Below are 54,964 nucleotides of genomic sequence, written 5' to 3' on the forward strand. Positions count from 1 at the left end.
ATATGAACCAAACCGCCCACATATCTCTTCAGATACCAGCAATGTCAAAGAGCGTAGAAACAAAACCAGACCAGTGCGCCCTAAACTCACGGCGCGCCCGCCTAATCCTGCCTCTGTTTGTGTCCGCCGCGTTGGTCTGGCTCGTCGCCGTCGCCCCGTTTTGCGTCCCGTCGTAGCGTGTCGCTGCGTCGGTGAGGGGGCTTTTACGAACTGGTGCCGGGACCTGCAAGCGATTCTTTTCAGTTTCTGGCGCTTTTTTCGGTCGGGACCCGATTTTCTGCATGACGCCCCGCCAAAACGCTTGTTTTCAAGGCTTCTTTGGAACCGACTCTTTCGAGAAATCTTTCCGCAACGGGATCGACGCACCGATTTTGCGGTGGCCAGAACCGCTGTCGACGGCCCGAACAGGCGAATCCGCAACCCTTGCCGACTCGTAGAACAGGATTCTCGGTCCAAGGACCCGAGTGGGATCGGAAGATGGCCGCCGCGTTTGCGCCCTCTACACGTTTCGCGCAGGCTTCAGCGTTCCTGCGCAATCGCCGAAGCCGATCTGGTAGCCGTCGCCCTTGGCGGCGCCCTTGAGGGTGAGGGTGTCGCCGTCCTCGATGAAGCTACGGGGTTCGCCGGTGTCCAGCGTGATCGGCTCCTTGCCGCCCCAGCTCAGTTCGAGGAGTGAGCCGCGGCTGTCTTTCGTCTCGCCCGAGATCGTGCCGGAGCCCAGGAGGTCGCCCACGCGCATCGGGCAGCCCGAGGTCGTGTGATGCGCCAGCTGCTGGGCGGCGGAGTAATACATGACGTCGTAGTTCGTCCGGGTGATCACGGTTTCGGCGCCGCCCTCGGGCGCCAGTGTCACCGAAAGCTCGATGTCATAGAGCATGGGGCCGGGCTCGGCGAGATAGTCGAGAAGCGGTTTCTCCCGCGCGGGCGTCGAGGTGCGGAAGGGTTCGAGCGCCGCCGCCGTGACGATCCAGGGGCTGATGGTGGTGGCGGTCGCCTTGGCCTGGAAGGGGCCCAGGGGCTGGTATTCCCAGGCCTGGATGTCGCGTGCGGACCAGTCGTTCAGGAGCACGTAGCCGAAGATGTTCTCGAAAGCCTCGGCCACGCTGATCGGCCCGGTCGACGCGGTGCCCACGATGGCGCCCATCTCGAGCTCGATGTCGAAGCGCTGCGAGGGGCCGAAGCGCGGCGTCTCGTCGTCGGGGCCCTTGAGCTGGCCGTTGGGGCGGATGACATCGGTGCCCGAGACCACGACCGAGGAGGCGCGGCCGTTGTAACCGATGGGGATGTGGAGCCAGTTCGGCGGCAGCGCGTTCTCGGGCCCCCGGAACATGGTGCCCACGTTGAAGGCGTGGTGACGACCCGCATAGAAGTCGGTGTATTCGGTCACATCGAAGGGCATGTGGAGCGTGACCTCGGCCAGCGGCACGAGGTAGCGCGCGAGGCTCTCGTCGCCGCCCTCGGCCAGCATGCCGGTCAGCGTCTCGCGCAGCCGGGCCCAGTCGGCCTTGCCCCGCGCCATGAAGGCGTTCCAGCCGCCCGCCTGCAGCGCCCCCCCGAAGTCGAGGAGGCCCCCGTTCTCCATCGCGGCGACGTCGAGCACCCGGTCGCCGATGGCGACGCCCTGCCGGCGCACCCCGCCCGCGGTGGAGAAGACGCCATAGGGCAGGTTGTTCAGCGGAAAGGGGGTCTCGGCGCTGTTCGCGCTGGCGACCCAGGAGCGTTTCAGATCGGTCATGGTCTGTCCTTATGTCGTTGCGCCCGGCTGGGCATCCGGCTGCGCCTCGGGGCGCGCGGCCTGAAAGGCGGGCAGAGCGAGGCAGCGCGCCTCGATCTCCGTCAGGCGGGCGAAAGGGTCGAGGTCCGTGCCCCAGCGATGCGCGTTGTAAAGCTGCGGCACGAGGCAGAGATCGGCAAGCCCCGGAGTCTCGCCGAAGCAGAAGGGGGTATCGGGGCGGATCAGGCTCTGGAAGGCGGTGAAGCCCTCGGACATCCAGTGGTTCATCCAGGCCGTGGTCTCGTCCGGACCGTGGCCCATAGCCTTCAGGCGACCGATGACGCGCAGGTTGTTCACCGGGTGAATGTCGGTCGCGATCCCGAAGGCGGCGGCGCGCACATGCGCCCGGTCGACCGGATCCCTTGGCAAAAGCGCGGGCTCCGGCTGGACCTCTTCGAGCCAGTCGAGGATCGCCATCGACTGGGTCAGCACCCTGCCGTCCTCAAGCTCCAGCGCCGGCACGCCGAGACCGGGGTTCACCGCCGCATAGCCCGCCTCGCGCTGCGCGCCCGCCACGAGGTTCACCGGGGCGGACTCGTAGTCGATCCCCTTGAGATTGAGCGCGATCCGCAGCCGATAGGAGGTCGTCGAGCGCCAATAGGTATAGAGCTTCATCTTCATCGCTTCACAAATACCTTGGGGAGGTCTGGAGGGATCGACAAGGTCGCGCCAGCGGTCCGAGCGACGCTGTCGATGCCCCTCCAGCCGGTCGTTCTTGCGTCAGCAAGACGCGAAACAAGCGCCGCCTCACTTCAGGCCCGGCGTGCCGTCGAACTTCTTCTCGAGACTGTCCCAGCAGTCGATGTAGTCGTCCTGAAGCGGCGCTTCCTTGCCCGCGAAGGCGGTTAGATGCTGGGGGAACCGCGTCTCGAACATGAAGGACATCGTGTTCTCGAGCTTCTCGGGCCCCAGGTTCGAATTGGACGCGCCCTCGAAGGCCTGCTTGTCGGGGCCATGCGGCAGCATCATGTTGTGAAGGCTCATCCCGCCGGGAACGAAGCCCTGCGGCTTGGCGTCATACTGGCCATGGATGTTGCCCATCAGCTCGGACATGATGTTCTTGTGATACCAAGGCGGGCGGAAGGTGTTTTCGGCCACCATCCAGCGATCCCTGAACAGCACGAAGTCGATGTTGGCCGTCCCCGGCACGCCCGAGGGCGCGGTGAGCACGGTGAAGATCGACGGGTCCGGGTGATCGAAGAGGATCGCGCCGACCGGGCAGTAGGTCTTGAGGTCATATTTGTAGGGCGCGTAGTTGCCGTGCCAGGCCACGACATCCAGCGGGCTCTGCGCGATCTTGGTCTCGTGGAACTGCCCGCACCACTTGATGGTGAGCGTCGAGGGCACCTCGCGGTCCTCGAAGGCCGCCACGGGCGCCTTGAAGTCTCGCGGGTTGGCCATCGCATTGGCCCCGATCGGGCCGCGGGCTGGCAGCTCGAACTTCTGACCATAGTTCTCGCAGACAAAGCCGCGGGCCGGGCCTTCCAGCACCTCGACCCGGTAGACTAGGCCGCGCGGGATGATCGCGATCTCCTGCGGCTCGATGTCGAGCACGCCGAGTTCGGTGGCAAAGCGCAGCTTGCCCTGCTGCGGCACCACGAGAAGTTCGGAATCGGCCGAGAAGAAATAGGCGTCTTCCATCGACTTCGTCACGAGGTAGATATGCGACGCCATGCCGACCTGCGTGTTCACGTCCCCCGCCGTGGTCATCGTGCGCATGCCCGTGAGCCAGGTCAGATCTCCCTCGGCCTCCACCGGGTCCCAGCGATACTGGCCGAGCGAGGTCACCCCCTCGGGCACATGCGGCGCGCTCTTCCAATAGGGCAGGTCGATCCGCTCGTAACGGGCCGAATGCTTGACCGAGGGCCGGATCCGGTAGGTCCAGGTCCGCTCCGGCGGGTTGGCGGTGAAGGCCGTCCCCGACAACTGCTCGCCATAAAGCCCGTAGTTGCACTTCTGCGGCGAGTTCATCCCCTGTGGCAAGGCCCCGGGCAGGGCCTCGGTCTCGAAGTCATTGGCCCAGCCCGGCATGTAGCCCTCATGCGTCCCAGACACATGCGGCGCCCGGATCATCCCTTCAGGAAGGTCGTGAGCAGTCATTGGAGGTCTCCTTTCATGTCGGCACCGGGGGCCTTGGCGGCCGCAATCGCGGCGCTCAGAGTGGCGCGGTTGCCGATCTGGTTGGCGAGGATCAGGATCAGTCGGGCATTGAGGGCAGCGCTGTCGTCGTCGCTGAGGCCCTCATGCGCGTCGATCAGCTCGGAATAGAAGCCGTCCTGATCGGGGATGTTGGGGTCCGTGATCAATGTCATGGTCAGTCCTTCCCACAGGTCTTGCGCAGCGCAGCGCGCAGCGCGGCTTCGTCATGGGTGGCCCAGCGCGCGGCCACATGCTGGTCCGGGCGGATCAGGTAGACCGCGCTGGTCGCCTGTCCCAGATACCGTGCCGCCAGCGCCCCGGTGGGGTCGTCCCCGGCAGAAAGTGCGAGTCGGTCCACGGCGATCCCGTCGTCGACAAACTCTTCCGGCGCCTCGGCGTTGATGGTCAGGAGCGTGAAGCGCCCCCCAAGCCGGCCAAGGAGGAACCCGTCGCCTAAGGGCGCGTCCGGACAGGGGCTACCGGGCCGGGTGCGGGCAGGCCCGCCCACAAGCGCGTCCTTTCCGGTCAGGGACAGCCCGTCATAGACGCAGGGCACACTCAGGCGCCCCGAGTTCACCAAAGGTCGCGCGAAAGCATAGTGCTCGGCCAGATCCAGAACCGCGTTGCGGAACATGTGGCTGGTCTTGGACTTCGGTGTGATGAAGTCGGTGGAGCGGGTCGAATTCAGGATGTTCTCATCTGCGCCATAGCGCCGTTCCTCGTCATAACTGTCGAGCAGGCTCGCGGGCGCCTTGCCTTCGATCACGAGTCCCAGCTTCCAGCCGAGGTTGTCCACGTCCTGAAGCCCCGAGTTCGCGCCGCGCGCACCGAAAGGCGACACCTGATGCGCTGCGTCCCCGGCGAAAAGCACCCGCCCATGACGGAACTGCTTCATGCGGCGGCACTGGAAGGTGTAGATCGAGGACCAGACCATCTCGTATTCCACGTCGTCGCCTAGCATGGCGTCGATCCGTTTGCGGATGTTCTCTTCCTTCAGTTCTTCCTTGCGGTCCACGTCCCAGCCGATCTGGAAGTCGATCCGCCAGACATCGTCGGGCTGCTTATGAAGAAGGGTCGAGGCACCGGACTTGAACCAGGGCTCGAACCAGAACCAGCGTTCGGTCGGGAAGGTCGTGTTCTTCATCTTGATGTCGGCGATGAGGAAACTGTCCTCGAAGACCCGCCCCTCGAAATCGAGGCCAAGCATCCCGCGCAAGGGCGACGAGGCGCCGTCGCAGCCGATGAGCCAATCCGCCATGATTGTATAGGGACCTTCGGGCGTCGTGATGTTCAGGACGACGTGGTCGTCCTTCTCTTCGACAGAGTCGACGCGGTTCTTGCCGCGCAGGTCGATGGGCGCACCCGCCGCCTGCGCCTCGCGGACGCGGTCGACGATGAACTTCTCGAAATAGGGCTGCTGGAGATTGATGAAGGCCGGAAACTTGTGGCCGTCTTCCGGCAGGAGATTGAATTCGAACACCTTGCGGTCGTCGTGAAACACCTTGCCCAGATTCCAGATCACACCTTTGTCCAGCATCGGTTCACCGCATCCGTAGCGGTCGGCGATCTCGAGCGTGCGCTTCGCGAAACAGATGGCACGGCTCCCCATGCCGATACCTTCGTGATCGTCGAGCACCACGACGGGGATCCCCTGAAGACCGAGGTCGAGCGCGGTGGCGACCCCGATAGGACCTCCGCCCATCACCACGACGGGGTGGCGCACGGGCGTTTCGGCATCCTGATCCGCGCTGCGCTCATAGGGGTAGAGCTTGAAGGCCAGCGAATAGCGATCATCCAACATGTCACGTCCTCCCTTCGACCACCCTACCCCTGCAGATCCGCCCACATCTGCTGGTCGCGTTCGGCGGTCCAGATGCGGGGCGTGTCGATGCCGCGGGCCTCGTCAAAGGCGCGGCCGACGTTGAAGGGCAGGCAATGCTCGTAGATCGCATAGTCGGCGAACTTCGGGTCGCAGGCTTCGCGCACCGCGTCCCAGGCTTCCTTGAGTGTCCCGCCCCGCGCCACGATCCGGGCGACCGGTGCGTAGGACGACTCGACGAAGTCGCGGGTGTTCTCGATGGCCTTCGTCACCATCTCGTGCCCGACCAGCGCGTCGCCGCGCCCCGGCGCGATGGAGCGGGGTCGATAGGCCGCGATGGCGTCGAGCGTCTTGCCCCAGTCCTGATAGTGTCCGTCACCGCAATAGCAGGCCGAGTGGTATTCCACGATGTCGCCAGTGAACATGACCTCCTGATCGGGCACCCAGATCACCGCGTCGCCCGCCGTATGGGCGCGGCCGAGCTTCATGATGTCGACGCGGCGCTTGCCCAGATACACGGTCATCTTGTCGGAAAAGGTCGTTGTCGGACGGGTCAGGCCGGGGATCTCCTCATGCCCCTGGAAGAGCCGCGGGAAGCGGCCGAACTCGCTGTCCCAATCCTCCTGGCCCCGCTCTTCGACCATCCCGGCCGCCACGTCCGACATGATGATCTCCCGCGCGCCATAGGCCGAGGCCCCCAGCACCCGCACGGCGTGGTAGTGCGTCAGAACCACGTGGCTGATCGGCTTGTCCGTCACCGAGCGCACGCAGTCGATCACCTTGCGCGCCAGGCGCGGCGTCGCCTGCGCCTCCACGATCATCACGCTCTCGTCGCCGATGATCACCCCGGTGTTCGGGTCCCCCTCGGCGGTGAAGGCGTAAAGCCCCTCGCCCACTTCGGTGAAGCTCACCTTCTTCTCTGCCATGTCGCCTTGCGACGCGAATGCCTTGGCCATGGGGTCCTCCACCTTTCCGATTGTCGGTAAACGTTGCGTTTGCAACGATATGCACTTGGAAGGCCGGAAATGTCAACAGGTCTGCCGCCCGGCGGTCGGACCGCGCAAAGATGTGATGACTTGACACCGATCAATCACGAAGTCTGACGTGCCAGTTAGTTGCTGCTGCAACGAACCTTCAGACAGGGGAAAGGGCCCGCATCAACATGGAGAACTTCTTCCCCTATCGCCTCGCAGTCGCAGCCGCGGGTCTCTCCCGTCAGCTCGAAGACGTCTATCGGCGAGACCACGGCCTGTCGCGTGAAGAGTGGCGGGTCCTCTTCCTTCTGGCCGACGTGACGTCCCTGACCTCGAAGGAACTGTCGGTCCGGTCATCGCTCGACAAGGTCCAGATCAGCCGCGCGGCACGACGGCTCGAGAAAAAGTCACTGATCGAAGGCCAGGAATCGAAAGACGACCGCCGGCTGCGTGACTACGCCTGCACCGAAAAAGGCCGCGCGTTCTTCCGAACCGTCTTCCCACAGGTCGAGGCCCGCGCGAACGCGGTCTTGTCCCTGCTGTCTCCCGTGGAACTGAAGGCGCTGAAAGACGGTCTGGCGGCTCTGGAGTCCGCGACCAAGGCGTAACGGGTTTGCGAATGGCATGAAGGCTTGGTGCGAAATTTCGCGGTGTCGTTCAAACAGTGCTCTGTGGGAAAATCTGGTGCCCAGGAGAGGACTCGAACCTCCACGACCGTTAAGTCACTGGTACCTGAAACCAGCGCGTCTACCAATTCCGCCACCTGGGCACAGGTGCGTGGAGCCGCGATGTAAGGGGAGACGGATTCACTGTCAACGGGATTCGGTGACGGAATTGCCAGAAAGGGCACGGGGCCGATTGATCTTGTTCCCGTTGGCCTGCGCAGCTAAGGAGAGCGAGGATTTGCGAAGGAGATCGGGATGTCGAAACTCGTGACCATTTACGGCGGTTCGGGCTTTCTGGGACGCTACATCGCGCGGCGGATGGCCAAGGCGGGGTGGCGTGTGCGGGTGGCGGTGCGCCGGCCCAACGAAGCGCTGTTCGTGAAGCCCTATGGCACGGTCGGACAGGTCGCGCCGATCCTGTGCAACATTCGTGACGATGCCTCGGTCGCCGCTGCGATGGCGGGCGCGGATGCTGTGGTGAACTGTGTGGGCACCTTCGACAAGGGCGGCAAGAACAACTTCGCCGCCGTCCAGACCGAAGGCGCCGCGCGGATCGCCCGGCTCGCCGCGGCAGAGGGCGTCGCCAATCTGGTGCACATCTCGGCCATTGGCGCCGATGCGAACGGTCAAAGCGAATACGCAAGGTCCAAGGGCAAGGGCGAGGCGGAGGTACTGTCGGCCTTCCCCGGCGCCGTGATCCTGCGTCCGTCGATCCTCTTCGGTCCCGAGGACAATTTCTTCAACCGCTTCGCCGGAATGACCCGTTTCGGACCGGTGCTGCCGGTCGTTGGCGGCAAGACCCGTTTCCAGCCCGTCTTCGTCGATGACGTGGCCCATGCCGCCGAAAAGGCCGCGAAGGGCGAGGCGCCCGCCGGGATTTATGAACTCGGCGGACCGGAAGTGCAGTCGTTCCATGCCCTGATGAGCAAGATGCTCGACGTGATCCAGCGCCGTCGCATCGTCCTCAACCTTCCCTTCTGGATCGCCGGGATCATGGGAAGCCTGTTCGACTTCGCCCATGCGGCGACCGGGCGGCTCATCTCCATGCCGCTGACCCGCGATCAGGTGACCTCGCTTCGCAAGGACAACGTGGTCGGGGAAGGCGTGCGCACATTCGCGGACCTCGGGATCGAACCGACCGCGATGGAAGTGGTTCTGCCGCGCTACCTCTGGCGGTTCCGCAAGGACGGACAATATGCCGACATCACCGCCTCGGCGCGCAACCTGCGCACCTGAAGCAACCCATCCAGACGGACAGGAAACGCCGCACCTTCGGGAGCGGCGTTTTTCGTTCAGGTGTAGGCGACCCAGAGCAGGATGACGCCAAGGATCAGGCGGTAGATCACGTAGGGCGTGAAGCTGACCGACTTCAGAAGACGCATCATGATGGTCAAGGCCAGCATCGCGGCGACAAAGGCCATGCCCGCGGCGATTGCCCCGTCCCGGAGCGCCTGCCAGTCTGCGTCAGCGGCCGCTTCGGCCCCCAGAAGCAGCCCGGATGCCACGATGGTGGGTATCGACATGATCATGGCAAGCCGCGTGCCGTCCTCGCGCTTGTAACCCAACGCGCGGGCCCCCGTGATGGTCGCCCCCGACCGTGACGTGCCCGGGATCAGCGCGATGGCCTGCCAGAGCCCCATGATCACCGCATCCTTCACGGTCCAGTCCCGGTCTTCCTTCACCTCGGGGGACTTGGTGTCAAACCACCACAGCACCACGCCGAAGACGATCATCGCCCATCCGATCACCGCGATGGACCGCATCGCATCGTCCAGACCAAGAAGGCTGAGGACGAGGCCGAAGAAGATGACGGGCACGGTCGCGATCGCCATGAGGAAGGCGAGCCGAGAGCCGGGCGTATCGATCCGCCCAGTCAGCATCCGGGGAATACCGAGAAGGCCTTCCCGGACGTCCGACCAGAAGAAGATGACCACCGCCAGGAGCGTGCCCACGTGGACGGCCACGTCGATCACCTGTCCTTGATCCGGCATCCCCATGACTCGGGGCAGGAGAATCAGGTGTCCCGAAGACGAAATCGGTAGAAATTCGGTAAGCCCCTGAACCACCGCCAAAATGAAGAGTTGAAAGAAGCTCATCGCACGCCCCTGCCCCATTGCCCACGCACCCAAGCTAACCATCTGAAAATTCTGGGAAAGGGAAAAATTAGGTCAGCTTAGTTGTCTCATTATGAGCCTCATGGGCATCCTGAAGCGTCGTCATCCTCGATTTTTCCCGAAACTAGGTCAGCACTTATGCCTTTTCTTTTCCTGAAACCCTGCTAAACACGCGGCTCGAAAGTTTGGAGGGACCCATGGCCAAGCAACCCATGCTTAAATTTACGAGCGTAGGCCGCGACATGCCGGAGAAGCGTGGCGCCGAAACCCGCCGCGAGGATTTCCATGAAATCTACGCCGAGTTTGCCGACGCGAAAGCCAAGGAACAGTCGAGCCGCTGTTCGCAGTGTGGCGTGCCCTATTGCCAGAGCCATTGCCCGCTTCACAACAACATCCCCGACTGGCTCCGGATGACCGCGACGGGCCGCCTGCAGGAAGCCTACCAGATTTCGCAGGAGACCAATACCTTCCCGGAAATCTGCGGCCGCATTTGTCCGCAGGACCGGCTTTGCGAAGGCAACTGCGTCATCGAACAGTCGGGCCACGGCACCGTGACCATCGGCGCGGTCGAGAAATACATCACCGACACGGCCTGGGAAAAGGGCTGGGTCGAGGACATTACCCCGTCGGTCGAACGGGCCGAGAGCGTCGGCATCATCGGCGCCGGTCCCGGCGGGCTTGCCGCTGCCGACCGTCTGCGCCGCGCGGGCGTGCAGGTCACGGTCTATGACCGCTATGACCGCGCGGGCGGGCTCATGACCTATGGCATTCCGGGCTTCAAGCTCGAGAAGGACGTGGTCATGCGCCGCATCGACCAGCTTGAAAAGGCCGGCGTGAAATTCGTGCTCAACTGCAATGTCGGCGAGGACCTGACGTTTCAGGCCATTCGCGGCCAGCACGACAGCGTGCTCATTGCCACGGGCGTCTACAAGACGCGCGAACTGGGCGGTCCCGGTGCGGGATCGAAGGGCATCGTGCGCGCCATCGACTATCTCACCGCCTCGAACCGGGCGTCTTTCGGCGACGATGTGCCGGAGCATGAGGATGGTTCCCTCTTCGCCAAGGGCAAGAAGGTCGTCGTGATCGGCGGCGGTGACACCGCGATGGACTGTGTCCGCACCGCGATCCGTCAAGGCGCGACGAGCGTCAAATGCCTTTATCGCCGCGACCGCGCCAACATGCCCGGCTCGCAGCGCGAAGTGCAGAACGCCGAGGAAGAAGGCGTCGAATTCGTCTGGATGGCCGCACCCAAGGGCTTCACCGGCGATCCCGTCACCGGCGTGATCGTGCAGCGGATGCGTCTGGGTCAGCCCGACGCGACCGGCCGCCGCTCGCCCGAGCCGATCGACGGCGCGGAATACACCGAGGACGCCGATCTGGTGATCAAGGCGCTCGGCTTCGAGCCGGAAGAGCTGCCCACCCTCTGGGGTGAGCCGGAACTTCCCGTGACCCGTTGGGGCACGATCAAGGCCGATTTCCGCACCGGCCGCACGGACCTCGAAGATGTCTATGCGGTGGGCGACATCGTTCGCGGCGCGTCTTTGGTCGTCTGGGCGATCAAGGACGGACGCGATGCGGCGGATGCCATGCTCAACGCCTTCGAAGCCCAAGCCGCGAGCGTTGCGGCCGAGTGACCCGTTCCCGGCGGCGCACGCCGGGCACCCCTTTTGAAGCCAGCCTCTTTAGGTCAGCACAGCTGTCACGAAAACCGGGAGAGGCATCACGACAGGAAAGGAGAGAGCCATGAAAGCCATCGCTGCCGCGACATGCCTCGCGCTGCTCTCTCCCTTGTCCGTGACCGCCGCAGACTTCGCCCCACCCGCAGGGTGCAAGGGCGTGCTCACCGTGCAATCGCGGGAATGCACCCTGCTCAACCTCTACATCTGCGAAGGTGACGACTCGATCTGGGAAGCGACCTTCAGCGCGGATGGCTTCGACGTGCTGGCCCAGTATTCCCCGGACTACATCTGGCGCGACATCGCTTATCTCTGGGACCAGTCGCGCGAGACGTTCCTGGAACCCGCTGAAGACGCGCCGAGCCTTGCCGAGCTTGCAAAGACCGGCGTCGATACCTTCCGCTATACGGTCCACCGCACCGCACCGGGCGAGGATCGCCTTCTCACCATCGTGGGGGCCGACATGCTCTCTGGCGAGACGGTAGTCATCGACGGCGTGACCCTGGCACGCGTCGACACCGAGCTTCAGATCCTCGATGACGAGGGCACAGTGGAATACGCCTCGCGCGGGACGCAATATCTGGACGTCGAGCGCGGGCTTTTCTTCTGGGGCAAGGATGCCGTCCTCGATGCCGATGGCGCGGAAACCGTCTACGACAATTCGCCCGTGGACTTCATCGAACCCGGCGAGCCGGGCTTCGGCGCGGCCGTTCCGCTTTACGATTGCAACGAACAGAAAATCGCCTTCGAGGTGACGCCATGAGCGCGGCTCTCGATATCCGGGCCTATCGCCAATCGCCCGGGCTGGTGGTCCACGCGTTTCGGGGGACGAGCGATGCGCTCAACGTCTGTTTCGCGGGCATCGGGCTGGGTCCGGACGAGGTTCAGCCCATCGAGTTCGCCCGCACCGCGACGATGGACGGACGCGACAATGCACTGTTCATCTCGGACGGCACGCGGAGCTGGTTCAACCGCCCGGGTCTCCTTGAAAACGTCGCGAAGCTGGTCGAGGAGTACGCCGCCGAGATCGGCGCGCGCATCGTGCGCACGCTCGGGCATTCCATGGGCGGCTTCATGGCGTTGATCCTGCCGTCGGTGACCCGTGTGGACGTCGCCGTTGCCTATGCCCCGCAGGCGAGCGTCCACCCCGAGATCGCGGGCGACGACATGCGCTGGATGAACTGGCGCGCCCGCATCGGCACGCATCGTATCCGCAGCGTGACCGACCATCTCAACGACACGACGCGCTACTATGTCTTTCACGGCAAGCATCCGCGCGAACGCTTTCAGCGTGACCGTTTCGCGCCGCGCGAAAATCTCATGCATATCGTGATCCCGGCGACCGTCCATAACGTGCCGCAGCGCCTGCGCCGCGCCGGGATCCTCGACAAGGTCACCGGCGCCTGTTTCGACGGTCGCCTCACCGCCCTGCGCGAATTGCTCGCGCCGCTCGGAGCCCGGTATCGCAAACCGGGGTCCTTTGAACCGATTGCCCCGTCTGCCGACCTCGTGGCGGGCGGGCCCGATACGTCCTTAGCAGGAGACAACCATGACCAACTATGATGAAAACTGGGTAGCGGAAGAAGAGGCGAAGCGCGCCTATCTGGCCGAGCACGGCATGTATCGCGACGAGTTCGAGCATAGCTCCTGTGGCGTCGGGCTCGTCGTCGCCATCGACGGGAAGAAGACCCGCAAGGTCGTGGAAGCCGGGATCGACGCGCTGAAGGCGATCTGGCACCGGGGCGCGGTTGACGCGGACGGCAAGACCGGCGACGGCGCGGGCATTCACGTGCAGATCCCTGTCGAGTTCTTCTATGACCAGGTCCGCCGCACCGGCCACGAGCCGCGCACGAACGAGATGATCGCCGTCGGCCAAGTGTTCCTGCCCCGCACCAACTTTGGCGCGCAGGAAACCTGCCGGACCATCGTGGAAACCGAAGTGCTGCGGATGGGCTATTACATCTACGGCTGGCGCCATGTGCCCGTGGACATCTCTTGCCTCGGTGAAAAAGCCAACGCGACACGCCCCGAGATCGAGCAGATCCTGATCTCGAACTCCAAGGGCGTGGACGAAGAGACTTTCGAGCGCGAGCTGTACGTCATCCGCCGCCGGATCGAAAAAGCCGCCGCCGCCGCTGGCGTGCGCGAGCTTTACCTTGCCTCGCTGTCCTGCCGGTCGATCATCTACAAGGGCATGATGCTCGCCGAACAGGTCGCGGTCTTCTACCCTGACCTGATGGACGAGCGCTTTGAATCGGCCTTCGCGATCTATCACCAGCGCTATTCCACCAATACCTTCCCGCAGTGGTGGCTCGCCCAGCCGTTCCGCATGCTCGCCCACAACGGCGAGATCAACACGCTGAAGGGCAACCTCAACTGGATGAAATCGCACGAGATCCGCATGGCGTCCGCCGCCTTTGGCGATCTGGCCGAAGACATCAAGCCGATCGTGCCTCAGGGTTCGTCGGACTCCGCCGCGCTCGATTCGGTGTTCGAGGTGCTGGTGCGCGCCGGTCGCTCGGCCCCGATGGCGAAGACGATGCTGGTGCCCGAGTCGTGGTCCAAGCAGTCGGGCGAAATGCCGAAAGCCTGGCGCGACATGTATTCCTACGCCAACTCCACGATGGAGCCTTGGGACGGCCCCGCGGCGCTCGCCATGACTGATGGCCGCTGGGTCTGCGGCGGTCTCGACCGCAACGGCCTGCGCCCGATGCGCTATGTCGTGACGGGCGATGGCCTCGTCATCGCCGGGTCGGAAGCGGGTATGGTGCCGGTGGACGAAGCGACCTGCGTGGAAAAAGGCGCGCTTGGTCCGGGGCAGTTGCTCGCCGTCGACATGAAAGAGGGCAAGCTCTACCACGACGCCGAGATCAAGGACAAACTCGCCGCCTCCCAGCCCTTTGGCGAATGGGTCGAGAAGGTCATCGACGTCGACGAAGCCCTGATGAACGCCGAGGAAACGGCCGTCTTCTGGGGCAACGATCTGCGCAAGCGCCAGATCGCGGCGGGCTTCACGCTCGAGGAACTGGAACAGGTGCTCGCCCCCATGGCGGAGGACGCCAAGGAAGCGCTCGCCTCCATGGGCGACGACACCCCGTCGGCGGTGCTGTCGAACGAGTACCGGCCCCTGAGCCATTTCTTCCGGCAGAACTTCAGCCAGGTCACGAACCCGCCCATCGACAGCTTGCGCGAATTCCGGGTGATGAGCCTCAAGACCCGGTTTGGGAACCTCAAGAACGTGCTCGACGAAAACGGCAGCCAAACCGAGATCCTCGTTCTGGAAAGCCCCTTCGTCGGCAACGCACAGTTCGACGAACTTGTGCGCCGCTTCAATGCGCAGATGGTGGAGATCGACTGCACCTTCCCGGTGGACGCGGGTGAAAACGCACTTCGGGACGGGCTGACCCGTATCCGCGAGGAAGCGGAAGAAGCCGTCCGTTCCGGCGCCGGTCACATCATCCTGTCCGACATGGCGCAATCCGAAACCCGGATCGGGATGCCGATGATCCTCGCGACATCGGCGGTCCACAGCTGGCTGGTGCGCAAGGGGCTTCGGACCTTCACCTCGGTAAACGTGCGCTCGGCCGAATGTATCGACCCGCATTACTTCGCGGTGCTCGTCGCCGCCGGTGCAACCGTCGTGAACGCCTATCTCGCCGAAGACTCGCTTGCGGATCGCATCGAACGCGGCCTGCTCGACATGACGCTCACCGAAGCCGTGCACAACTACCGCGAAGCCATCGACCAGGGCCTTCTGAAGATCATGGCGAAGATGGGCATCTCGGTCATCTCGTCCTATCGCGGCGGCCTCAACTTCGAGGCGGTCGGCCTGTCGCGCGCCATGGTGAACGAATATTTCCCCGGCATGACATCGCGGATTTCCGGCATCGGTGTCGGTGGCATCCAGCGCAAGGTGGCCGACATCCACGCGAAAGGCTGGAAGCAGGGCAAGGACATCCTGCCCATCGGCGGCTTCTACAAGGCCCGCAAGGGCGGCGAGACTCACGCCTGGGGCGCGCAGACGATGCACCTGTTGCAATCGGCCTGTGACCGCGCCTCCTACGAGCTGTGGAAACAGTATTCGGCCCGGATGCAGGCGAACCCGCCGATCCACCTGCGCGACATGCTCGACATCAAACCGCTGGGCGAACCGATCCCGATCGAGGAAGTGGAATCGATCACCGCGATCCGCAAACGCTTCGTGACCCCCGGCATGTCGCTGGGCGCCCTGTCGCCCGAGGCGCACAAGACGCTCAACGTCGCGATGAACCGGATCGGGGCCAAGTCCGACTCGGGTGAAGGCGGCGAAGACCCGGCGCATTTCGTGCCGGAGGCGAACGGCGATAACCCCTCGGCCAAGATCAAGCAGGTGGCGTCGGGCCGGTTCGGTGTGACCGCCGAATACCTGAACCAGTGCGAAGAGCTCGAGATCAAGGTGGCGCAGGGCGCGAAACCCGGCGAAGGCGGCCAGCTGCCCGGCATGAAGGTCACCGACCTCATCGCCCGTCTGCGGCACTCGACCAAGGGCGTGACGCTGATCTCGCCGCCGCCGCACCACGACATCTACTCGATCGAGGACCTCGCACAGCTCATCTATGACCTCAAGCAGATCAACCCGCGCTGCAAGGTGACGGTGAAACTCGTGGCCTCGTCCGGCGTCGGCACCATCGCCGCCGGTGTCGCCAAGGCCAAGGCCGACGTGATCCTGATTTCGGGCCACAACGGCGGCACGGGCGCCTCGCCCGCAACCTCGATCAAGTTCGCCGGTCTGCCGTGGGAAATGGGCTTGACCGAGGCGCATCAGGTGCTCGCCATGAACAACCTTCGTTCGCGCGTGACGCTGCGCACGGACGGTGGCCTGCGCACGGGTCGTGACATCGTCATGGCCGCGATGATGGGCGCCGAGGAGTTCGGCATCGGCACCGCCGCCCTCATTGCCATGGGCTGCATCATGGTCCGCCAGTGTCAGTCGAACACCTGCCCGGTGGGCGTCTGCACGCAGGACGAGGCGCTGCGCGGCAAGTTCACGGGAAGCGCGGACAAGGTGGTGAACCTCATCACCTTCTATGCGCAGGAAGTCCGTGAAATCCTCGCCCGGATCGGGGCCCGCTCCATCGCCGACGTGATCGGTCGCGCGGATCTCTTGTCGCAGGTCAGCCGTGGCTCGGCCCACCTCGACGATCTCGACCTCAACCCGCTGCTCATCAGCGTGGATGGCGTCGGACGCGACACCTACAACCGGGATCGCGAACGCAATGCCGTGCCCGATACGCTGGATGCGGAAATCGTGAAGGACGCCCAGCGCTTCCTGAACGACGGCGAGAAGATGCAGCTTCAGTATGCCGTGCGAAACACCCACCGCACCATCGGCACGCGCACCTCGTCGCATATCGTGCGCAACTTCGGCATGCGCAACAAGCTCCAGCCCGACCACCTGACGGTCAAGCTTTCGGGGTCTGCGGGTCAGTCTCTGGGGGCCTTCGCCGCGCCCGGTCTGAAGATCGAGGTGGCGGGCGATGCCAACGACTATGTCGGCAAGGGTCTCTCGGGCGGCACCATCGTGGTGCGCCCCACCATGTCCTCGCCGCTGGTCGCGTCGGAGAACACGATCATCGGGAACACCGTGCTTTATGGTGCCACCGACGGTTACCTCTTCGCCGCCGGGCGCGCGGGCGAGCGTTTCGCCGTCCGGAACTCGGGCGCGAAAGTGGTAATCGAGGGCTGCGGGACCAACGGTTGTGAATACATGACCGGCGGTATCGCGGTGATCCTCGGGTCCATCGGCGCGAATTTCGGCGCGGGCATGACCGGCGGCATGGCCTATCTCTACGACCCGGACGCGGTCGCCGAGGACTTCATGAACATGGAGACTCTCGTGACCTGCGCCGTGACCGTGGAGCATTGGGAGGCCGAACTGCGCGGGCTGATCGAACGCCATGTCGCCGAAACCGGCAGCCGCAAGGCCGCCGAGATCCTGCGCCACTGGGACACCGAACGCGACAACTTCCTCCAGGTCTGCCCGAAAGAGATGCTGCCCCATCTGGCCGCACCCCTCTCGGAGGAAAAGGGCGCGATCCCGGCAGAATAAGCCGCTTAAGCGTGGTAGGATAGAACGGGCGGGGACGATCCCCGCCCGTTTTCCTTTGCAGAGGTGCAAATGATCGAAGGGCATGTCTTCATCGCGACCAGCATGGACGGCTATATCGCCCGGCCGGATGGCGGGCTCGATTGGCTGGATGTGGCCGGGACCGAGGACGATCACGGATACGCGGACTTCATGTCCCGGATGGACGGGCTGATCATGGGACGCGTGACCTTTGAAACCGTGCTGGGATTTGGCGACTGGCCCTACGACAAACCCGTGGTCGTCCTGTCTCGACGCACAACGTCGCTTCCGGCGCATCTGGAAGGCCGCGTGACGATCACGGCGGAACCGCCCCGGCAGGTCATGAACCGGCTTGGGCAGGAGGGGTGGCGCCGGGCCTATATTGACGGCGGTCGGGTAATCACCTCCTTCCTCGACGAAAGGCTCGTGACGGAGCTGACCGTGACGCGGATCCCGGTCCTGCTTGGTGCCGGGATTCCTCTGTTCGGCGCCCTGCGCCGGGACATCACCCTCACGCATCTGGAGACTCGCAACTTTCCCACCGGGCTGGTCCAGTCGCGCTATGCCATTGTGCCGATGCCGGGATAGTCGCCGGGCGCAGGGAAGACCGTTCCCGGCCAAGGTCCAATCGGGACAAAAAACCCGCCCCAATCGTGACACGATTTCGCCATCTTCATAGACGCGAAAGAGAATCGTGCTAGTCTGACCTTCTGCCAAGGGGGCTGCACGTGCCGACACAACTCATAGATTCTGCTCAATTCTTTCTTCGCGTCCTGACCGGCCTGACCGCCGGTCTGATGGCGGGAGCGGTCTTCGCGACCGCGCTTCCCATCTACATCTAGAGCGCCGCAATCCCGTCGGGTCTCTGCCACAAAGCGCAGTTTCCGACACGCGCTCGTCTTCGTCCGTCGGGAACGGGGCACATCGCTTGACCGACACCGCGCTGCATGGTCATTGGGACCATGGCGCGGGCATGTAGAGACACTCCCAAGAAACAACGCATTCGTCCCGGACGCTGGGTCGTCCGTTTCGTCGGTCGCTGGCTCCGGCGGGCAGCGCTCGCCCTTGTCGCTCTGGTCTGCGTCGGGATTTCGCTATTCGCCGTCGTGAACCCGCCGGTAACGCCTTACCAGCTCGCCGAACGCATGCGGCTCGGCTCGATCGAGCGCGACTGGATCCCGATGGAGGACATGGCTCCGGTCATGGCACGCTCGGTCGTTGCGGCGGAAGACGCGAACTTCTGCCTGCACTGGGGCTTCGACATGGAAGCGATCCGGCAGGTGATCGAGGCGGGCGAAAACCGGGGCGCGTCGACGCTGTCGCAACAGGTGGTCAAGAACGTCTTCCTCTGGCACGGGCGGAATTACACCCGCAAGGCACTGGAAGGGCTGATCACGCCCGCGATGGAGCTTGTCTGGACCAAGCGGCGCATCGTCGAGGTCTACCTCAACGTGGTGGAATTCGACGAAGGCGTGTTCGGCGTCGGCGCCGCCGCCCCGCATTACTTCGGTGTCTCGGCGCGCGATCTGACAGCGACGCAGGCCGCCCTGCTCGCCGCCGTGCTGCCCGATCCCAAGGGGCGGGACGCGGCGAGACCCTCGGCCTTCATGCAGCGGCGGTCGGCAAGTATCCGCGACGGAGCCGAGACAATCCGCGTGGACGGGCGATCCGAATGCTTCGAGGATTGAAACCGTTGTTTTTACCGTGCATTACGGGCGGCAAACCCCCACGCAGCGCGAAAACATGATCCGTCTCTATCATTCACCCCTGTCTCCCTTCTGCCGAAAGGTGCGTCTCGTACTCGCCGAGAAGCGGCTCGAGGTCGAGTTGGTTGAAGAGCGGTACTGGGAAAAGTCCGTCGAGTTCATGCGTCGCAACCCGGCCGGCAAGGTCCCGGTCCTGCGCATCGACGGCAAGACCCTGACCGAAAGCGCGCCGATCTGCGAGTATCTGGACGAACGCTTCACCGATCCGCCCCTGATCCCGAAGGGCACCGACTCCCGCTACGAGGTGCGCCGGCTCATCGCGTGGTTCGATGACAAGTTCCACCACGAGGTGACGGCGAACCTGCTTTACGAGCGGGTGAACAAGAAACTGACCGGCGCTGGCTATCCCGACAGCACGAAGATCAAGACAGGCGCGAAGGCGATCAAGTATCACCTCGACTACATGGGCTGGCTCCTCGAACAGCGGCGCTGGCTTGCCGGGGACAACATGACGCTGGCGGATTTCGCGGGCGCCGCGCATCTCTCCTCGCTCGACTATATCTCGGACGTCGACTGGAACCGGAACGGCAACGTGCGCGAATGGTATGCAAAGATCAAATCGCGCCCGGCCTTCCGGTCGCTGCTCGCCGATCAGGTTCCGAGCTTCCCGCCGCCGCCACATTACGCCGACCTCGACTTCTGAGGCGGAACGCGGGACGGTGACCGCGCATGGGCATCTATGACACGATAAGAGAGCGCGCGCTGGCCGAAGGGTTTTCGGCCATGGGCGTGATGCGCCCCGACGCGCTCCCGGAACTCCCGGACCGGCTGGCCGCCTTTGTCGATGCCGGCCGGCATGGCGACATGGGATGGATGGCCGAGCGGATGAACTGGCGCGGCAATCCGGCGGCGCTTTGGCCAGAGGCGAAATCCGTCATCATGCTGGCCGAGGTCTACACGCCCGATCACGACCCGATGGAGGTCGTGGGCCAGCCCGACCGGGGCGCGATTTCCGTCTATGCCCAGAACCGCGACTACCACGATGTGGTGAAGAAACGCTTGAAGCGGCTCGGTCGCTGGCTCATCGAAGAAGCGGCGCGACAAGGTGAGGCCGCCGAGATCAAGGTCTTTGTCGATACCGCGCCGGTCATGGAGAAGCCGCTCGCACAGGCGGCCGGGCTCGGCTGGCAAGGCAAGCACACCAACCTCCTGTCGCGCGAGCTTGGGAACTGGTTCTTCCTTGGCGCGATCTTCACCACGCTGGACCTGCCTGCGGACGAGCGCGGGCGTGAGAACTGCGGGTCCTGCACCGCCTGTCTCGAGGCCTGCCCCACCAATGCTTTCCCGGCGCCCTTCCAGCTGGATGCGCGGCGCTGCATTTCCTACCTGACCATCGAACACAAGGGACCGGTGGACGAGGCGCTGCGCCCGCTTCTTGGCAACAGGATCTATGGCTGCGACGACTGCCTCGCCGTCTGCCCCTGGAACAAGTTCGCGGCAGAAGCGCGGGAAGTGAAATACGCGGCCCGCGACGATCTGTCCGCCCCCTCGCTCGCGGAGCTCGCCACGCTCGACGACGCGGGGTTTCGCGCACGGTTCTCGGGCAGCCCCATCAAGCGGATCGGGCGCGACCGATTCCTGCGAAACGTCTGTTATGCAATGGGAAATTCCGAAGACCCCGGATACCTGCCAAGGCTGCGGAACCTCGCCCGGGAACCCGACCCGGTGCTTGCGGAAGCCGCATCTTGGGCCATCGCGCGAATCGAGTCGTCGAAAGCCGTCTGAGGTCACGTTTAGAATTGATCTAAATCATGGGAACGTCGGCGGAATAGTCCTTTGTTATCCGTGAGATGCGCGCTGAACAAAGGGACCATAAATGCGACATACCTTCCCACTGTTGTTGGCAACGACACTTCTCTCAACGCCGCTCATGGCACAGGACGACCTGCGCGCTGCAGCATTGGAAGCTTTCAAGCCTCTGCCGTCGACCGTTCCCGCGGTGGCAGACAACCCGATCACGCCCGAGAAGATCGAGCTTGGCAAAGCGCTCTTCTTCGATCCGCGCCTCTCGGCGTCGGGTGTGTTCTCCTGCTATTCCTGCCACAACCTGGCGACCGGCGGTGACGACAACCTCGAGACCTCCATCGGGCACGGCTGGCAAAAAGGCCCGCGCAACGCGCCGACCGTGTTGAACTCGGTTCTCAACGAGGCGCAATTCTGGGACGGACGCGCCGCCGACCTTGCCGAACAGGCCAAGGGTCCGGTGCAGGCGGGCGTCGAGATGGCCAACACGCCCGACAACGTCGTGGCCACGCTGTCCTCGATGCCGGGCTATGTGGCCATGTTCTCGGCCGCGTTCGACGGCGCGGCACCGAACTTCGACGACATGGCCCGCGCGATCGAGGCCTTCGAGGCCACTCTGGTCACGCCGGCGCCCTTCGACGCCTGGCTGAACGGCGACGATGCCGCGCTGAATGCCGACCAACTGGCCGGGATGCAGCTCTTCATGGACAAGGGCTGTGTCGCCTGTCACGAGGGCATCAACGTCGGTGGCCATGGCTACTATCCCTTCGGCCTGATCGAGAAGCCCGGTGCCGAAATTCTTCCCGTCGGCGACAAGGGGCGTTTCGCCGTCACCGAAACCGCGGACGACGAGTATGTCTTCCGGGCCGCGCCTCTGCGCAACGTGTCGGTGACCGCGCCCTACTTCCACTCCGGCAAGGTCTGGGACCTCAAGGTGGCTGTGCAGATCATGGCGGAAAGCCAGTTGGGCGAGGCTCTGAGCGATCAAGAAGCCGATCAGCTCGTTGCTTTCCTCGACTCTCTCACCGGCGAAGTCCCGGCTGTAACGGTTCCCTCGCTGCCCGCCGAGACCGGCAACACGCCGCGGCCCACGGCCGAGGTGCTGACCGCGCCGGAATGATGTTCGCGCCGTAAGGACATTGGACGGGGCTGGAACAATCCGGCCCCGTTTGTCGTCAGGGGCTCAGCTTATCGGCGCATGCATGCGGTAGGCATCCACCGCCGCGTTGATCCCCTGCGCCGCGCGCCGGACCGGAAACGGACCGATGGTTGAGGAACGGACGCGATAGGTGACGCGCGCTTCCGTCACGCCGTCATGAAAGAAGACGAAGACCTCGATGCCCTTGACGGCGAAGGCCTGTCTGATCGCGCGTTCGACCTGTCGTTGGGTCAGACCGCCCGCGCCCCCTTCGACCCATTCGATATCCGCCACGATCCTGACCCCCTCACCCCCGCCCCGGTCATAGGCCCGGAGGCTTTCCTCCGTCACCCCGAGAGGACGAAGATTCGGATCCTTCGTGACCATGAACCATCCAAGGCTCGCGGCCGTCGGCAGGACGATCAAGCCGACGAGCGCCATCACGTAGAGTCCGCTGAACCGGTTCTTCATCACGTCTCCAAGGATTGCGTCACCGTTGATCCGCGCGCATTGTTCGCGGTGACCGCACCTTGCCATTGACGCCTTAAGCAAGGCTCAAGATCAAAGGACACATTTGAACGACCTGCCCGTTCTCGAAGTTGAAAGGATCGCGCAATGAAGAAGCACCGGATCTACTCGATGGCGTTCGGATCGGTCTACCCCGCCTACATAGCCAAGGCCGAGCGCAAGGGACGCACGAAGGACGAGGTGGACGAAATCATCCGCTGGCTGACCGGGCATGACCAGACCGGCCTGGAACAGGTGATCGAGGACAAGACGGACTTCGAGACGTTCTTCGATACCGCCCCCGCGATGAACCCGGACCGCAAGCTCATCAAGGGCGTCGTCTGCGGCGTGCGCGTCGAAGATATCGAGGAGCCGGTGATGCAGGAGATCCGCTATCTCGACAAGCTCGTGGACGAATTGGCCAAGGGCAAGGCGATGGAAAAGATCCTGCGCACCCCCTGAAGAAAAACGGCGCCGCTTCACGCGACGCCGCTTCTCCGGGTGAAGGTGGGGTTACGACCGGACGAGTTTCTCGTAGGCCGAAGCCACGTCGAGCGTCAATTTGCCGACCTCGAAGGTGTAATCCCCGATCTGGCCGACGGGCGTAACCTCGGCGGCCGACCCGGTGAGCCAGCATTGCTCGAAGCCTTCCATCTCTTCCGGCATGATATGGCGTTCGTGGACGGTGACGCCCATGTCCTTGAGCATCCCGATGACGGTCTGACGAGTCAGGCCATTGAGGATCGCGTCCGGAATAGGGGTATGCACCTCGCCATCCTTCACGAAGAACACGTTGGCCCCGGTCGCCTCGGCCACATAGCCGCGATAGTCGAAGAAGAGCGCGTCCGAACAGCCTTTGGCTTCGGCGGCATGTTTCGACATGGTGCAGATCATGTAAAGACCGGCGGCCTTGGCAGCGGTCGGGATCGTTTCCGGTGAGGGCCGCTTCCATTTGGAGATGTCGAGCTTCGCGCCCTTCGTCTTTGCGTCGCCGTAGTAGTTGCCCCATTCCCAGGCGGTCACGAACATGCGGACCGGATTGCGGGAGGACGACACGCCCATATCCTCGCCAGCACCACGGAAGGCCACGACACGAACATAGGCGTTGTCCCAGCCGTTCGCATCGAGCACCGCGCGCTTGGCCGCGTTGATTTCATCCACGGTGTAGGGGATCGTCATGTCGAGCAGTTCGCCCGACCGCAGGAGCCGCGCGGAATGTTCGTCGGACTTGAAGATCTTGCCGTTGTAGCAGCGTTCGCCTTCGAACACCGAGGAGGCATAATGCAGCGCGTGGGTCAGTACGTGCACCTTTGCATCCCGCCAGTCGACGAGCGTGCCGTCGGCCCAGATCTTTCCGTCGCGATCATCATATGCAGCCATGAAAACCTCCATACGTCCCGGTCCGACACCGGCGGCGTTTTTCCGAATGTTGCGCGGTTTGGGTCCGGATCGGACATTTAATTGCGCCAAACCTGCGACTCGCTAGCATTTGGCCCTAGTAAAGTCAACAAGGCTGACGTAAATTGCTCAAACAGGCGTCACTTTGAAAACAGGGAGAGGCGTATGGACGACCGGCGCGGACCTTCGCTCTTGTTCCTTACGGACGAGCAACTGAAAAAGGGCATCGAAGCGATGTTCTTCGCCTATAGGGGCTTCACGGCGGACCCGGACCGCATCCTCGAGAAATACACCTATGGCCGGGCCCATCACCGGGCGATCCACTTCATTCACCGCTCGCCGGGCACGACGGTGAACAATCTTCTCGCGATACTTGGGGTCACGAAACAGTCGCTCAATCGCGTGCTGCGCACCCTTGTCGACGACGGTCTGGTCGAAAGCCGCGTCGGGCACCGCGACAAGCGGGAACGACATCTGTTCCTGACCCCCAAGGGGCTTGAGCTCGAGGCCGAGCTGTCCGATGCCCAGCGCGCCAGGATGCGACAAGCCTATCGCGAGGCCGGTCCCGACGCGGTCCAGGGGTTCCGGCAGGTCCTGGAAGCGATGATGGACCCGGACCAGCGGCGCCATTTCTCGACCCTGAAGGAGCCTGACAGCTGATGGCCGCCCTTCCCGAGACCCCCGTGCATCTGCTGATCGTGGTGCCGCATGAAGAGACGCGGAAGCTCCTGCGAACCTGGCTCGGGCGGCAGGGATTTCTCGTGACGAACGCCCGGGACGCGGATCATGCGGCGCGTCTCAAGGCCGGACTGGATTTCGACCTTGCCGTTCTGGACGAAGACGCCGGGCCACTGGAATTCGATGGCCCGATCGTGTACCTGGGCGAGGGCGGCCACGGGGAATGGGTGGCCAAACCGGTGGATGGTGCTGTTCTGACCCAGCGGATCAATGCAATTCTCGACCGCACGCCGCCGCCCGACAAGCCGACCCCGAAAGTCCTGAAGTTCGGACCCTTTGCCTATCATGTTGCCGAGGGGCACCTGAGTTGCGAGGGAGAGCGGGTAAAACTGACCGCGACCGAGGCCAAGCTCATGCGCGCCCTGACCGCAACGCCGAACCACCCCGTGACGCGCGCTGAGCTTGGCGACGAAATGGGCGAAACGGAACCCGGAAGTCGTGCGGTGGACGTGCAGATCACTCGCCTCCGGCGCAAGATTGAGGCAGACCCCAAGATGGCCAAGTATCTGCAGACCGTGCGCGGCACGGGCTATGTGCTCATGGTCGAATAGGCGGCTGTCCGCAGCGCGCCGAGTGTGGCCCGCCCGCATGAACGCATTTCAATGGACAGGCGCGCCATGCTCCCCTAGGCTTCGATGTGAAGGAGACTAACATGCCGCTGCCGCTCGTCCCCATTGCCATCGCTGCTGTCACCTACGGCTCGGTCGTCTATACGGCCTATCGCACGGTAAAGAAGGTCGCACCGGGACGGCGATGCCAGAAGGCCGAAGACGGACTCGACCGGCTGGACGAGGGCATGACGTACCGACGCGAGCCGGAACAGGCCAACGCCACGGCCCGCCTGAAGCGCACCTTCACCTTCGGGGAGACCTCCTACGAGATCGACGCAGCCGCCCTTGGCCGGCTGAAAGTCCGCAAGCTTTGAGAACACCAACATGATGCAACTTCTGGGCAGCCCTGCCTCCCCCTTCGTGCGCAAGGTCCTCGTCACCCTGCGCGAGACGGACCAACTCGACCAGATCGACTTCATCGAGGTGAGCACGACACCCACGAATTCCGCCAGCGAAGTGACCGCAGCCCATGCACTCAAGAAGATCCCGGCCCTGATCCGGCCGGATGGTTGCACGCTCTACGACAGCCGCGTGATCACCCGTTTTCTCGACGGCCGCGCCAGGGGCAAGCTCTATCCCGAGCGCAACATCTGGGAGGTCCTCACCCTCGAAGCGACGGGCGACGGCATCATGGAGGCGGCCGTTCTCATGGTCTACGAGGGTCGGGTCCGGCCCGAGGAAAAGCAGTTCGAAGGCTGGGTCGAAGCCCAGTGGGGCAAGATCGAGAACGCGCTCGATGCCCTGTCCGCGCGGTGGATGAGCCACCTTTACGGCCCTCTCGACGCCGGCCAGATCTCGGTCGGCTGCGCGCTGGGTTATCTGGATTTCCGTCATCCCACTCGGGACTGGCGCAAGGGTCGCGATGGGCTTGCCGCCTGGTATGCCGAGTTCTCCACCCGCGATGCCATGGCAGCCACCAGCCCGGCCTGATCCCACAAATGCATTCCTTGCGGCGCCTGGGCTTTCGGCCTAGCGTCCGGCCATGACGACGGCCTTATTCTACCACGACGACTGCCTCGACCACGTGAACCCGCCCGGCCATCCGGAGCAGGTGGCACGACTGGATCGCATCCGCGAGGCGCTCGCCAATCCTGACTATGCACCGCTCGACCGCCGCGAGGCGCCGATCTGCGACGATGCGTCGATCCTGCTGGCCCATCCGCAAAGCCACATCTCTGCACTTGAACAGGCTGCACCGGAGCAAGGGTTTTCGCAGATCGACCCTGACACGGGCATGTCATTGGGGTCCTTGATCGCCGCACGGCGCGCTGTCGGCGCCAATGTCGCCGCTGTCGACGCCGTCCTGTCGGGCGATGTGACGAACGCCTTTGTCGCCTGTCGCCCGCCGGGCCATCATGCCGAGAAAACGCGGGCGATGGGGTTCTGCCTGTTTTCCAACGTGGCCATCGCGGCTCTCCACGCCATCAGGAATCATGGCCTGAGCCGCGTGGCCGTGCTCGATTTCGACGTCCATCATGGCAATGGCACACAGGATGTCCTTTGGGACGTTCCCGAGGTGCGCTTTGTCTCCTCGCACCAGATGCCGCTCTACCCCGGCACCGGTGCCCCCCAGGAACGCGGCGCACATGGGCAGATCATGAACGCCCCTCTCGGACCCGGAACCGGCGGCGAAGACATGCGCCTCCTCTGGGGCAATCGCGTTATTCCCTGGATCGAGGACTGGGAGCCTGAACTCATCCTCGTATCCGCTGGTTTCGACGCCCACCGGGACGATCCGCTCGCCAATCTCAACTGGACGACCGAGGACTTCGGCTGGCTGACCGACAAACTTTGCGCACTTGCAACACGTTGCTGCAAAGGTCGCGTGGTCTCGACACTCGAGGGTGGATATGATTTGGACGCGCTGGCAGAAAGCGCGTCATTACACGTGAAGACATTGATGGAGCATGGGGCATGACCGACAGGCCGGTTGGAGAAATGAGCTTCGAGGAAGCCATGCGCGAGCTTGAAGGCGTCGTCAGCCAGCTGGAGCGGGGCGATGTCGCGCTCGAGGATTCGATCCGGCTCTACGAACGCGGCGCAGCGCTCAAGGCGCGGTGCGAGGTCAAGCTCAAGGAAGCCGAGGAAAAGGTCGCCTCGATCACCCTCGACCGCGACGGACAACCCACAGGAACCACTCCGGTCGAGGACCTCTGATGTTCTCCCGGAAACTAGACGCGGCCAATCGCATTGCACGCGCCTGTCTCGAGGCCGGATTGCCGAAACATGGACCGATGGCCGAACCGATGGCCTATGCCGTTCAGGGCGGCAAGGGGCTGCGCGGCTTTTTGGTGATCGAAGGCGCAAGGATGTTCGGCATTCCCGACAGCGCGAGCCGTTATCCCGCCGCCGCCATCGAAGCGATGCACGCCTGTTCGCTTGTGCATGACGACCTACCTTGCATGGACGACGACGACCTGCGCCGGGGGCAGCCCACGGTGCATGTGAAATGGGACGACGCGACCGCCGTCCTCGTGGGGGATGCGCTCCAGTCGCTCGCCTTCGAGCTGGTCGCAGATCCGGCGGCCGGTTCGGGTGACGTGCGCGCCGAATTGGCGGTGACGCTTGCGCAGGGCGCGGGCGGGCTCGGCATGGTTCTTGGGCAGGCGCTCGATCTCGCGGCGGAAAAGGCCACGCGACCACTTACGCTCGACGAGATCATCGCGTTGCAGGCTGGCAAGACCGGGGCGCTCTTTGAATGGTCCGCCAAGGCCGGCGCAATCCTCGCTCAGGAAGACACTGAGCCACTTCGCGCCTATGGCGAGGCGCTTGGTCTCGCCTTTCAGATCGCCGATGACATCCTCGATATCGAAGGCGATGTCGCAGCCGTGGGCAAGGCTCTGCACAAGGATCAGGACGCCGGCAAGGCGACCTTCGTCACCCTTTTGGGTATGGCGGGAGCGAAACACCGCGCAGGGGAGTTGGTGGAGGCTGCTTGCGACGCGCTTTTGCCATATGGTCAAAAGGCTGACAACTTGCGCGCCGCAGCGCACTTCTCCATTTCGCGCGACAATTGAGAACCCGAGGCTCATTATGACCGAGAAACCTGCAACCCCGCTTCTGGATCGCATCGCGTCTCCGGCTGACCTCAAGGGTCTGTCCAATGCCGAATTGCGACGGGTCGCGGACGAGCTTCGGGCCGAGACGATCTATTCCGTGTCGCAGACCGGCGGGCATTTCGGCGCCGGCCTTGGCGTGGTGGAGATCACCGTCGCCCTGCACGCGATTTTCGACACGCCGCGCGACAAGATCGTCTGGGACGTCTCGCACCAATGTTATCCGCACAAGATCCTGACGGGGCGGCGCGACCGCATGGGCACGATCCGTCAAAAGGATGGCCTGTCGGGCTTCACCAAACGCAGCGAGAGCCCCTATGACCCTTTCGGCGCAGCGCATTCCTCGACCTCGATTTCCGCGGCGCTCGGTTTTGCCGTGGCGCGCGATCTGGGCGGGCATCCCGAACACGGGCTTGGCGATGCGATTGCGGTGATCGGCGATGGCGCGATGACCGGCGGCATGGCCTTCGAGGCGATGAACAACGCCGGGCACCTCAAGAAACGGCTGATCGTCATTCTCAACGACAACGAAATGTCGATCGCCCCGCCGACCGGGGCGCTGTCGAACTACCTCTCCCGGCTCTACGCAGGCGAGCCGTTTCAGGAATTGAAGGCCGCCGCGAAGGGCGCGGTGAGCCTCCTGCCCCCGACCTTCCAGGAAGGAGCACGGCGGGCCAAGGAAATGCTCAAGGGCATGACCGTCGGCGGAACGCTGTTCGAGGAACTTGGCTTTTCTTACGTCGGCCCCATCGACGGACACGATATGGAGAGCCTTCTGTCGGTTCTTCGCACCGTCCACGACCGTGCGACGGGTCCGGTCCTGATCCATGCCATCACGAAGAAGGGCAAGGGCTACAAGCACGCCGAGGATTCGCCTGACCGGGGTCATGCCCGCGCGAAATTCGACGTGGCGACGGGCGAACAGAAGAAATCGAAGTCGAACGCCCCGTCCTATACCGAGGTCTTCGGCAAGACCCTCTCGAAGATGGCCGACACCGACGACAAGATCGTTGCGATCACCGCCGCGATGCCGGACGGAACCGGACTCGATATCGTCGGTGAGCGGCATCCCAACCGGGTGTTCGATGTGGGAATCGCCGAACAGCATGGCGTGACCTTCTGTGCCGCCCTTGCTGCGGGCGGCATGCGGCCCTTCTGCGCGATCTACTCCACCTTCCTCCAGCGCGGTTACGATCAGGTCGTCCATGACGTGGCGATCCAGCGGCTTCCGGTGCGGTTCATGATCGACCGCGCCGGGCTCGTCGGGGCCGACGGCGCGACCCATGCAGGAAGCTTCGATATCGCCTATCTCGCCAACCTGCCGGATTTCGTCGTGATGGCCCCTTCGGACGAAGGCGAGCTTGTCAACATGCTCGAAACCGCCCGCCTGATCGACGACCGGCCCTCCGCCGTGCGGTATCCGCGCGGCGCCGGGGTTGGCGCCGATCTGCCCGAGACACCAACGCCGATCGAGATCGGCAAGGGACGCATCGTCGCCGAAGGATCGAGGGTGGCCCTTCTCGTGCTTGGTCCCCGGATTTCCGAGGCAGAGAAAGCCGCCACCCTGCTGGCCGCCAAGGGGATCACGCCGACCATCGCGGACGCCCGTTTTGCCAAGCCGCTCGACCAGGAGATGATTCTCGGACTAGCCCGCGACCACGAGGTGCTCATCACGATCGAGGAAGGCGCCATCGGCGGTTTCGGCAGCCATGTGGCCAACCTGCTGGCCGAGAACGGCATGTTTGACGGCGGGCTGCGGTTCCGGTCGATGTTCCTTCCCGACACCTTCATCGACCAGGCGACGCCGGAACAGATGTATGAAACGGCCGGTCTGATGGCCGATGACATCGTGCAGAAGGTTCAGGAAGCGATGGGCGTGGCCACGCTCGACGCGAAACGGGCCTGACGACGGCGACCGGAAAGCCGTCAAAGGACAACTGGATTACACAATAACAACGGCCTGCCGGGTACCTCTGGACAGGCAGTTTTCCGCTTGTCAGAAAGGCTCCGAAACCCCGCACTGGAGTTGCTGCCTATGAAAAATGTCATTCTCGGAACCCTTTTCGCCCTGCTCGCGACCTCGGCCTTTGCAGGCACGTTGGTCGATCCGATCGTGGAGCCGGAGATCATCGTGGAACAGACCGCTTCCGCGTCGTTCGACCACGGGATCATCGTTCCGCTCTACTTCCTCTTCTTCATCGGCCTGGGCTTCCTGCTCTAGGACCCTTCGTCCGCAAGAAGCGCCGCGAGGCCTTCGCGATAAGTCGGATAAAGCAGGCGCACGCCGAGTTCGTCCTTGATGCGGTCATTCCGCACGCGCTTGGACTCGGCATAGAAGCTTCGTGCCATGGGCGTCATGTCGGCCGTGGCGAAATCCTCTTCCGGGGGCAGCGGCAGGCCCAAGAGCTCGGCGGCATGCGCGATCACGTCTTCGGGCGGGGCGGCGAGATCGTCGCAGACGTTATAGATCCCGCCCGGTCGCGGCTTTGCCATCGACGCGGCGAGCACTTGGGCGATGTCCTCCACATGGGTGCGCGAAAACACCTGACCCGGCTTCACGATGCGCCGCGCGGTCCCGGACCGCACCTTCGCGAAAGGCCCGCGACCCGGCCCGTAGATGCCCGCGAGCCGGAAGATATGAAGCGGCAGAGTGCATTCCTTGGCGAGATACCACCATGCACCCTCGGCACGGACCCTCTGATGGCCCCGTTTCGTTGTGGGGTTGAGCCCGGTCTCTTCATCCACCCAGCCACCGTCATGGTCGCCATAGACGCCCGTCGTCGACAGATACCCGACCCAATGGAAATTCCCGGCATGCTCCGCAATCGCATCGCGCCATTCGGCCAGCACCGGGTCGCCGGATTCGTCCGGGGCAGCCGAGACGAGTAGATGGGTCGCTTCGGCAATGTAGGGTGTCATGTCGGTGCCCGGCCAGATCACCGGTTCTACGCCCTGTTCCGCCAGCTTCTGGGCGCGCTCCTGTGAGCGCGTCGTCCCGATGACGCGCCACCCCTCGTTCAAAAGCCTGCGGGAAAGAGCCTGGGCGGAATAGCCGTGACCGAATGACAGAAGAACGCGTCGCATGGGCCGCACCCTAGTCGCAGGTTTGGCCGGCTTCCAGCCGGATCGTTCGGTCGATGCCAACCGCCTCCAGAAAGGCCACGTCATGCGACACGACAAGCAACGCGCCGGCATAGTCCGAGAGCGCGCGTTCGAGCTGTTCGACGGCCTCGAGATCCAGATGGTTGGTCGGCTCGTCGAGGATGACTAACACGGGCGGTGTCGGGGCGCCGAGGATCACCGCCAAACCCGCGCGAAGCTTTTCGCCCCCTGAGAGCGTTGCGACGATGCGGTCGGCATCGCTGTTGCGAAACGCGAAGCGCGCAAGTGTGGCATGGGCCGCGTTGTCGTCCAGGGCCGGATGATGGGCCCGCAGGTTGGCAAGGATACTGGTGTCGGGGTCAAGCAGCGATACGTGCTGATCCAGCCGCGCAATCGAACCCTTGGCAGCGTCGCCGAGTGCCGCGATCAGGGTGGATTTCCCCGACCCATTCGGCCCCGAAAGCGCAACATGCTCGCCCGCCGCGATGGCAAGCGAGAGGGGGCCGAGCTTGAAGCCGCCTCGCGTGGCCGTGATATCGCGGGCGTTCAAGATCAGGCCGTGCGCCTCCGCATGATCCATGTCGATGCGCAGGTCGCGGGCGGCGATGATCCGGTCGGCGGCGAGCGACCTGGCCCGGTTCGCGGCATCCTCCAGCTTGTCATTCAGTCTGGCGTCCTTGCCAGACGTGGCTTCCGACCGTTCCTTGGCCTTGTCCAGCATCATCTTGGGTTGGTCGCCTCGCGCGCGGGCGGCGCGACCCTGCCGGTCACGGCGAGCCTTTTTCTCTTCCCGGTCGCGAATGGCCCGGCGGGTGCGGGCGACGTCGCGGGTTGCCTCGGACAGAGCTGCCGTATCGCGCGCACGGCGGGCAGCGCGCTCTTCGGCGTAGACCGACCACCCGCCGCCGTGGACGAAGGCACCCTTGGGCGTCAGCTCGACGATCCGGTCCATGTTCTCGAGCAACACGCGGTCGTGGGAAGCAACGACGACGCCACCGGGCCAAGTGTCGATCAGCTCGGCAACCAGCATGCGACCTTCGGCGTCGAGATTGTTTGTCGGTTCGTCCAGCAGGATCAGGTCCGGCGCGTCCAGAAGAAGGCGGGCGAGGCCCAGCCGCACGATCTGACCGCCGGACAGGTCGGCCAACCGCCGGTCGCGCGTGTCGGGCGGAAGACCAACGCGGTCCAAAGCCGCTTCGACCCGCGAGGGCAGGCTCCAGTCAGCTGCGTCGAAATCGGCCCCGGACCCCTGCCCCGCGTCGATCCGGGCGAGCATGGCAAGCGGGTCTGCGATCCCCAAGGCGTCGGCGACAAGCACCTCGTGATCGGGCCAGTCCTGCACCAGCGTTCCGACCGTGCCGGACCGCGCCATTGATGGATGATCGCCCCCGAGCAGTGCGAGGAGCGTGGATTTCCCTGTGCCGTTCTGGCCGACAATCCCCGTCCTCTCGCGCGCGAACGTGAGCGTCAGGTCCGGGCAGAGCAGCCGGTCGTCAGGGGTGGAAAGCGAAAGGTTTGTGAGTGTGAGAAAGGCAGACATGAGACATCCGAACCGGGAAAGCCGAGGGGCGAAGCGGTTTCGGGGGTCATGTCCATTGTGAGTGCACCTTCACGTCTTTGTTGCAGCCAGAGATAAGGTTTACGCAGCGACGGATCAACGGCCCCCCTTGCACCCGGCTCAAATCGGCGAAAGATTGTCACATGACAGACGCTCCCAATCCCCTGAAAACCTGGCCAGAAGCCGCCCCGCGCCTGATCGCGGTGGCCGCTGGCCGTGACGCCGCCGACCTTGTCATCAAGGGGGGCAAGGTCGTGAATGTCCACACGCGCGAGGTGCTCGACTGGGACATCGCCGTGGCGGAGGGACGCTTTGCCTATGTCGGCCCGGATGCGTCGCATTGCGTGGGGGACGCGACCGAGGTCATCGACGCCGGCGGGAGGTTCGTGATCCCCGGCCTCTGCGATGGGCACATGCATATCGAGAGCGGCATGCTGACCCCGGCGGAATTCGCCGCCGCTGTCATCCCCCACGGCACAACGACCATGTTCACCGACCCGCATGAGATCGCCAACGTCATGGGGATCGAGGGCGTGCGCCTCATGCACGACGAGGCGGCGCTGCAGCCAGTGAACATCTATACCCAGATGCCTTCCTGCGCGCCCTCTGCGCCGGGGCTGGAAACCACCGGCCGTGCAATCACGCCCGAGGATGTGGCCGAGGCGATGCATTGGCCGGGCATCATCGGGCTGGGCGAGATGATGAATTTCCCCGGCGTGATCCAGGGCGACGACAAGATGCTGGCCGAGATCGCCGCGACCCAAGACGCGGGCAAGACGGTGGGGGGTCACTACGCCTCGCCCGACCTTGGACCGAATTTCCACGCCTATGCCGCCGGTGGTCCCGCCGACGATCACGAAGGCACCTGCGAGGCCGACGCGATTGCCCGGGTTCGGCAAGGAATGCGGTCGATGATGCGGCTCGGCTCGGCCTGGTATGACGTGGAAACCCAGATCACCGCGATCACCGAAAAAGGCATGGACCCGCGCAATTTCATCCTCTGCACCGACGACAGCCATTCCGGCACGCTGGTCAACGACGGTCACATGAACCGCGTGGTGCGCCATGCGATTTCCTGTGGCGCCGATCCCTTGGTCGCGCTGCAAATGGCAACGATCAACACGGCGACCCACTTCGGACTGGAACGCGAGCTTGGCTCCATCGCGCCGGGTCGGCGGGCGGACATGATCCTGACCTCGGACCTCACGACGCTTCCCGTCGAACGCGTCTTCGCCCGTGGGGTGACCGTGGCCGAGGACGGCAAGATTGCGGTCACCTGCCCGCATCTCGATTGGCCCGATCATGCCCGCAACACGGTGCATCTGGGCAAGGTGCTCGAAGCCGCCGATTTCGTGATCCAGGCCCCCGAGGGCAAGAACAAGGTCACGGCCAAGGTCATCGGTGTCGTGGAAAACCAGGCACCGACCAAGGCGCTGACCGCCGATCTGGACGTGATCGACGGCTGTGTCGAGGCAGACGAAGCGAATGACATCGCACAGATCGCGCTGGTGGAACGCCACAAGGGCACCGGCGGTGTGACCAACGGCTTCGTGAGCGGCTTCGGCTACAAGGGGCGCATGGCCATGGCCTCGACCGTGGCGCATGACAGCCACCATATGATCGTCGTCGGCACCTCGCGCGAAGACATGGCGCTGGCCGCCAACCGGCTGGGCGAGGTCGGCGGCGGCATCACCGTCTTCAAGGACGGCGAAGAGATCGCCCTCGTCGAATTGCCGGTCGCGGGCCTCATGTCCGACGAACCGGCTGCCACCGTCGCGGCCAAGGCAAGCCGCATGGTCGCAGCGATGGCCGAGGTCGGCTGCACGCTCAACAACGCCTACATGCAACACTCCCTGCTCGCACTGGTGGTCATTCCGGAGCTTCGGATTTCCGATCTGGGCCTCGTCGACGTGACGACCTTCGAGCTGGTTTCGCTTTTCGAGGAGAACTGATGGCTTCCGCCGACCTGACGCTGCCGATCCAGACGCCCCCCATCTCGCCAGCCGAGTATTTCACCGATGCGAAGGCTGCGGTGGAACGGCTTTGTGAACTCTATGACGAGGCTTGCGTTTACTTGACGGACAGGTTCGGCATCGCCGCCACGATGACCGAACAACCCGAGGTGCGCTGGCGCGCGTTCTACCCCGAGATCCGCCTGCGCACGACAAGCCACGCGGCCACAGACAGTCGCCTGTCGTTCGGTCATGTGCCGGGACCCGGCAACTATTCCACGACCGTGACGCGGCCGGACCTGTTTCGCAACTACCTTGAACAGCAGATCGGCCTGCTCCTCGAAAACCACGGCATCCCCGTGGCGATCGGACCTTCCGACACGCCGATTCCGGTGCATTTCGCGGTGGCCGGCCGGCCCGAGATCACGGTGCCGCAAGAAGGCGTCATGCCGTTTCCCCTGCGCGACGTCTTCGATGTGCCCGACCTCAACACCACCCATGACGACATCGTCAACGGGCTGGGCTATCTGCACGAGGACGGATCCTCGCCGCTGGCCCCTTTCACCGCGCAACGGATCGACTACTCGCTGGCCCGGCTTGCCCATTACACCGCGACGACGCCCGAGCATTTCCAGAACCACGTGCTCTTCACCAACTACCAGTTCTACGTCGAGGAGTTCGAGGCCTACGCCCGCAAGGTACTTGGCAACCGGGATTCGGGCTACACCGAGTTCGTGTCGCCAGGGAACGTGTCCATCACGACCGAGGATGGAGAAATTCCCCTCCTGCCCAAGCTGCCGCAGATGCCGGCCTATCACCTGAAGCGGGCCGACGGATCGGGGATCACCCTCGTGAACATCGGGGTCGGCCCATCCAACGCCAAGACCGCGACCGACCATATCGCTGTGCTCAGGCCCCATGCCTGGCTCATGGTCGGGCACTGCGCCGGGCTTCGCAATTCCCAACGCCTTGGCGACTTCGTCCTGGCCCATGCCTACCTGCGCGAGGACAAGGTGCTCGACGCCGACCTGCCGATCTGGGTCCCGATCCCGCCCTTGGCGGAGATTCAGGTCGCGCTCGAACAGGCGGTCGAGGACGTGACCGAGCTCGATGGCTACGACCTGAAACGCATCATGCGCACGGGCACGGTTGCAAGCCTCGACAACCGGAACTGGGAACTGCGCGATACCTCCGGTCCGGTGCAGCGCCTGTCGCAATCCCGCGCCGTCGCGCTCGACATGGAAAGCGCGACCATCGCGGCGAACGGGTTCCGGTTCCGGGTGCCTTACGGCACGTTGCTATGCGTGTCCGACAAGCCGCTCCACGGCGAATTGAAACTGCCGGGCATGGCGAGCGCCTTCTACAAGACGCAGGTGGAGCGCCATCTTCTGATCGGTATTCGCGCCATGGAGCGGCTTCGCGATATGCCTCTGGCACGCATCCACAGTCGGAAACTGCGCAGTTTCGACGAAACCGCCTTCCTTTGAGGCCGCTTTTCTGCGCTGCCGCGACGAAAACACGTTGTTTTCTTGCCGATCCGGCATTCTTGCAGTTGTGCCGGGACAAGTGTTTCCCTTAAATGCCCGCCATGAAACCACCCCACAGATGGGACAGTGAGGAGATTATAATGGCGAAGCCGATGACCAAGACCCAACTCGTTGCCGCTCTGGCCGATGACATGGGCGCTGACAAGAAGACCGCCGGTGCGGCCCTCGACTCCATCGTTTCGATCATCACCAAAGAAGTTTCCGCCGGCGGCGCCGTGACGCTTCCCGGCGTTGGCAAGATCTACTGCCGCGAGCGCCCCGAGCGTATGGTGCGCAACCCGGCCACCGGTGAGCAGATCAAGAAAGAAGCCGACAAGGTGGTCAAGATGACCATCGCGAAGGCTCTGAAGGACTCGGTCAACTCGTAAGGTTCGGACCTTTTGTCTGGAAGGGGGTCGCCTCACGGGCGGCCCCTTTCTTTTTCTGGAGGATGCGATGGATCGCCCCACGCTCCACATGCTTTGCGGAAAGGCCGCGTCCGGCAAATCGACGCTCGCAGCGGGCTTGGGCGCAAAGCCGGGCACCGTCGTCCTGTCCGAAGATGTCTGGCTCGCCACGCTCTTCGGCGATCAAATGCACAGCCTGCGGGACTATGCGCGATACTCGGCCCGGCTGCGGAATGCCGTTGCACCTCATGTGATCGACCTGCTCGATGCCGGGCTGTCCGTCGTGCTCGATTTCCCCGCGAACACGCGGGAGACACGGGGTTGGTTGCGGGGGATCGTGGAGGCTTCAGACGCAGAGCACGTGATGCACGTGTTGGACGTGCCTGATGAAGTCTGCAAAGAACGTCTCCGCCGGCGCAACGGCGCAGGTGAGCATCCTTTTTCCGTGACCGACGAGCAGTTCGATCTTTTGGCGACCTATTTCGATCCGGTCGGCGTGGACGAGGGCTTTACGATCCGTCGCCATCCTAGCGATTGACCGGCGGCAGCCCCTCGGCCAGCCGCGCGATCATCCGGGCCATCCGGTTCGCCCGTGTCTCGGACTTCTTGGCAGAATGCAGGTCGTGGTAGATCGAGTAATGCCACCGCTTTGGCAATGCGTCAAAGGTCGCGCGGGCGGCCAGGACAGCGTCGAGCGCCAGAAAGAAATCCGGGGGTATCGTCGCATCCTTCGGCCCCGCATAGGCAACCTCCCAGCGTCCGTCCGCCTTGGCCGCGTCGACATGCGCCATGCCGGCAGGCTGCATCCGGCCCTCGGCGGTCAGCCGCTCGACGAGCCCGACATTTCGTCTGGACCAGATCGAACGGGGATTGCGCGGGGTGATCCGCTGCGTGTAGCTCGCCTCGTCCACCGACCGCTTGATCCCGTCGATCCATCCCCAGCACAGGCAGGCTTCGACCAGATCATCCCATGTGATGGAGGGGACACCGCTCTTGATCTTGTAGAGAAGGACCACGAGCTCCGTCTCGCGCGCGTGGTTCGCGGCGAGCCAGTTCTCGAGTGCCTCCCGATTGGCAAAGGGCGTGGGGTCAGACATGGTTCGACCCTAGCCCATGGCGCGGGGCGAGGCGAGGCGAGGCGGGGCGAGACCATCGAACCGCGTCCAGACCGCTCCGCCAACATCCTCTTGCCCGGGGTTGTGCCGGTTCGCCAATCCGATAGGGTCGCCGAACCTTCCGAAAGGGCGAACAGGGAATAACGTCATGGACATGCGTGCAATCATAATGGGTCTAGCCTTTGCCCTCATGTGGTCTTCGGCCTTCACCTCGGCGCGTATCATCGTGGCAGATGCACCACCGATGACGGCCCTTGCCCTGCGCTTCGTGATTTCAGGCGTCATGGCGATGGGTCTGGCCGCTCTCATGGGCCAGAAGATCCGGTTGACCCGCGCGCAATGGATTTCGGTCGTCGTCTTCGGCGTGTGCCAGAACGCCCTCTATCTGGGGCTGAATTTCATCGCCATGCAGACCATCGAAGCAGGCTTCGCCTCGATCATCGCCTCGACCATGCCCCTCATCGTGGGCGTGCTCGGCTGGCTGGTGTTTCGCGACCGCCTGCCCTGGCTCGCGGTCGCGGGCCTTGTGGTCGGCTTTGTCGGCGTTGCGCTGATCATGGGAAGCCGGATCTCGGGCGGCGTCGACATGTATGGCCTTGCGCTCTGCGTCATCGCGGCGGTGGCCCTGGCCATCGCGACGCTGTCGGTGCGCGGCGCCTCGGGCGGGGGCAATCTGCTGATGATCGTCGGCCTGCAAATGCTGGTGGGCGCCCTGACGCTCGCTCCTTTCGCGGCTGCGCTGGAACCCTTCGAGGTGAACTGGAACGGCAAGCTCCTGGCCGCCTTCGCCTATACGACGCTCGTGCCGGGGCTGGCCGCCACCTGGGTCTGGTTCGAGCTTGTCCAAAGGATCGGGGCGGTGCGAGCCGCGACCTTCCATTTCCTCAATCCCTTCTTCGGCGTCGCGATTGCTGCCGTCCTGCTTGGGGAACGTCTGGGATGGCTCGACGTGCTGGGGGTCGCCATCGTCACGGCGGGGATTCTGGCCGTGCAGCTCGCCAAGCAGAAACCTATGAAGCCCGTCACCGCCGACCAGGTCGCCTCCTGACCGGTCGGACACCGTTTCCACGGTGACCGCCGGTCTTTCCGCTCAGGCCGCCTGGGGCGCGTATTTCGCGTCGATTTCCGCGGCCCAGCCATAAGACGGGCGTGCATTGATCCGTTCGACCCAGGCCTTGACGTTCGCGTCGTCCGGCACGGCATCCGCGAACCATTTGTAAGGCGATTGGATCAACAGGTCCGCCGCGGTGAAGCGATCCCCCAACAGGAAGGGACGTCCATCGGCAAAGGCCTCGATCAGGCGGCGTTCGACATCGGCGACGCCCCGGAAGGTCGTGTGAAACACCGGATGGTCGACCCCCGAGACCATGACGACATAGGCCGGCTCCATCTGGGCGGAATACCAGTTGAGCCACGTCAGGAAGGGCCCCCGCGCCTTGTCGCTGATGCGGGGGGCAAGGCCGGACTCGGGAAAGAGGTCGGCGAGATAGAGCATGATCGCGGCGGTTTCGGTAATGATGGTGCCGTCATGATCGAGCGCGGGCACTTTGTGATCCGGATGGGGATTGCGGGCATCAGGGCCGCCGGACCCGTCATTGCGCGAGATGTCGACATGGACGAGGTCGACCCGATCACGCAGGTCGGCTTCGTGGAGGAAGGCCAGCATGCGCGTCGCGCGGGACCAGTAGGAGTGGTAGAGGGTGAACATGGCGTATTCCCTTGATTGCGATTTCGTCTGACACCGTTATCGTCCGGACGTGCTGACAATTTCCGTCAGGAGGTTCCTCTGGCCCGATCCGACCGCTTGTTTCGTCTGCTCGACACACTTCGGCGCTTGCCGTCGCCCGTCACCGCCGCGCGGCTCGCCGCCGAGATGGAGGTGTCGGAGCGCACGATCTACCGCGATATCGACACGCTGCGCGCCTCGGGCGCCATCATCGACGGGGAGGCGGGGTTCGGCTTCACACTTACCGAAGACAGCGCGGTGCCGCCGCAGATGTTCGACCGGATCGAGATCGAGGCTTTGGTTCTGGGTCTGTCCTGGCTGCAATGGCAGGGCGATGCAGAGTTGATCGACGCCGCCGAACGGGCGTTGGCCAAGGTCGTGGCGTCCCTGCCCGAGCGCAAGGCAGCGGAAGCGCGGCATGTGGCATCCCTGTCTTACGTGTTCCAGCCGCGGGACGAAGCTCCGCCGCATATGGCGGTGCTGCGACGGGCGATCTGGGACGAATGTGTCGTGGACCTGACCTATCGCGACCGCAACGGCGACGAGACCCGGCGCATGATCTGGCCGCTCGCTGTGGTCTACACCGAACACAAGCTCTGGCTCATGGCGTGGTGTTGCCTGCGCCGCGACTTCCGGCGGTTCCAGATGGTCAACATCGAGGCGCTGACAGTGACGCAGGAAAGCTTTCGCCCGCGTCGCGTGCCGCTCTTGCGCGATATGTTCGAGCAGATGCGGGGCCGCGAGCGGTAAACAGTGAAACAGAACCTCACGCGGTTGTCTGGTGACGTGAGGGACGGCGCGCGCGACAAGGGAATATGGAACTGATCCTTGGATATGGGGCGGGGCTTCTGACGCTCATCAACCCCTGCGTGCTGCCGGTCCTGCCGATCGTTCTGGCGACGGCACTGCAGGCGCACCGGCTTGGCCCGGTCGTCCTGGCGCTGGGCATGTCGGTCAGTTTCGTCACCTTCGGGATGCTCATCTCGACCGTCGGCTATGCCATCGGGCTCACCGAAGACACCGTGGTCACGACCGGCGCCCTTCTCATGATCGGCTTCGGGGTCGTCCTGCTGGTGCCGCGCGCCAACGCGGTCTTCGCGGGCGCGACGGCAGGGTTCGCCGCCCGAGCCGATACCGGCATCGACGCCGTCGACCGGACGTCGCTCTGGGGTCAGTTCGCCGCCGGGTTGCTTCTGGGTGCGGTCTGGAGCCCCTGCATCGGTCCAACGCTGGGTGGTGCCATCGCGCTCGCGTCCCAAGGGGAGAGCCTTGGTCGTGCCTTTAGCATCATGATGGCCTTCGCCGCCGGTGTTTCGACCCTGATCCTCGGCATTGGCTATGGGCTGCGCGCGACCGCCCTCCGCCGTTTCGCAAACCTGTCGCGCCCGGTCCTGGGCGCCGCCTTTTTATTGGTCGGCCTGGCCATCCTGTTCCGTATCAACCACATGATCGACGGCTGGGTGCTGTCACACCTGCCCGCCTGGTTCGTCGACCTGTCCGTCGCAATCTAGGAGGAACCCATGAATCGCCGTATTTTTCTCACCACCGTCGGGGCCGCGATACTCGCCCCGCTCGCCGTCACTGCCGCGCGCATGGACTATGCCCCGGGCACGCTGGAACAGGCGCTCGACGCGGGCCAGCCGGTCGTACTCGACTTCTTTGCGCCCTGGTGCGGCACTTGCCAGTCACAAAAACGCACGATCGCCAAGCTGATGGAGGCGAACCCGGCCTATGTCGAGAAGATCGCCTATATCATCGTGGACTGGGACACCTACAAGAAACAGCCCATCGCCACCGACCTGAAGATCCCGCGTCGCTCGACTCTTGTCGCGATTTCGCCGGACCGTCGGGAACTCGGGCGCATTGTAGCGGGCACCGGCGAGGCCGAGATCAAGGCGCTCTTCGATGCTGCGCTGGGCAGCGCGACGTCCTAAAGCAAAACGGCAAGAAGGACGTTCAACGTCACGAAGGACGTCACCGTGCCGATCAGCAGCGCGAGGGAGGCGAGCCCCTCGTGCCTGGTGCCTGACACAAGCACTGTGTAGATCGCGAAGGATGGCACGGCAGCGGATATGATCGCGGCGGCGCGCACGTCCGCGTCCAGACCGAGACCGAGCGCGACAAGGGCCCAGGCAACCAGCGCCACCATGAGCGGATGCACGATGAGCTTCATCGCAGCAATCTGAGCACCCATGGCGCGGTTTCCGGTGGTCGCGAGCCCGGCAAGCGACGCGCCGATGACAACGAGCGCGAGGGCCGAGGCGGAATTTGCGAACATCGTGGTCAGGCGGTGCAAGGGCTCTGGCAGCGACAGGCCGAGAGTCGAAAACACGACGCCCAGGATCAGCCCGATGATCATCGGGCGCCTGAGCACGCCGAGGAACACCCGCCTCAGCTTCACACCGCCGCTACCTTCGGCCCCACGCGCCATTTCGATGGCGACGAGGAGCAACGGAATGAACACGACGTTCTCGATCAGGAAGTTCATCGACAGGATAACGCCCGCATCGCCGGGAAACAGGATCGTCATGAGCGGAAAGCCGACGAAGGCGGAGTTCGGCACCACCGACCCCATGAGCGCGACGGCCCGACGCATCGGACCCGTCCGCGAAAACCAGAGGAAACTGACCGCGAGTGTCGCCAATCCGCCCAGGAACATCGTCACCATGAATGGCAGCGAAAACACCTCGGCGATGGGACGGCTCGCCACCGCATTGAAGATGAGCGGCGGCAAGGCGACGTTGATAACGAACTTCGACAGGAGCCCGGTCTGCGGTGGTGTCAGGAACCCGGTGCGCGCCAGCCCAAAGCCGATGGCGATGGCCGCGAAGATCGGGAAAGTGATCCCGAGGATGGCGAGCATCAGCCGATCGTTCCGCGCGGACCATTCCCCACCTGCGCCCGGTGCAGAAGCAGGTGGTCAAGGATCACGCAGGCCGCCATCGCCTCGGCCACCGGGACGGCGCGGATGCCGACACAGGGGTCGTGGCGACCCTTCGTGACGATCTCGGCGGGTTCGCCCGACTTGGTGATCGTCTTGCGCGGAGTGAGGATCGACGACGTCGGTTTCACGGAAAACCGCACCACGATGTCCTGCCCGGTCGAGATCCCGCCAAGGATGCCGCCGGCGTGGTTCGAGCTGAACTCGGGCCCGTCCGGCCCCATCGAAATCTCGTCCGCGTTCTCTTCTCCGGTCAACCGTGCCGCATTCATGCCCTCGCCGATTTCAACGCCCTTGACCGCGTTGATCGACATCATCGCGGCCGCAAGGTCGGTGTCGAGCTTGGCATAGATCGGCGCACCAAGACCTGCGGGCGCGCCGCGCACGACGACCTCGATCTCGGCGCCGACGGAAGACCCCGACTTGCGCAGGTCGTTGAGGTAGCCTTCCCAGGTCGCAGCCGCCCGCGCGTCAGGCGTCCAGAACGGGTTCCGTTCGATCTGCTCCCAGTCGATGTCCGCCCGTTCGATCCCGTGCACGCCCATCCGCGTCATGTAGCCCCGGATCTCGATCCCCGGCGCGATGGCCTTGATCGCCTCGCGGGCTAGCCCGCCGGCCGCCACTCGCGCCGCCGTTTCGCGTGCAGACGACCGCCCACCCCCGCGCGGATCGCGGATGCCGTATTTGAGCCAGTAAGTGATGTCGGCATGACCGGGACGAAATTTCTCGGCGATCTCGGAATAATCTTTCGAGCGCTGATCGGTGTTCTCGATCATGAGCTGCACCGGAGTTCCGGTGGTCTGGCCCTCGTAGACGCCCGAAAGGATGCGGACCTCGTCTGCCTCGCGCCGCTGGGTCGTGAACTTGTTCTGACCGGGTTTGCGGCGATCGAGCCAGTGCTGGATCATGCCCTCGTCGATGGCCACGCCGGGCGGCACACCGTCCACCGTCGCGCCAAGCGCGGGTCCGTGGCTTTCGCCCCAGGTCGTCACGCGGAAGATATGTCCAAATGTGTTCATCATGGCCCGGCTCCTTTCGCGTTTCGATATACGCCGCGCGCGGAATTCTCAACGCGCAATCAGGCAGTTCTTGACGCGCGGGGATGACGGCGTAGCGTGAAGGTCCAAGCAGAGTGCCCATGTCCCGTCTCACCGATACCCTGATCACCGCATTGACCCCGATCATCTGGGGCACGACCTATATCACCACGACGCAGTTCCTGCCCGAGGGATACCCGATGCACGCCGCGCTCTTGCGGTCGCTGCCGGCCGGGCTGATCCTGCTCGTCGTGACGCGCAACCTGCCACCACGCGACTGGCTCGGGCGGATTGCGGTGCTCGGCGTGCTCAACTTCTCCCTTTTCTTCGTGGCGCTCTTCATCGCCGCCTACCGCCTGCCCGGCGGCGTCGCGGCGACCGTGGGTGCGATCCAGCCGCTTATTGTTCTCGTCTTCGCCCGCCTTGCGCTGGGCACGGTCCTGCGCCCGGCCTCGGTCGCGGCGGCCATCGCCGGGCTCGTCGGCGTCGGGATGCTGGTCCTTGGTCCCGATGCGCAGCTTGATCCCGTCGGGGTTGCGGCCGCACTTCTGGGCGCCCTGTCCATGGGAGCGGGGGTCGTGCTGGCGCGGCGGTGGCAACCGCCGGTCTCCCCCCTCACCTTCACGGCATGGCAATTGACCGCTGGGGGTATCTTCCTGCTCCCGGCCACGCTCATCATGGAACCGGCCCTCCCCGCGCTGACGATGTCCAATCTCGCGGGCTATCTCTGGCTTGGGGTCGTGGGCGGCGCCCTGGCCTATTTCCTGTGGTTCCGGGGGATCGCCCGACTGGACCCGGCGGGCGTGACGGGACTTGGGTTCCTGTCGCCTCTCTCGGCCATCCTCATCGGCTGGGTGGTTCTGTCCGAGGCACTGACGCCGGTCCAGATCGTGGGCGCCATCGTGATCCTGGCCTCTGTCTGGGCATCGTCCCGCGCAGCGCGCCCGTCACAGGCCCCTCTGTCCGTCCGTCAGTAGCCGACGTATGCGCCCGCCCTTGAAGCGGTGCACGTCTTTGCATAGTCTCTGCAGCACCTCGGGGTGTGAGCTGAAGAGCTCGCTGAGATGCGCAAGCGAACCCGTTGAACCTGAACCGGCTCATACCGGCGGAGGGAAGGTAAGGGCCGACGACCACGTCTTCCTACCCGACTTTCGCCCGTCGCAATGGAGGATGACATGAAAACAGCCATCATCGCCGCGGGTCTTGCTGCTCTTGCCGCCATGCCTGCAGGCATGGCCAGCGCTCAAGACACGCTGACCGTCTATACCTATGACAGCTTCGTTTCCGAATGGGGACCGGGGCCGATCATCAAGGAGAACTTCGAGTCGCAATGCGACTGCACGCTCGAGCTTGTCGCCGTTGGCGACGGGGCCGAACTGATTTCGCGGCTCCAGCTCGAAGGCGACCGGACGGAGGCCGACATCGTGCTCGGCATCGACGAGAACCTGACCGCGGTGGCCCGCGACACGGCCATGTTCGCGCTTCACGGTGTCGACAGCCCGGATCTGTCCATGCCCGTGGCGTGGGAAAACGACATGTTCCTGCCCTTCGACTGGGGCTACTTCGCCTTCGTCTACGACAAGACCAAGGTCGAAAATCCCCCCGCGAATTTCGAGGAGCTCGCCGACAGCGACCTGACGATCGTGATTCAGGATCCGCGCTCCTCCACGCCCGGGCTTGGCCTGCTGCTTTGGGTCAAGGCGGTCTATGGCGAAGAAGCCGGCGCCTACTGGGAACGCCTGTCCGACAATATCGTGACCGTCACCAAGGGCTGGTCCGAGGCCTATGGGATGTTCCTTGAAGGGGAGGCCGACATGGTTCTGTCCTACACCACCTCGCCCGCCTATCACCTGTTGGCCGAAGACGACGACACCAAGGCGGCCATCGCCTTTGAAGAAGGCAATTACATGCAGATCGAAGTCGCGGGCAAAATCGCGACAACCGACGAGCCCGAGCTGGCCGACCAGTTCCTCGACTTCATGCTGACCGACGGGTTCCAGTCTGCGATCCCAGAGACCAACTGGATGTATCCGGCTCATACGCCGCAGGAGGGTCTGCCCGAGGGATTCGAGAGTGTCGTGCCAGAAAAGGCCCTGATCTACTTCGGGACCGAGGCGCGGGACATCCGAGACGTGGCGCTCGAAGAATGGCGCGCGGCGCTGTCTCAATAGAATCATGACACGCACCACGGCGACGGGCAGCCTCGCGCTGGCCGTCGTCCTTCTCTTCACACTGGGCACGCTTGCCGCGGTTCTGATCCGGGCCGAGGCGCTGTCGGGTTTCGGCCCCGCCGACTGGGCCGCCCTGCGCTTCTCGCTCGTGCAGGCCACGCTGTCCGCGACGCTATCGATCCTCCTCGCGATTCCTCTGGGCCGCGCCATCGCGCGGCGTCGGTTTCCCGGGCGGGGGCTGCTCATTATGCTCCTGGGCGCGCCTTTCATCCTGCCGACGATCGTCGCGGTCTTCGGCCTCATCTCGGTCTTCGGACGCTCTGGCATCGTGTCGGATGTTCTGGGTTTTGTCGGGCTGGAGCCGATTTCGATCTATGGCTTTCATGGCGTCGTTCTGGCGCATGTCTTCTTCAACCTGCCACTGGCCACCCGTCTTGTCCTGCAAGGCTGGCTCGCCATTCCCGCCGAACGGTTTCGCCTGGCCGCCTCGCTGGGGTTCCGCGCGCGCGATGTGACGCGCTGGCTGGAACGTCCCATGCTGCGCGAGGTGTTGCCCGGCACCTTCCTCGTCATCTTCCTTCTGTGCCTCACGAGCTTTGCCGTCGCGCTGGCGCTGGGCGGCGGGCCGAAGGCGACAACAATCGAGCTTGCCATTTATCAGGCCTTCAACCTCGAGTTCGACCTCGGCAAGGCCGCGCTTCTGGCACTGGTCCAGTTCGCGCTCGGGCTCGCCGTCGCCCTGATCGCCTTCCGGGTCGCCCTGCCCACGGGCTTTGGCGCGGGGCTTGATCGGAGCCTGCGCCGGTGGGACGCGGCGGGACCGGGTTTCGTCCTTATGGACACGGTCATCATCGCCCTCGCCACCGTCTTTCTCGTCCTGCCCATTACGATGATCGCTCTCGATGGGCTTCCACGCCTGCTCTCCTTGCCTGCGTCCATCTGGTGGGCGGCGCTGCGCTCGCTCGGGATCGCACTGACCTCGGTCGTCGTCACGCTGGCGCTCGCCCTGCCGATGGCGGCGCTCTCGGTGAAAAGCAGGTTGCGCGTGGTGGAGGGGATCGGCTCCCTGACGCTGGCCGCCTCGCCTCTGGTCATCGGCACCGGGCTCTTCATCATCCTGTTTCCCCTAACGGACCCCTTCGCGCTCGCTTTTCCTGTGACGGCCATGGTGAACTCGGTGATGTCCCTGCCCTTCGCGCTGCGCGCGCTCGTTCCCGCGCTCGGCCAGATCGAAGCTGATTATGGCCGGCTCGCGGATGGGTTGGGTATGTCAGGTTGGGCGCGGCTGCGCCTGCTTTGGCTGCCACGTCTGCGCCGCCCGCTCGGGTTCACGATGGGGCTGTCCGCCGCGCTCTCCATGGGCGACCTTGGCGTGATCGCCCTCTTCGCCGCGCCGGATGCGCCCACGTTGCCCCTTCAGATCTATCGTCTCATGGCCGCCTATCGTATGCCGGATGCAGCGGGCGGGGCGCTGGTTCTACTGGTCTCGAGCCTTGCTCTGTTCTGGATCTTCGACAGGGGCGGTCGCGCTCATGCTGACACTTGACCATGTGACCGTGATCAACGGGGACTTCACCCTGACCGCTGATATGCAGGTCGCCAAGGGCCACAAGGTCGCCATTCTGGGACCCTCGGGGTCCGGAAAATCCACGCTGCTGGCCGGCATCGCCGGGTTTCTGGATGTCACCGGACAGATGAGTTGGGACGGCCGCGATCTTGCGCCCCTCGCACCGGCGGATCGGCCCGTCAGCATGATCTTTCAGGACAACAACCTCTTCCCCCATCTCACCGCCGCTCAGAACGTGGGCCTTGGACTACGCCCCGACCTGCGCCTGGGCCGCGCGAATCGGGAGCGGGTCGAGGAAGCCCTCGCCCATGTGGGCCTTCACGGGCTCGGCCCGCGCAAACCAGCGCAGCTCTCCGGTGGTCAGGTCGCGCGCGTCGCTCTGGCCCGCGCGCTTCTGCGCGACAAACCCCTGATGCTGCTCGATGAACCTTTCGGCGCGCTCGGTCCCGCCCTGCGCGCCGAGATGCTGGACCTCGTCGCCCGTCTCGCCGAGGAAACATCGGCGACCCTCCTGATGGTCAGCCACGAACCGGAAGACGCCAGGCGAATCGCCGATGACATCATCCTGGTGTCCGAAGGACACGCGGACGCCCCCGTTCCGGTCGCCGATATCTTCGCCAACCCGCCCGAAGCTCTTCGCAACTACCTGGGGCGCTGACCCGAACCTTTCACCCAAGAAAAAGGGCGCCCCGAGAGGCGCCCTTCCTAATTCCGAGGCGGAAAGAGATCAGAGATCCATTTCCTTGCCGTATTTGTGCGGCGCCCAGAGTTTCTTGTTGGTGAGGTAGAGCAGCGAGGCCAGGATCACCAACATGATGAAGCCGACGAAACCGGCCTGCTTGCGCGCCATCATCTTGGGCTCGGCGGTCCACATCAGGAAGGCCGACACATCCATCGACATGGAGTCGAGGTCGTTCGCATGGCCGTCGTCGAAGTCGACAAGACCGTCGTCCATCGGCTGCGGCATGGAGATGAAGCCACCCGAGAAGGCGTCATTCCCGTAAAGGAAGTTGCCCGCAACCTCGGTTTCCTCACCGTTGTAGCTCGTCAGGATCGCGTGGATGTATTCCGGACCACCGATGCCCTTGAAGAACTGGTTGATGCCAAGGCCGTAGGGGCCATGGAACCCGGCGCGGGCCTTCGCCATGAGCGACAGGTCCGGACCCATGCCTTCGCCGGTCACGGCCGGGAAGTTGTCGGACGGCAGGGCGGGACGGAAATCGTCCAGCTCGGCGTCGAATACTTCGAAGTTCTCGGCAGCATAGGCCCGCACTTCGTCTTCCGTGTAGTTCAGGCCACCGCTCTCGTAGAGCGAACGGATCGGCACGAACTTGAGCCCGTGACAGGCGCGGCAGACTTCGGTGTAGATCTTCAGGCCACGCTGAAGCTGTTCCACGTCGTATTTGCCGAACGGTCCTTCAAAGGAAAAGGCGACGTCTTCGATGTGCGCCGTCTCATGGCCACCGGCCGCGGCGTGCTCTTCGCCTTCGGCAGGGTGGTCTTCGGTGACGATGTCGGCTTCCTCGTCCGCGAGGGTCTCTTCCATCGCGGGCTCCGCGACAGCCGGCTGTTCCGCCTGAAGCTCTTCCGCAGCCGGCTCTTCAGCCGGCGTTTCTTCGGTGGCGGTTTCCTCGGCAGGCGCTTCTTCCGTCGCGGCGTCCTCGGTCGTCTCCTCGGCGGGCGCTTCCTCTTCGGTCGCGGCCTCCTCAGTGGGCTCCTCGGTGGCAGGCTCTTCTGCCGGCGCCTCGTCCGTTGCCGCCGGTTCTTCGGCAGCGGGTTCTTCCGCCGCCGGGGTTTCGGTGGTTTCGGTTTCGGTCGCCTGATCCGTCGCCGTATCGGCCGCCGGGTCTTCGGTGGTCGTGTCCTGCGCGGTCACACCATAGGTGCTGAGCGCGAGGGCGGTGATCGCCGTAAGGGTGAGTTTCTTGATCATTGTCTTAAGACCCTCTCTCACTCGGCCGCCGTCGGGGCGTCGGGATAGTGGTGTTTGAAGTCTTCCTCGATGGTCGCCGGCGGTGTCGTCGGCTTCTCGAACACGCCCAGAAGCGGGAGGATCACGAGGAAGTAGGCGAACCAGTAGGTGGAAGCGATCAGCGAGATGTAGTCGTAGGGGTGATCCGTGGACTGGGCGCCCGACCACATCAGGACGAGGAAGTCGATGACGAGCAGGCGGTACCACCACTTGAACGCCGGACGATACTGACCCGAGCGCACCGACGAGGTGTCGAGCCAAGGGGTCAGCGCCATGACGGCGATGGCGCCGAACATCGCGAGCACACCGAAGAACTTCGCGTCGATGATGCCACCAGTGATCCAGTCGACCGCAGCCACGACCCAGACGTCCGCCGTGAAGGCCCGCAGGATCGCGTAGAACGGCAGGAAGTACCATTCCGGAACGATATGCGCGGGCGTGGCGAGCGGGTTCGCCTCGATGTAGTTGTCGGGGTGACCGAAGTAGTTCGGCATGAAGCCCACGATCGCCCAGAAGACGATCAGGACGATCGCCAGCGCAAAGAGGTCCTTGATCACGAAATAGGGCCAGAAGGGCAGCGTGTCTTTCTTGGCTTCTTCTTTCGAGCCGCGACGCACCTCGACACCGGTGGGGTTGTTGTTGCCCGTGGTGTGGAAGGCCCAGATGTGCACGGCAACGAGCGCCGCGATCACGAAGGGCAGAAGGTAGTGGAGCGAGAAGAAGCGGTTCAGCGTGGCGTTGTCCACCGCCGGTCCGCCCAAGAGCCAGGTCTGGATGTCCGGGCCGATGAAGGGGATCGCGCCGAAGAGGCCGGTGATCACCGTGGCACCCCAGAACGACATCTGACCCCAGGGCAGAACGTAGCCCAGGAAGCCGGTCGCCATCATGGCGAGGTAGATCAGCATCCCGATGATCCAGGTCACTTCGCGCGGCGCCTTGTAGGAACCGTAGAAAAGGCCACGGAACATGTGGATATAGACCGCCGCGAAGAACAGCGACGCGCCGTTGGCGTGCAGGTAGCGGATGAAGAAGCCGCCGTTCACGTCACGCATGATGTGTTCGACAGAGGCGAAGGCCATGTCCACATGCGGCGTGTAATGCATCACGAGGATGACGCCGGTGACGATCTGAAGCACGAGGCAGAATGCGAGGACGATGCCCCAGATCCACCACCAGTTCAGGTTCTTCGGCGTCGGGATCATCAGCGTGTCATACGCCAAGGATACGATGGGAAGCCGCGAATGCAGCCATTTTCCAAAGCCGGACTTCGGCTCGTAATGGTCGTGGGGGATACCAGCCATCTTTGTCTCCCTTAGCCCAGCTGAATGGTGGATTCGTCGAGGAACTGCGCGACCGGAACCGGGAGGTTCTCGGGTGCGGGTCCCCGGCGGATACGGCCTGCGGCGTCGTAGTGCGACCCGTGGCAGGGGCAATACCAGCCCTCGTAGTCACCGGCGCCGTTCCCGATCGGAACACAGCCAAGGTGCGTGCAGACACCCATCATGACGAGCCATTTCTCATCTTCGTCGAGCGTCCGGTTCACGTCGCTCGCGTCCGCATCGGCGGAGATATTCGCGTTGCGCGCGTTCTGGTCGGGAAGCTCGGAAATATCGGTCGCGTTCGCGCTGTCGATCTCTTCCTGAGTGCGGTGCCGGATGAAGACCGGCTTGCCGAGCCACTGCACCGTGAGCTGGCTGCCTTCCGCGACACCCGAGATGTCGACCCGGATCGAGGCGAGCGCACGCACGTCGGCAGAGGGGTTCATTTGGTTGACCAGCGGCCAGACGGCGGCCCCGGTCGCCACGACACCCGCGCCAGCGGTGGCGTAGTAGAGGAAGTCCCTCCGGGTCCCTTGGTGGTCGTCTGCGTGTGACACGAGAGTTTCTCCCTTTTTCGCACCGCACGGCGGCGGCTTGGCTACACGACAAGGGGCCGCAGTCCCGCGCAGCCCATCGCGGCGGTGTTTAGCGGCAGAATCCCCAAGCGTCCAGCGGACAAACGCGCACAGGCACGCAAGACCGGGCGAAAAGGTTGAAATGTTGCAGAGGGATACTAGGCGGCGTCGACCGTCGCCTTTTCGCAACGCCCGAAGCGCTCGCGATGCCCGGCTTTTCGGGAGAAGGAAGGCGTCGAGGCGGCTTTGGCGTGAATATGGCGGGACCTACGGGTCGCCCATCAATCGCTGAAGCTCGAACAACTCGGAGCCGAGCCCCATCGTCACGTGGTCCCTCGCGCCTAGCCGATCCGCCTCGGCCTTGTTCTGCGACAGTTTCCATGTGCCGTCGACATCCTGGACGGTCATGCGGACCGGGACAATGGCCCGCAGAAGTCTGGCGAGCGCCGTCTCGTCCACCTTGTCCACCAACCATGGGGGTTTTGGCAGCAGACGCGCCTCGTAGGCCGCCGACTGCCGGTCGAGAAGTCCTCGCATCGCACCGTCGGGCAGTCGTTCCAGCATGCCGCGGATATGAACCGCGACATAGTTCCACGTCGGCACCTGATCCTCGCTCTCGTACCAATCGGGCGAGATGTATCCGTCCGGACCGGTCATCGCGATGACCGCCCGATGCGGCCTGTCCAACGCGCGCACGATCGGGTTCGACCGCACCAGATGCGCCTCGACCGTGCGGCCGTCGTCAGACAAGAGCACAGGCACATGGGCCACTATGGGACCGCCCTCGCCATTCATGGCAAGCGTTCCAAACACGCGACGCCGCACAAACTCCAGATTTCGGCTCAGCGTTTCGGTTCGGAAGGCACGGTTGGGATGGATGGCTCAGGCCCTCAACTGCGTGCCGGCGAAGCCCGTCACGGTGGTGCGCACGATCCGGCCTTCTGGCTGGTCGGTGTCGAAGACGACCTCCGCGAAATGGGCCGTGCGCCCCATGCGCGGGTTCTCCATCAGGACGTCGTGCACGACGCCGACCTGCCCGGACAAGTGTTTCTGCACGGCCGCGTCCCCTGCGGCCCGAAGACGCGCTGCACGGTCCTTGATCACCGGCCCGCTGACCTTCTGGGGAATGCGCGCCGCCGGCGTGCCCTCCCGCGCGGAATAGGGGAAGACGTGAAGCCAGGTCAGGTCGCAGTCCTCGACCAGCTTCAGCGAGTTCTCGAAATGCGCCTCGGTCTCTGTCGGAAACCCCGCGATGATGTCGGCCCCGAAGGTGATCCCCGGGCGCAGGCGCCGCGCTTCTTCACAAAAGCGGATCGCATCGTCGCGCAGGTGCCGACGCCTCATCCGCTTCAGGATAAGGTCGTCGCCATGCTGGAGACTGAGGTGCAGATGGGGCATGAGCCGCGATTCGGTGGCGATGGCCAGCATCAGGTTGTCGTCCGCCTCGATACTGTCGATGGACGAAATCCGCAGCCGCGCGAGGTCAGGCACCAGCCGGAGGATACGCATCACCAGATCGCCAAGCCGCGGCGTGCCGGGCAGATCGCCGCCCCAGGACGTCAGGTCGACACCAGTCAGGACGACCTCGTTATAGCCCCGGTCCACCAGCCGCTTGATCTGGTCCACGACCACGCCTGCGGGCACCGAGCGTGAATTGCCCCGGCCATAGGGGATGATGCAGAACGTGCAGCGGTGGTCGCAGCCGTTCTGGACCTGCACATATGCGCGGGAGCGGGTGCCGAAGCCGTCGATCAGGTGCCCGGCGGTTTCCGTCACCGACATGATGTCGTCGACCTGCACCTTTTCAGTCCGCTCCATGAGGCCCATCCAGGTGGCAGGCTCCATCTTCTCGGCATTGCCGACCACCAGATCGACCTCGGACATCGCGGCAAAGGTTTCGGGCTCGGTCTGGGCCGCGCACCCAGTGACGATCAGCTTGGCGTTCGGATTGTCGCGCCGGAGCTTGCGGATCTCCTGCCGCGCCTTGCGCACGGCTTCCGCCGTCACCGCACAGGTGTTCACCACGACCGCGTCGTTCACCCCCGCCGCATCGGCGAGCGCCTTCATGGCTTCGGTCTCATAGGCGTTCAGGCGACAGCCGAGCGTCGCGAAGATCGGCGCCTTGGACTCCATCAGACCGTCTCCGATACGCGGGACAGGAAGTCCTCGGTCAACGTCGCGTCCGCGACATGCGCCGTTGGCCCGGTCATCCAGACGCCGTCCTCGCGCCAATCGAGCAGTAGCCAGCCGCCATCGACCTCGATCCGCACCTTGCGCTCGGTCAGGCCCCGGGTCGCGGCGGCCACAGCCGTGGCGCAGGCACCCGAGCCACAGGCAAGCGTGATCCCCGTTCCGCGTTCCCAGACCCGCATCCGGATTTCCTCGCGCGACCGGACCTGGGCGAACTCCACATTGGTGCGCGCCGGGAAAAGCGGATCGGTCTCGACCGCGCGTCCCCAGCCGGCAACGTCTACGGCCTCGGCATCCTCGACGAAGAACACCGCATGGGGGTTGCCCATGCCCACCGCCATCGGATCGCCATCGAGCGGCAGGTGGTCGACCGCCATCTCATGCGCCAGTGGCACCTCGCGCCAGTCGAACTGCGGGTGCCCCATGTTCACATGAACCGCACCGTCGATCAGCCGCGCCTCGAGCAGCCCGCGCGCGGTTCGAATCGTGATCCCGTCCTTCCCGGTCTGGTCGAACATGTATCGCGCCACGCAGCGGGTGGCGTTGCCACAAGCGCCCGCACGGCTCCCGTCCACGTTCCAGAAATCGAGGTCGATGTCCGCTGCGTCGCTGTCGCGAATCTCCGCGAGTTGATCGAATCCCACGCCCCGATGCCGGTCGCCCAGCGCGCGGGCCAAGGGTTCCGTCACGCGCGCCGATTGCCCCCGTGAATCGACGATCACGAAGTCATTTCCGGCCCCATGCCATTTCATGAATGACAGGCTCTTGTCTGCACGGCTGGCGTCCATGGCGCGCATATACGCCTGTCAGATGTGGTTTTCCAGCACGCAGCATGGATCGCGACGCCCCTCCGACAAGAAAGTCGCTAGATTCCCGGAATTTGGGGCTTGACCCCATTGCCGCCGCTCTTTAGTCAGCGCGCCACAGTGGGCCGTTAGCTCAGTTGGTAGAGCAACTGACTTTTAATCAGTGGGTCGCAGGTTCGAATCCTGCACGGCTCACCACTTGCACGAAAACGATCGTCCGTCTGCCGGACGCCTCCCATGAGGGAACGCTTTGCGCGTGTCGGGTGTTTGCTTCCCGAATGGAGGCGAACATGACCCAGTTGATTCCCATTGACGAACCCCCGGCCACCCGATGGCTCGACCGCCGCGCGAGCCCTCGCCTGGCGCCACTTTTTTATGGCAGTGGCATGCTCGCGGTGGGGGCATGGTTGCTTGTCTCCAAGCCCCGGTTCGGCGAAGTGCCTGCGCCGCGACAGTCGGACGATGACGGCGTGTCGGGCACCTCGCGGGTGTCCCGAGTGGCAAAGGTCGGGCGCGACGGGGTCGAGGCCTTCGCGCCCACCAACGTGACCGATTCGATCGGCCGTTCCCTTCTGCTGGGTGGCGCAGCGCTCATCCTGACGCGGCTTCTGGACGAAGTCAGCGGGTCCTGACAGTCAGGCGTCCGACGATGTGACGGGTTTGTCCGGGTCGATCTGACCCCGGCTTGCAAGGAGCCGCGCGAACAGGAACACGGCCAGCGCCCAGGCTGCGCCAAGGGTCCATCCTGCCAGCACGTCCGACGGCCAGTGAACGCC

At 64.2% G+C, this 54,964-nt stretch carries 56 protein-coding genes, 2 tRNA genes and 1 riboswitch (1 of these 59 cut by a window edge); of the genes, 35 read left to right on the top strand and 23 right to left on the bottom strand.

Translation table 11 applies throughout. The annotated features are described in order from the left end of the window. Positions 1-499: 499 nt before the first annotated feature. From fahA to KJP29_RS17990, 6 genes are all read right to left on the bottom strand, one after another. A complete protein-coding gene (gene fahA / locus KJP29_RS17965; RefSeq protein WP_218465014.1) occupies positions 500-1,735 on the bottom strand; it encodes a fumarylacetoacetase in 1,236 nt (411 codons plus the stop codon). Positions 1,736-1,744: 9 nt separating this feature from the next. Then, positions 1,745-2,389, bottom strand: coding sequence for a maleylacetoacetate isomerase (maiA, locus tag KJP29_RS17970; protein ID WP_218465015.1), 645 nt, complete (start codon positions 2,387-2,389; stop codon positions 1,745-1,747). Between the two features lie 132 nt (positions 2,390-2,521). Continuing rightward, positions 2,522-3,874, bottom strand: coding sequence for a homogentisate 1,2-dioxygenase (gene hmgA / locus KJP29_RS17975; protein WP_218465016.1), 1,353 nt, complete (start codon positions 3,872-3,874; stop codon positions 2,522-2,524). Beyond that, positions 3,871-4,086 carry a DUF2783 domain-containing protein gene (locus KJP29_RS17980; protein ID WP_218465017.1) on the bottom strand — a complete coding sequence of 72 codons (216 nt, stop codon included), beginning with the start codon at positions 4,084-4,086 and terminating at the stop codon, positions 3,871-3,873. The genes hmgA and KJP29_RS17980 overlap by 4 nt, the downstream gene beginning before the upstream one ends. Before the next feature lie 2 nt (positions 4,087-4,088). Beyond that, the gene (locus tag KJP29_RS17985) at positions 4,089-5,714 is read right to left on the bottom strand and encodes an FAD-dependent oxidoreductase (protein WP_218465018.1); all 1,626 of its coding nucleotides are present in this window, start codon (positions 5,712-5,714) and stop codon (positions 4,089-4,091) included. Between the two features lie 23 nt (positions 5,715-5,737). Continuing rightward, a complete protein-coding gene (locus KJP29_RS17990; protein WP_218465019.1) occupies positions 5,738-6,688 on the bottom strand; it encodes an MBL fold metallo-hydrolase in 951 nt (316 codons plus the stop codon). 206 nt (positions 6,689-6,894) lie between these two features. Between KJP29_RS17990 and KJP29_RS17995 the strand changes: the two genes are divergently transcribed. Continuing rightward, entirely contained in the window at positions 6,895-7,314 is a 420-nt protein-coding gene (locus KJP29_RS17995) for a MarR family winged helix-turn-helix transcriptional regulator (protein ID WP_218465020.1), read from the top strand. Positions 7,315-7,388: 74 nt separating this feature from the next. Here KJP29_RS17995 and KJP29_RS18000 read toward each other — a convergent pair. Next, positions 7,389-7,475 (bottom strand) — tRNA-Leu (locus tag KJP29_RS18000). A gap of 151 nt (positions 7,476-7,626) precedes the next feature. Between KJP29_RS18000 and KJP29_RS18005 the strand changes: the two genes are divergently transcribed. Further along, complete coding sequence (locus KJP29_RS18005) at positions 7,627-8,607, top strand: complex I NDUFA9 subunit family protein (protein WP_218465021.1); 981 nt, start codon at positions 7,627-7,629, stop codon at positions 8,605-8,607. A 56-nt stretch (positions 8,608-8,663) separates the two neighbouring features. Here the strand turns inward: KJP29_RS18005 and KJP29_RS18010 are convergent, their stop codons facing one another. Further along, positions 8,664-9,467 (bottom strand): undecaprenyl-diphosphate phosphatase, encoded by an 804-nt coding sequence (locus tag KJP29_RS18010; protein WP_218465022.1) that lies wholly within the window; start codon positions 9,465-9,467, stop codon positions 8,664-8,666. A 215-nt stretch (positions 9,468-9,682) separates the two neighbouring features. Between KJP29_RS18010 and KJP29_RS18015 the strand changes: the two genes are divergently transcribed. The 9 genes from KJP29_RS18015 to KJP29_RS18055 all read left to right on the top strand — a co-directional run bounded on the left by KJP29_RS18015 (position 9,683) and on the right by KJP29_RS18055 (position 21,896). Further along, positions 9,683-11,119: an NAD(P)-dependent oxidoreductase gene (locus KJP29_RS18015; RefSeq protein WP_218465023.1), complete on the top strand. Its 1,437-nt coding sequence runs from the start codon at positions 9,683-9,685 to the stop codon at positions 11,117-11,119. Positions 11,120-11,228: 109 nt separating this feature from the next. Next, on the top strand, positions 11,229-11,924 hold the full coding sequence (locus KJP29_RS18020) for a hypothetical protein (protein ID WP_218465024.1): 696 nt from the start codon (positions 11,229-11,231) through the stop codon (positions 11,922-11,924). Then, positions 11,921-12,724 (top strand): hypothetical protein, encoded by an 804-nt coding sequence (locus KJP29_RS18025; RefSeq protein ID WP_218465025.1) that lies wholly within the window; start codon positions 11,921-11,923, stop codon positions 12,722-12,724. Before KJP29_RS18020 ends, KJP29_RS18025 begins: the two co-directional genes overlap by 4 nt. Further along, positions 12,711-17,249, top strand: a complete 4,539-nt coding sequence (gene gltB / locus KJP29_RS18030) for a glutamate synthase large subunit (protein WP_218465026.1) — start codon at positions 12,711-12,713, stop codon at positions 17,247-17,249. Before KJP29_RS18025 ends, gltB begins: the two co-directional genes overlap by 14 nt. Positions 17,250-17,318: 69 nt before the next feature. Continuing rightward, positions 17,319-17,855, top strand: a complete 537-nt coding sequence (locus KJP29_RS18035; RefSeq protein WP_218465027.1) for a dihydrofolate reductase family protein — start codon at positions 17,319-17,321, stop codon at positions 17,853-17,855. 374 nt (positions 17,856-18,229) lie between these two features. Next, a complete protein-coding gene (mtgA, locus tag KJP29_RS18040) occupies positions 18,230-18,955 on the top strand; it encodes a monofunctional biosynthetic peptidoglycan transglycosylase (protein ID WP_218465256.1) in 726 nt (241 codons plus the stop codon). Positions 18,956-19,010: 55 nt separating this feature from the next. Next, the gene (locus tag KJP29_RS18045) at positions 19,011-19,676 is read left to right on the top strand and encodes a glutathione S-transferase family protein (protein ID WP_218465028.1); all 666 of its coding nucleotides are present in this window, start codon (positions 19,011-19,013) and stop codon (positions 19,674-19,676) included. 26 nt (positions 19,677-19,702) lie between these two features. Continuing rightward, a complete protein-coding gene (gene queG / locus KJP29_RS18050; RefSeq protein ID WP_218465029.1) occupies positions 19,703-20,758 on the top strand; it encodes a tRNA epoxyqueuosine(34) reductase QueG in 1,056 nt (351 codons plus the stop codon). Between the two features lie 91 nt (positions 20,759-20,849). Then, complete coding sequence (locus tag KJP29_RS18055) at positions 20,850-21,896, top strand: cytochrome-c peroxidase (RefSeq protein WP_218465030.1); 1,047 nt, start codon at positions 20,850-20,852, stop codon at positions 21,894-21,896. Between the two features lie 63 nt (positions 21,897-21,959). Here KJP29_RS18055 and KJP29_RS18060 read toward each other — a convergent pair whose 3' ends face one another. Beyond that, entirely contained in the window at positions 21,960-22,385 is a 426-nt protein-coding gene (locus KJP29_RS18060) for a hypothetical protein (RefSeq protein WP_218465031.1), read from the bottom strand. Between the two features lie 144 nt (positions 22,386-22,529). On the opposite strand from KJP29_RS18060, the gene KJP29_RS18065 reads away from it, so the two are divergent. Then, complete coding sequence (locus KJP29_RS18065; protein ID WP_218465032.1) at positions 22,530-22,883, top strand: DUF2200 domain-containing protein; 354 nt, start codon at positions 22,530-22,532, stop codon at positions 22,881-22,883. 51 nt (positions 22,884-22,934) lie between these two features. Here the strand turns inward: KJP29_RS18065 and KJP29_RS18070 are convergent, their stop codons facing one another. Continuing rightward, complete coding sequence (locus KJP29_RS18070) at positions 22,935-23,801, bottom strand: branched-chain amino acid aminotransferase (protein ID WP_218465033.1); 867 nt, start codon at positions 23,799-23,801, stop codon at positions 22,935-22,937. A 183-nt stretch (positions 23,802-23,984) separates the two neighbouring features. Here KJP29_RS18070 and KJP29_RS18075 point away from each other — a divergent pair, with 183 nt between their 5' ends. From KJP29_RS18075 to KJP29_RS18115, 9 genes are all read left to right on the top strand, one after another. Next, positions 23,985-24,479 (top strand): MarR family winged helix-turn-helix transcriptional regulator, encoded by a 495-nt coding sequence (locus tag KJP29_RS18075; RefSeq protein WP_218465034.1) that lies wholly within the window; start codon positions 23,985-23,987, stop codon positions 24,477-24,479. After that, the gene (locus KJP29_RS18080) at positions 24,479-25,108 is read left to right on the top strand and encodes a winged helix-turn-helix domain-containing protein (RefSeq protein WP_218465035.1); all 630 of its coding nucleotides are present in this window, start codon (positions 24,479-24,481) and stop codon (positions 25,106-25,108) included. The genes KJP29_RS18075 and KJP29_RS18080 overlap by 1 nt, the downstream gene beginning before the upstream one ends. Before the next feature lie 101 nt (positions 25,109-25,209). Next, on the top strand, positions 25,210-25,482 hold the full coding sequence (locus KJP29_RS18085; protein WP_218465036.1) for a hypothetical protein: 273 nt from the start codon (positions 25,210-25,212) through the stop codon (positions 25,480-25,482). A gap of 13 nt (positions 25,483-25,495) precedes the next feature. After that, positions 25,496-26,098: a glutathione S-transferase family protein gene (locus KJP29_RS18090; RefSeq protein WP_218465257.1), complete on the top strand. Its 603-nt coding sequence runs from the start codon at positions 25,496-25,498 to the stop codon at positions 26,096-26,098. 52 nt (positions 26,099-26,150) lie between these two features. Further along, on the top strand, positions 26,151-27,086 hold the full coding sequence (locus KJP29_RS18095; RefSeq protein ID WP_218465037.1) for a histone deacetylase family protein: 936 nt from the start codon (positions 26,151-26,153) through the stop codon (positions 27,084-27,086). Continuing rightward, positions 27,083-27,325: an exodeoxyribonuclease VII small subunit gene (locus KJP29_RS18100; RefSeq protein WP_218465038.1), complete on the top strand. Its 243-nt coding sequence runs from the start codon at positions 27,083-27,085 to the stop codon at positions 27,323-27,325. Before KJP29_RS18095 ends, KJP29_RS18100 begins: the two co-directional genes overlap by 4 nt. After that, positions 27,322-28,185, top strand: coding sequence for a polyprenyl synthetase family protein (locus tag KJP29_RS18105; protein WP_370630896.1), 864 nt, complete (start codon positions 27,322-27,324; stop codon positions 28,183-28,185). The genes KJP29_RS18100 and KJP29_RS18105 overlap by 4 nt, the downstream gene beginning before the upstream one ends. Before the next feature lie 16 nt (positions 28,186-28,201). Then, positions 28,202-30,130: a 1-deoxy-D-xylulose-5-phosphate synthase gene (dxs, locus tag KJP29_RS18110; RefSeq protein ID WP_218465040.1), complete on the top strand. Its 1,929-nt coding sequence runs from the start codon at positions 28,202-28,204 to the stop codon at positions 30,128-30,130. Positions 30,131-30,259: 129 nt separating this feature from the next. After that, positions 30,260-30,445, top strand: a complete 186-nt coding sequence (locus KJP29_RS18115; protein WP_218465041.1) for a hypothetical protein — start codon at positions 30,260-30,262, stop codon at positions 30,443-30,445. Here the strand turns inward: KJP29_RS18115 and KJP29_RS18120 are convergent. After that, positions 30,442-31,308 carry an SDR family oxidoreductase gene (locus KJP29_RS18120; RefSeq protein ID WP_218465042.1) on the bottom strand — a complete coding sequence of 289 codons (867 nt, stop codon included), beginning with the start codon at positions 31,306-31,308 and terminating at the stop codon, positions 30,442-30,444. The genes KJP29_RS18115 and KJP29_RS18120 overlap by 4 nt on opposite strands. 10 nt (positions 31,309-31,318) lie before the next feature. Then, complete coding sequence (locus tag KJP29_RS18125) at positions 31,319-32,866, bottom strand: ABC-F family ATP-binding cassette domain-containing protein (protein ID WP_218465043.1); 1,548 nt, start codon at positions 32,864-32,866, stop codon at positions 31,319-31,321. A gap of 161 nt (positions 32,867-33,027) precedes the next feature. On the opposite strand from KJP29_RS18125, the gene ade reads away from it, so the two are divergent. The 4 genes from ade to KJP29_RS18145 all read left to right on the top strand — a co-directional run bounded on the left by ade (position 33,028) and on the right by KJP29_RS18145 (position 37,307). Then, positions 33,028-34,836: an adenine deaminase gene (gene ade / locus KJP29_RS18130; protein ID WP_218465044.1), complete on the top strand. Its 1,809-nt coding sequence runs from the start codon at positions 33,028-33,030 to the stop codon at positions 34,834-34,836. Beyond that, entirely contained in the window at positions 34,836-36,323 is a 1,488-nt protein-coding gene (locus tag KJP29_RS18135) for an AMP nucleosidase (RefSeq protein ID WP_218465045.1), read from the top strand. The genes ade and KJP29_RS18135 overlap by 1 nt, the downstream gene beginning before the upstream one ends. A 140-nt stretch (positions 36,324-36,463) precedes the next feature. Next, positions 36,464-36,751, top strand: coding sequence for an HU family DNA-binding protein (locus KJP29_RS18140; RefSeq protein ID WP_218465046.1), 288 nt, complete (start codon positions 36,464-36,466; stop codon positions 36,749-36,751). A 67-nt stretch (positions 36,752-36,818) separates the two neighbouring features. Next, positions 36,819-37,307, top strand: a complete 489-nt coding sequence (locus KJP29_RS18145; protein WP_218465047.1) for an ATP-binding protein — start codon at positions 36,819-36,821, stop codon at positions 37,305-37,307. Here the strand turns inward: KJP29_RS18145 and KJP29_RS18150 are convergent. Continuing rightward, positions 37,297-37,866: a YdeI family protein gene (locus KJP29_RS18150; protein WP_218465048.1), complete on the bottom strand. Its 570-nt coding sequence runs from the start codon at positions 37,864-37,866 to the stop codon at positions 37,297-37,299. The two genes, KJP29_RS18145 and KJP29_RS18150, sit on opposite strands and share 11 nt — an antisense overlap. A 166-nt stretch (positions 37,867-38,032) precedes the next feature. Here KJP29_RS18150 and KJP29_RS18155 point away from each other — a divergent pair, with 166 nt between their 5' ends. Then, positions 38,033-38,932 carry a DMT family transporter gene (locus KJP29_RS18155; protein WP_218465049.1) on the top strand — a complete coding sequence of 300 codons (900 nt, stop codon included), beginning with the start codon at positions 38,033-38,035 and terminating at the stop codon, positions 38,930-38,932. Positions 38,933-38,974: 42 nt separating this feature from the next. Here the strand turns inward: KJP29_RS18155 and KJP29_RS18160 are convergent, their stop codons facing one another. Continuing rightward, positions 38,975-39,592: a glutathione S-transferase family protein gene (locus KJP29_RS18160; RefSeq protein WP_218465050.1), complete on the bottom strand. Its 618-nt coding sequence runs from the start codon at positions 39,590-39,592 to the stop codon at positions 38,975-38,977. A gap of 96 nt (positions 39,593-39,688) precedes the next feature. On the opposite strand from KJP29_RS18160, the gene KJP29_RS18165 reads away from it, so the two are divergent. From KJP29_RS18165 to KJP29_RS18175, 3 genes are all read left to right on the top strand, one after another. After that, complete coding sequence (locus tag KJP29_RS18165) at positions 39,689-40,360, top strand: helix-turn-helix transcriptional regulator (RefSeq protein WP_370630894.1); 672 nt, start codon at positions 39,689-39,691, stop codon at positions 40,358-40,360. A 65-nt stretch (positions 40,361-40,425) separates the two neighbouring features. Next, on the top strand, positions 40,426-41,121 hold the full coding sequence (locus tag KJP29_RS18170) for a cytochrome c biogenesis CcdA family protein (RefSeq protein ID WP_218465051.1): 696 nt from the start codon (positions 40,426-40,428) through the stop codon (positions 41,119-41,121). Positions 41,122-41,130: 9 nt separating this feature from the next. Beyond that, positions 41,131-41,544, top strand: coding sequence for a thioredoxin family protein (locus KJP29_RS18175; RefSeq protein ID WP_218465052.1), 414 nt, complete (start codon positions 41,131-41,133; stop codon positions 41,542-41,544). On the opposite strand, the gene KJP29_RS18180 is transcribed toward KJP29_RS18175, so the two are convergent. Both KJP29_RS18180 and aroC read right to left on the bottom strand, forming a co-directional pair. Beyond that, on the bottom strand, positions 41,541-42,473 hold the full coding sequence (locus tag KJP29_RS18180) for an AEC family transporter (protein ID WP_218465053.1): 933 nt from the start codon (positions 42,471-42,473) through the stop codon (positions 41,541-41,543). The two genes, KJP29_RS18175 and KJP29_RS18180, sit on opposite strands and share 4 nt — an antisense overlap. After that, positions 42,473-43,573, bottom strand: a complete 1,101-nt coding sequence (gene aroC / locus KJP29_RS18185) for a chorismate synthase (RefSeq protein WP_218465054.1) — start codon at positions 43,571-43,573, stop codon at positions 42,473-42,475. The genes KJP29_RS18180 and aroC overlap by 1 nt, the downstream gene beginning before the upstream one ends. 116 nt (positions 43,574-43,689) lie before the next feature. On the opposite strand from aroC, the gene KJP29_RS18190 reads away from it, so the two are divergent. From KJP29_RS18190 to KJP29_RS18205, 4 genes are all read left to right on the top strand, one after another. Beyond that, positions 43,690-44,565, top strand: a complete 876-nt coding sequence (locus KJP29_RS18190) for an EamA family transporter (RefSeq protein ID WP_218465055.1) — start codon at positions 43,690-43,692, stop codon at positions 44,563-44,565. A 49-nt stretch (positions 44,566-44,614) separates the two neighbouring features. Beyond that, positions 44,615-44,719: riboswitch (TPP riboswitch) on the top strand. Between the two features lie 44 nt (positions 44,720-44,763). Further along, positions 44,764-45,759, top strand: a complete 996-nt coding sequence (gene thiB / locus KJP29_RS18195) for a thiamine ABC transporter substrate binding subunit (RefSeq protein WP_218465056.1) — start codon at positions 44,764-44,766, stop codon at positions 45,757-45,759. A gap of 4 nt (positions 45,760-45,763) precedes the next feature. Further along, positions 45,764-47,305 carry a thiamine/thiamine pyrophosphate ABC transporter permease ThiP gene (locus tag KJP29_RS18200; protein ID WP_218465057.1) on the top strand — a complete coding sequence of 514 codons (1,542 nt, stop codon included), beginning with the start codon at positions 45,764-45,766 and terminating at the stop codon, positions 47,303-47,305. Beyond that, the gene (locus KJP29_RS18205; protein ID WP_218465058.1) at positions 47,292-47,984 is read left to right on the top strand and encodes an ATP-binding cassette domain-containing protein; all 693 of its coding nucleotides are present in this window, start codon (positions 47,292-47,294) and stop codon (positions 47,982-47,984) included. Before KJP29_RS18200 ends, KJP29_RS18205 begins: the two co-directional genes overlap by 14 nt. Positions 47,985-48,053: 69 nt before the next feature. Here KJP29_RS18205 and KJP29_RS18210 read toward each other — a convergent pair whose 3' ends face one another. The 6 genes from KJP29_RS18210 to dapF all read right to left on the bottom strand — a co-directional run bounded on the left by KJP29_RS18210 (position 48,054) and on the right by dapF (position 54,170). Then, on the bottom strand, positions 48,054-48,839 hold the full coding sequence (locus KJP29_RS18210; protein WP_370630897.1) for a cytochrome c1: 786 nt from the start codon (positions 48,837-48,839) through the stop codon (positions 48,054-48,056). 437 nt (positions 48,840-49,276) lie between these two features. Next, on the bottom strand, positions 49,277-50,599 hold the full coding sequence (gene petB, locus KJP29_RS18215) for a cytochrome b (RefSeq protein WP_218465060.1): 1,323 nt from the start codon (positions 50,597-50,599) through the stop codon (positions 49,277-49,279). An 11-nt stretch (positions 50,600-50,610) separates the two neighbouring features. Beyond that, a complete protein-coding gene (gene petA / locus KJP29_RS18220; RefSeq protein WP_218465061.1) occupies positions 50,611-51,174 on the bottom strand; it encodes a ubiquinol-cytochrome c reductase iron-sulfur subunit in 564 nt (187 codons plus the stop codon). A gap of 285 nt (positions 51,175-51,459) precedes the next feature. Continuing rightward, on the bottom strand, positions 51,460-52,071 hold the full coding sequence (locus KJP29_RS18225; protein WP_218465259.1) for an FMN-binding negative transcriptional regulator: 612 nt from the start codon (positions 52,069-52,071) through the stop codon (positions 51,460-51,462). Between the two features lie 3 nt (positions 52,072-52,074). Further along, positions 52,075-53,325, bottom strand: a complete 1,251-nt coding sequence (mtaB, locus tag KJP29_RS18230; protein ID WP_218465062.1) for a tRNA (N(6)-L-threonylcarbamoyladenosine(37)-C(2))-methylthiotransferase MtaB — start codon at positions 53,323-53,325, stop codon at positions 52,075-52,077. Further along, positions 53,325-54,170, bottom strand: coding sequence for a diaminopimelate epimerase (gene dapF / locus KJP29_RS18235; protein ID WP_255553750.1), 846 nt, complete (start codon positions 54,168-54,170; stop codon positions 53,325-53,327). The genes mtaB and dapF overlap by 1 nt, the downstream gene beginning before the upstream one ends. Before the next feature lie 140 nt (positions 54,171-54,310). Between dapF and KJP29_RS18240 the strand changes: the two genes are divergently transcribed. Beyond that, positions 54,311-54,386: transfer RNA gene (locus KJP29_RS18240), tRNA-Lys, on the top strand. A gap of 92 nt (positions 54,387-54,478) precedes the next feature. Then, positions 54,479-54,820, top strand: a complete 342-nt coding sequence (locus KJP29_RS18245) for a hypothetical protein (protein ID WP_218465064.1) — start codon at positions 54,479-54,481, stop codon at positions 54,818-54,820. Positions 54,821-54,823: 3 nt separating this feature from the next. On the opposite strand, the gene KJP29_RS18250 is transcribed toward KJP29_RS18245, so the two are convergent. Beyond that, on the bottom strand, positions 54,824-54,964 hold the end of the coding sequence (locus tag KJP29_RS18250) for a phosphatase PAP2 family protein (RefSeq protein WP_218465065.1). It continues 588 nt past the right edge of the window; only the last 141 of its 729 coding nucleotides appear in the window; its start codon lies beyond the right edge, outside the window; it ends in the stop codon at positions 54,824-54,826.

Source organism: Maritimibacter sp. DP1N21-5, from assembly GCF_019218295.1.
Classification (GTDB): domain Bacteria; phylum Pseudomonadota; class Alphaproteobacteria; order Rhodobacterales; family Rhodobacteraceae; genus Maritimibacter.

Coding starts and splice junctions, on each gene's coding strand:
- KJP29_RS18085 (WP_218465036.1), top strand. CDS start 25,210: ATGCCGCTGCCGCTCGTCCCCATTGCCATCGCTGCTGTCACCTACGGC.
- KJP29_RS18170 (WP_218465051.1), top strand. CDS start 40,426: ATGGAACTGATCCTTGGATATGGGGCGGGGCTTCTGACGCTCATCAAC.
- mtgA (WP_218465256.1), top strand. CDS start 18,230: ATGGCGCGGGCATGTAGAGACACTCCCAAGAAACAACGCATTCGTCCC.
- petB (WP_218465060.1), bottom strand. CDS start 50,599: ATGGCTGGTATCCCCCACGACCATTACGAGCCGAAGTCCGGCTTTGGA.
- KJP29_RS18190 (WP_218465055.1), top strand. CDS start 43,690: ATGTCCCGTCTCACCGATACCCTGATCACCGCATTGACCCCGATCATC.
- KJP29_RS18075 (WP_218465034.1), top strand. CDS start 23,985: ATGGACGACCGGCGCGGACCTTCGCTCTTGTTCCTTACGGACGAGCAA.
- KJP29_RS18015 (WP_218465023.1), top strand. CDS start 9,683: ATGGCCAAGCAACCCATGCTTAAATTTACGAGCGTAGGCCGCGACATG.
- KJP29_RS18035 (WP_218465027.1), top strand. CDS start 17,319: ATGATCGAAGGGCATGTCTTCATCGCGACCAGCATGGACGGCTATATC.
- queG (WP_218465029.1), top strand. CDS start 19,703: ATGGGCATCTATGACACGATAAGAGAGCGCGCGCTGGCCGAAGGGTTT.
- KJP29_RS18160 (WP_218465050.1), bottom strand. CDS start 39,592: ATGTTCACCCTCTACCACTCCTACTGGTCCCGCGCGACGCGCATGCTG.
- dapF (WP_255553750.1), bottom strand. CDS start 54,170: ATGGACGCCAGCCGTGCAGACAAGAGCCTGTCATTCATGAAATGGCAT.
- KJP29_RS18055 (WP_218465030.1), top strand. CDS start 20,850: ATGCGACATACCTTCCCACTGTTGTTGGCAACGACACTTCTCTCAACG.
- KJP29_RS18080 (WP_218465035.1), top strand. CDS start 24,479: ATGGCCGCCCTTCCCGAGACCCCCGTGCATCTGCTGATCGTGGTGCCG.
- hmgA (WP_218465016.1), bottom strand. CDS start 3,874: ATGACTGCTCACGACCTTCCTGAAGGGATGATCCGGGCGCCGCATGTG.
- KJP29_RS18070 (WP_218465033.1), bottom strand. CDS start 23,801: ATGGCTGCATATGATGATCGCGACGGAAAGATCTGGGCCGACGGCACG.
- aroC (WP_218465054.1), bottom strand. CDS start 43,573: ATGATGAACACATTTGGACATATCTTCCGCGTGACGACCTGGGGCGAA.
- KJP29_RS18205 (WP_218465058.1), top strand. CDS start 47,292: ATGCTGACACTTGACCATGTGACCGTGATCAACGGGGACTTCACCCTG.
- KJP29_RS18135 (WP_218465045.1), top strand. CDS start 34,836: ATGGCTTCCGCCGACCTGACGCTGCCGATCCAGACGCCCCCCATCTCG.
- KJP29_RS18145 (WP_218465047.1), top strand. CDS start 36,819: ATGGATCGCCCCACGCTCCACATGCTTTGCGGAAAGGCCGCGTCCGGC.
- KJP29_RS18090 (WP_218465257.1), top strand. CDS start 25,496: ATGCAACTTCTGGGCAGCCCTGCCTCCCCCTTCGTGCGCAAGGTCCTC.
- KJP29_RS18020 (WP_218465024.1), top strand. CDS start 11,229: ATGAAAGCCATCGCTGCCGCGACATGCCTCGCGCTGCTCTCTCCCTTG.
- KJP29_RS18155 (WP_218465049.1), top strand. CDS start 38,033: ATGGACATGCGTGCAATCATAATGGGTCTAGCCTTTGCCCTCATGTGG.
- KJP29_RS18175 (WP_218465052.1), top strand. CDS start 41,131: ATGAATCGCCGTATTTTTCTCACCACCGTCGGGGCCGCGATACTCGCC.
- KJP29_RS18100 (WP_218465038.1), top strand. CDS start 27,083: ATGACCGACAGGCCGGTTGGAGAAATGAGCTTCGAGGAAGCCATGCGC.
- KJP29_RS17985 (WP_218465018.1), bottom strand. CDS start 5,714: ATGTTGGATGATCGCTATTCGCTGGCCTTCAAGCTCTACCCCTATGAG.
- KJP29_RS18245 (WP_218465064.1), top strand. CDS start 54,479: ATGACCCAGTTGATTCCCATTGACGAACCCCCGGCCACCCGATGGCTC.
- KJP29_RS18010 (WP_218465022.1), bottom strand. CDS start 9,467: ATGAGCTTCTTTCAACTCTTCATTTTGGCGGTGGTTCAGGGGCTTACC.
- KJP29_RS17995 (WP_218465020.1), top strand. CDS start 6,895: ATGGAGAACTTCTTCCCCTATCGCCTCGCAGTCGCAGCCGCGGGTCTC.
- KJP29_RS18060 (WP_218465031.1), bottom strand. CDS start 22,385: ATGAAGAACCGGTTCAGCGGACTCTACGTGATGGCGCTCGTCGGCTTG.
- KJP29_RS18180 (WP_218465053.1), bottom strand. CDS start 42,473: ATGCTCGCCATCCTCGGGATCACTTTCCCGATCTTCGCGGCCATCGCC.
- KJP29_RS18120 (WP_218465042.1), bottom strand. CDS start 31,308: ATGCGACGCGTTCTTCTGTCATTCGGTCACGGCTATTCCGCCCAGGCT.
- thiB (WP_218465056.1), top strand. CDS start 44,764: ATGAAAACAGCCATCATCGCCGCGGGTCTTGCTGCTCTTGCCGCCATG.
- ade (WP_218465044.1), top strand. CDS start 33,028: ATGACAGACGCTCCCAATCCCCTGAAAACCTGGCCAGAAGCCGCCCCG.
- KJP29_RS18115 (WP_218465041.1), top strand. CDS start 30,260: ATGAAAAATGTCATTCTCGGAACCCTTTTCGCCCTGCTCGCGACCTCG.
- KJP29_RS18095 (WP_218465037.1), top strand. CDS start 26,151: ATGACGACGGCCTTATTCTACCACGACGACTGCCTCGACCACGTGAAC.
- KJP29_RS18125 (WP_218465043.1), bottom strand. CDS start 32,866: ATGTCTGCCTTTCTCACACTCACAAACCTTTCGCTTTCCACCCCTGAC.
- KJP29_RS18150 (WP_218465048.1), bottom strand. CDS start 37,866: ATGTCTGACCCCACGCCCTTTGCCAATCGGGAGGCACTCGAGAACTGG.
- KJP29_RS18025 (WP_218465025.1), top strand. CDS start 11,921: ATGAGCGCGGCTCTCGATATCCGGGCCTATCGCCAATCGCCCGGGCTG.
- mtaB (WP_218465062.1), bottom strand. CDS start 53,325: ATGGAGTCCAAGGCGCCGATCTTCGCGACGCTCGGCTGTCGCCTGAAC.
- KJP29_RS17980 (WP_218465017.1), bottom strand. CDS start 4,086: ATGACATTGATCACGGACCCCAACATCCCCGATCAGGACGGCTTCTAT.
- KJP29_RS18140 (WP_218465046.1), top strand. CDS start 36,464: ATGGCGAAGCCGATGACCAAGACCCAACTCGTTGCCGCTCTGGCCGAT.
- gltB (WP_218465026.1), top strand. CDS start 12,711: ATGACCAACTATGATGAAAACTGGGTAGCGGAAGAAGAGGCGAAGCGC.
- KJP29_RS18065 (WP_218465032.1), top strand. CDS start 22,530: ATGAAGAAGCACCGGATCTACTCGATGGCGTTCGGATCGGTCTACCCC.
- fahA (WP_218465014.1), bottom strand. CDS start 1,735: ATGACCGATCTGAAACGCTCCTGGGTCGCCAGCGCGAACAGCGCCGAG.
- KJP29_RS17990 (WP_218465019.1), bottom strand. CDS start 6,688: ATGGCCAAGGCATTCGCGTCGCAAGGCGACATGGCAGAGAAGAAGGTG.
- dxs (WP_218465040.1), top strand. CDS start 28,202: ATGACCGAGAAACCTGCAACCCCGCTTCTGGATCGCATCGCGTCTCCG.
- KJP29_RS18200 (WP_218465057.1), top strand. CDS start 45,764: ATGACACGCACCACGGCGACGGGCAGCCTCGCGCTGGCCGTCGTCCTT.
- KJP29_RS18005 (WP_218465021.1), top strand. CDS start 7,627: ATGTCGAAACTCGTGACCATTTACGGCGGTTCGGGCTTTCTGGGACGC.
- KJP29_RS18045 (WP_218465028.1), top strand. CDS start 19,011: ATGATCCGTCTCTATCATTCACCCCTGTCTCCCTTCTGCCGAAAGGTG.
- maiA (WP_218465015.1), bottom strand. CDS start 2,389: ATGAAGCTCTATACCTATTGGCGCTCGACGACCTCCTATCGGCTGCGG.